The 56,762-nt window shown below is 62.4% G+C and carries 54 protein-coding genes (1 of these 54 only partly in view); 32 read left to right on the forward strand and 22 right to left on the reverse strand.

Translation table 11 applies throughout. The annotated features are described in order from the left end of the window. Positions 1-51 precede the first annotated feature (51 nt). Together KIP88_RS14220 and KIP88_RS14225 are read right to left on the reverse strand one after the other, a co-directional pair. Complete coding sequence (locus KIP88_RS14220; RefSeq protein ID WP_214488554.1) at positions 52-1,266, reverse strand: NADP-dependent isocitrate dehydrogenase; 1,215 nt, start codon at positions 1,264-1,266, stop codon at positions 52-54. A 187-nt stretch (positions 1,267-1,453) separates the two neighbouring features. After that, positions 1,454-3,181: a S9 family peptidase gene (locus KIP88_RS14225; RefSeq protein ID WP_249790770.1), complete on the reverse strand. Its 1,728-nt coding sequence runs from the start codon at positions 3,179-3,181 to the stop codon at positions 1,454-1,456. Between the two features lie 308 nt (positions 3,182-3,489). Here KIP88_RS14225 and KIP88_RS14230 point away from each other — a divergent pair, with 308 nt between their 5' ends. From KIP88_RS14230 to KIP88_RS14240, 3 genes are all read left to right on the forward strand, one after another. Continuing rightward, positions 3,490-4,701 carry a TrmJ/YjtD family RNA methyltransferase gene (locus KIP88_RS14230; protein ID WP_214488555.1) on the forward strand — a complete coding sequence of 404 codons (1,212 nt, stop codon included), beginning with the start codon at positions 3,490-3,492 and terminating at the stop codon, positions 4,699-4,701. Between the two features lie 180 nt (positions 4,702-4,881). After that, entirely contained in the window at positions 4,882-5,514 is a 633-nt protein-coding gene (locus KIP88_RS14235; protein ID WP_214488556.1) for a DUF1326 domain-containing protein, read from the forward strand. A gap of 46 nt (positions 5,515-5,560) precedes the next feature. Beyond that, entirely contained in the window at positions 5,561-6,358 is a 798-nt protein-coding gene (locus KIP88_RS14240; RefSeq protein WP_308163557.1) for a DUF2182 domain-containing protein, read from the forward strand. A gap of 24 nt (positions 6,359-6,382) precedes the next feature. On the opposite strand, the gene KIP88_RS14245 is transcribed toward KIP88_RS14240, so the two are convergent. Next, positions 6,383-7,042, reverse strand: coding sequence for a TetR/AcrR family transcriptional regulator (locus KIP88_RS14245; protein ID WP_214488557.1), 660 nt, complete (start codon positions 7,040-7,042; stop codon positions 6,383-6,385). A gap of 226 nt (positions 7,043-7,268) precedes the next feature. Here KIP88_RS14245 and KIP88_RS14250 point away from each other — a divergent pair, with 226 nt between their 5' ends. The 4 genes from KIP88_RS14250 (at position 7,269) to KIP88_RS14265 (ending at position 10,728) form a co-directional block, all read left to right on the forward strand. After that, a complete protein-coding gene (locus KIP88_RS14250; RefSeq protein ID WP_214488558.1) occupies positions 7,269-7,811 on the forward strand; it encodes an OsmC family protein in 543 nt (180 codons plus the stop codon). 39 nt (positions 7,812-7,850) lie between these two features. Then, positions 7,851-9,017, forward strand: a complete 1,167-nt coding sequence (locus KIP88_RS14255; RefSeq protein WP_214488559.1) for an acyl-CoA dehydrogenase family protein — start codon at positions 7,851-7,853, stop codon at positions 9,015-9,017. Positions 9,018-9,069: 52 nt separating this feature from the next. Beyond that, positions 9,070-9,948 carry a sulfurtransferase gene (locus KIP88_RS14260; protein WP_214488560.1) on the forward strand — a complete coding sequence of 293 codons (879 nt, stop codon included), beginning with the start codon at positions 9,070-9,072 and terminating at the stop codon, positions 9,946-9,948. Between the two features lie 165 nt (positions 9,949-10,113). Next, positions 10,114-10,728, forward strand: a complete 615-nt coding sequence (locus KIP88_RS14265; protein WP_214488561.1) for a hypothetical protein — start codon at positions 10,114-10,116, stop codon at positions 10,726-10,728. Between the two features lie 578 nt (positions 10,729-11,306). Here the strand turns inward: KIP88_RS14265 and KIP88_RS14270 are convergent. Then, a complete protein-coding gene (locus tag KIP88_RS14270; protein ID WP_214488562.1) occupies positions 11,307-13,229 on the reverse strand; it encodes a sigma 54-interacting transcriptional regulator in 1,923 nt (640 codons plus the stop codon). 169 nt (positions 13,230-13,398) lie between these two features. On the opposite strand from KIP88_RS14270, the gene KIP88_RS14275 reads away from it, so the two are divergent. From KIP88_RS14275 to cynS, 4 genes are all read left to right on the forward strand, one after another. Next, positions 13,399-14,781: a CmpA/NrtA family ABC transporter substrate-binding protein gene (locus tag KIP88_RS14275; protein WP_214488563.1), complete on the forward strand. Its 1,383-nt coding sequence runs from the start codon at positions 13,399-13,401 to the stop codon at positions 14,779-14,781. 175 nt (positions 14,782-14,956) lie between these two features. Next, positions 14,957-15,796: a nitrate ABC transporter permease gene (ntrB, locus tag KIP88_RS14280; protein WP_214488564.1), complete on the forward strand. Its 840-nt coding sequence runs from the start codon at positions 14,957-14,959 to the stop codon at positions 15,794-15,796. 5 nt (positions 15,797-15,801) lie between these two features. Then, positions 15,802-16,713: an ABC transporter ATP-binding protein gene (locus tag KIP88_RS14285; RefSeq protein ID WP_214488565.1), complete on the forward strand. Its 912-nt coding sequence runs from the start codon at positions 15,802-15,804 to the stop codon at positions 16,711-16,713. 21 nt (positions 16,714-16,734) lie between these two features. Further along, positions 16,735-17,223, forward strand: coding sequence for a cyanase (gene cynS, locus KIP88_RS14290; RefSeq protein WP_214488566.1), 489 nt, complete (start codon positions 16,735-16,737; stop codon positions 17,221-17,223). Positions 17,224-17,327: 104 nt separating this feature from the next. On the opposite strand, the gene KIP88_RS14295 is transcribed toward cynS, so the two are convergent. Next, complete coding sequence (locus tag KIP88_RS14295) at positions 17,328-18,140, reverse strand: oxaloacetate decarboxylase (RefSeq protein ID WP_214488567.1); 813 nt, start codon at positions 18,138-18,140, stop codon at positions 17,328-17,330. 115 nt (positions 18,141-18,255) lie between these two features. On the opposite strand from KIP88_RS14295, the gene KIP88_RS14300 reads away from it, so the two are divergent. After that, positions 18,256-19,173: a LysR family transcriptional regulator gene (locus tag KIP88_RS14300; RefSeq protein ID WP_214488568.1), complete on the forward strand. Its 918-nt coding sequence runs from the start codon at positions 18,256-18,258 to the stop codon at positions 19,171-19,173. Between the two features lie 90 nt (positions 19,174-19,263). Here the strand turns inward: KIP88_RS14300 and KIP88_RS14305 are convergent, their stop codons facing one another. Continuing rightward, a complete protein-coding gene (locus tag KIP88_RS14305) occupies positions 19,264-19,587 on the reverse strand; it encodes a DUF1476 domain-containing protein (protein WP_214488569.1) in 324 nt (107 codons plus the stop codon). Between the two features lie 320 nt (positions 19,588-19,907). On the opposite strand from KIP88_RS14305, the gene purC reads away from it, so the two are divergent. From purC to KIP88_RS14335, 6 genes are read left to right on the forward strand one after another with little or no spacing between them, the layout of a single operon-like run. Continuing rightward, positions 19,908-20,675: a phosphoribosylaminoimidazolesuccinocarboxamide synthase gene (purC, locus tag KIP88_RS14310; RefSeq protein WP_171708996.1), complete on the forward strand. Its 768-nt coding sequence runs from the start codon at positions 19,908-19,910 to the stop codon at positions 20,673-20,675. A 29-nt stretch (positions 20,676-20,704) separates the two neighbouring features. Then, complete coding sequence (gene purS / locus KIP88_RS14315; RefSeq protein WP_214488570.1) at positions 20,705-20,947, forward strand: phosphoribosylformylglycinamidine synthase subunit PurS; 243 nt, start codon at positions 20,705-20,707, stop codon at positions 20,945-20,947. Continuing rightward, positions 20,944-21,555: a hypothetical protein gene (locus KIP88_RS14320; protein ID WP_214488571.1), complete on the forward strand. Its 612-nt coding sequence runs from the start codon at positions 20,944-20,946 to the stop codon at positions 21,553-21,555. Before purS ends, KIP88_RS14320 begins: the two co-directional genes overlap by 4 nt. Further along, the gene (gene purQ, locus KIP88_RS14325; protein WP_214488572.1) at positions 21,552-22,253 is read left to right on the forward strand and encodes a phosphoribosylformylglycinamidine synthase subunit PurQ; all 702 of its coding nucleotides are present in this window, start codon (positions 21,552-21,554) and stop codon (positions 22,251-22,253) included. Before KIP88_RS14320 ends, purQ begins: the two co-directional genes overlap by 4 nt. Positions 22,254-22,261: 8 nt before the next feature. After that, complete coding sequence (locus tag KIP88_RS14330; protein WP_214488812.1) at positions 22,262-23,215, forward strand: tripartite tricarboxylate transporter substrate-binding protein; 954 nt, start codon at positions 22,262-22,264, stop codon at positions 23,213-23,215. Between the two features lie 22 nt (positions 23,216-23,237). Further along, positions 23,238-23,648: a hypothetical protein gene (locus KIP88_RS14335; RefSeq protein WP_214488573.1), complete on the forward strand. Its 411-nt coding sequence runs from the start codon at positions 23,238-23,240 to the stop codon at positions 23,646-23,648. Between the two features lie 104 nt (positions 23,649-23,752). Here the strand turns inward: KIP88_RS14335 and KIP88_RS14340 are convergent, their stop codons facing one another. Then, positions 23,753-24,292: a nitroreductase family protein gene (locus KIP88_RS14340; protein WP_214488574.1), complete on the reverse strand. Its 540-nt coding sequence runs from the start codon at positions 24,290-24,292 to the stop codon at positions 23,753-23,755. Between the two features lie 223 nt (positions 24,293-24,515). Here KIP88_RS14340 and KIP88_RS14345 point away from each other — a divergent pair, with 223 nt between their 5' ends. Beyond that, complete coding sequence (locus KIP88_RS14345) at positions 24,516-25,253, forward strand: tetratricopeptide repeat protein (protein WP_214488575.1); 738 nt, start codon at positions 24,516-24,518, stop codon at positions 25,251-25,253. Positions 25,254-25,283: 30 nt separating this feature from the next. Here the strand turns inward: KIP88_RS14345 and KIP88_RS14350 are convergent, their stop codons facing one another. Beyond that, entirely contained in the window at positions 25,284-26,213 is a 930-nt protein-coding gene (locus tag KIP88_RS14350) for a DMT family transporter (protein ID WP_214488576.1), read from the reverse strand. Then, positions 26,203-26,691 carry a PaaI family thioesterase gene (locus tag KIP88_RS14355; RefSeq protein WP_214488577.1) on the reverse strand — a complete coding sequence of 163 codons (489 nt, stop codon included), beginning with the start codon at positions 26,689-26,691 and terminating at the stop codon, positions 26,203-26,205. The genes KIP88_RS14350 and KIP88_RS14355 overlap by 11 nt, the downstream gene beginning before the upstream one ends. Positions 26,692-26,853: 162 nt before the next feature. Here KIP88_RS14355 and purL point away from each other — a divergent pair, with 162 nt between their 5' ends. Beyond that, on the forward strand, positions 26,854-29,061 hold the full coding sequence (purL, locus tag KIP88_RS14360) for a phosphoribosylformylglycinamidine synthase subunit PurL (RefSeq protein WP_214488578.1): 2,208 nt from the start codon (positions 26,854-26,856) through the stop codon (positions 29,059-29,061). A gap of 94 nt (positions 29,062-29,155) precedes the next feature. Here purL and KIP88_RS14365 read toward each other — a convergent pair whose 3' ends face one another. Together KIP88_RS14365 and KIP88_RS14370 are read right to left on the reverse strand one after the other, a co-directional pair. Beyond that, entirely contained in the window at positions 29,156-30,340 is a 1,185-nt protein-coding gene (locus KIP88_RS14365) for an acyltransferase (protein ID WP_214488579.1), read from the reverse strand. A gap of 127 nt (positions 30,341-30,467) precedes the next feature. After that, positions 30,468-30,827, reverse strand: coding sequence for a DUF427 domain-containing protein (locus KIP88_RS14370; RefSeq protein ID WP_214488580.1), 360 nt, complete (start codon positions 30,825-30,827; stop codon positions 30,468-30,470). A 184-nt stretch (positions 30,828-31,011) separates the two neighbouring features. Between KIP88_RS14370 and KIP88_RS14375 the strand changes: the two genes are divergently transcribed. The 3 genes from KIP88_RS14375 (at position 31,012) to KIP88_RS14385 (ending at position 33,269) form a co-directional block, all read left to right on the forward strand. Then, positions 31,012-31,248 carry a BolA family protein gene (locus KIP88_RS14375; RefSeq protein WP_057848608.1) on the forward strand — a complete coding sequence of 79 codons (237 nt, stop codon included), beginning with the start codon at positions 31,012-31,014 and terminating at the stop codon, positions 31,246-31,248. A 27-nt stretch (positions 31,249-31,275) separates the two neighbouring features. Beyond that, a complete protein-coding gene (locus KIP88_RS14380) occupies positions 31,276-32,454 on the forward strand; it encodes a low temperature requirement protein A (protein ID WP_214488581.1) in 1,179 nt (392 codons plus the stop codon). 515 nt (positions 32,455-32,969) lie between these two features. After that, on the forward strand, positions 32,970-33,269 hold the full coding sequence (locus tag KIP88_RS14385) for a hypothetical protein (protein WP_214488582.1): 300 nt from the start codon (positions 32,970-32,972) through the stop codon (positions 33,267-33,269). A 38-nt stretch (positions 33,270-33,307) separates the two neighbouring features. Here the strand turns inward: KIP88_RS14385 and egtD are convergent, their stop codons facing one another. Both egtD and egtB read right to left on the reverse strand, forming a co-directional pair. Beyond that, complete coding sequence (egtD, locus tag KIP88_RS14390) at positions 33,308-34,279, reverse strand: L-histidine N(alpha)-methyltransferase (protein WP_214488583.1); 972 nt, start codon at positions 34,277-34,279, stop codon at positions 33,308-33,310. 48 nt (positions 34,280-34,327) lie between these two features. After that, complete coding sequence (egtB, locus tag KIP88_RS14395) at positions 34,328-35,578, reverse strand: ergothioneine biosynthesis protein EgtB (RefSeq protein WP_214488584.1); 1,251 nt, start codon at positions 35,576-35,578, stop codon at positions 34,328-34,330. Between the two features lie 291 nt (positions 35,579-35,869). Here egtB and grxD point away from each other — a divergent pair, with 291 nt between their 5' ends. Genes grxD through KIP88_RS14415 form a run of 4 tightly spaced genes read left to right on the forward strand, consistent with a single transcriptional unit; the run spans position 35,870 to position 39,370 of the window. Further along, a complete protein-coding gene (gene grxD / locus KIP88_RS14400; protein ID WP_214488585.1) occupies positions 35,870-36,208 on the forward strand; it encodes a Grx4 family monothiol glutaredoxin in 339 nt (112 codons plus the stop codon). Further along, a complete protein-coding gene (locus tag KIP88_RS14405; protein WP_214488813.1) occupies positions 36,205-36,759 on the forward strand; it encodes an O-acetyl-ADP-ribose deacetylase in 555 nt (184 codons plus the stop codon). Before grxD ends, KIP88_RS14405 begins: the two co-directional genes overlap by 4 nt. 42 nt (positions 36,760-36,801) lie before the next feature. After that, the gene (locus KIP88_RS14410) at positions 36,802-38,085 is read left to right on the forward strand and encodes a serine hydrolase domain-containing protein (RefSeq protein ID WP_214488586.1); all 1,284 of its coding nucleotides are present in this window, start codon (positions 36,802-36,804) and stop codon (positions 38,083-38,085) included. Continuing rightward, complete coding sequence (locus tag KIP88_RS14415; protein ID WP_214488587.1) at positions 38,066-39,370, forward strand: serine hydrolase; 1,305 nt, start codon at positions 38,066-38,068, stop codon at positions 39,368-39,370. Before KIP88_RS14410 ends, KIP88_RS14415 begins: the two co-directional genes overlap by 20 nt. Positions 39,371-39,392: 22 nt before the next feature. Here the strand turns inward: KIP88_RS14415 and KIP88_RS14420 are convergent, their stop codons facing one another. Continuing rightward, the gene (locus KIP88_RS14420; RefSeq protein ID WP_374226464.1) at positions 39,393-40,868 is read right to left on the reverse strand and encodes a GH1 family beta-glucosidase; all 1,476 of its coding nucleotides are present in this window, start codon (positions 40,866-40,868) and stop codon (positions 39,393-39,395) included. A gap of 237 nt (positions 40,869-41,105) precedes the next feature. Here KIP88_RS14420 and KIP88_RS14425 point away from each other — a divergent pair, with 237 nt between their 5' ends. Further along, positions 41,106-42,674, forward strand: coding sequence for a beta-(1-6) glucans synthase (locus KIP88_RS14425; RefSeq protein ID WP_214488588.1), 1,569 nt, complete (start codon positions 41,106-41,108; stop codon positions 42,672-42,674). Positions 42,675-42,680: 6 nt separating this feature from the next. Here KIP88_RS14425 and KIP88_RS14430 read toward each other — a convergent pair whose 3' ends face one another. From KIP88_RS14430 to KIP88_RS14445, 4 genes are all read right to left on the reverse strand, one after another. Next, positions 42,681-43,748 carry a low specificity L-threonine aldolase gene (locus KIP88_RS14430; RefSeq protein ID WP_214488589.1) on the reverse strand — a complete coding sequence of 356 codons (1,068 nt, stop codon included), beginning with the start codon at positions 43,746-43,748 and terminating at the stop codon, positions 42,681-42,683. Positions 43,749-43,930: 182 nt separating this feature from the next. Beyond that, a complete protein-coding gene (rpsD, locus tag KIP88_RS14435; RefSeq protein WP_108516453.1) occupies positions 43,931-44,548 on the reverse strand; it encodes a 30S ribosomal protein S4 in 618 nt (205 codons plus the stop codon). 217 nt (positions 44,549-44,765) lie between these two features. Next, a complete protein-coding gene (locus KIP88_RS14440; RefSeq protein WP_214488590.1) occupies positions 44,766-45,545 on the reverse strand; it encodes an acyltransferase in 780 nt (259 codons plus the stop codon). A 223-nt stretch (positions 45,546-45,768) separates the two neighbouring features. After that, the gene (locus KIP88_RS14445) at positions 45,769-46,548 is read right to left on the reverse strand and encodes an HpcH/HpaI aldolase/citrate lyase family protein (RefSeq protein ID WP_214488591.1); all 780 of its coding nucleotides are present in this window, start codon (positions 46,546-46,548) and stop codon (positions 45,769-45,771) included. Between the two features lie 173 nt (positions 46,549-46,721). On the opposite strand from KIP88_RS14445, the gene bla reads away from it, so the two are divergent. The 3 genes from bla (at position 46,722) to KIP88_RS14460 (ending at position 49,837) form a co-directional block, all read left to right on the forward strand. After that, positions 46,722-47,579, forward strand: a complete 858-nt coding sequence (bla, locus tag KIP88_RS14450) for a class A beta-lactamase (RefSeq protein WP_214488592.1) — start codon at positions 46,722-46,724, stop codon at positions 47,577-47,579. Positions 47,580-47,785: 206 nt separating this feature from the next. After that, positions 47,786-49,033, forward strand: a complete 1,248-nt coding sequence (locus KIP88_RS14455) for a serine hydrolase (protein ID WP_214488593.1) — start codon at positions 47,786-47,788, stop codon at positions 49,031-49,033. Positions 49,034-49,369: 336 nt separating this feature from the next. Then, on the forward strand, positions 49,370-49,837 hold the full coding sequence (locus KIP88_RS14460; RefSeq protein ID WP_214488594.1) for a heme-binding protein: 468 nt from the start codon (positions 49,370-49,372) through the stop codon (positions 49,835-49,837). Between the two features lie 121 nt (positions 49,838-49,958). Here the strand turns inward: KIP88_RS14460 and KIP88_RS14465 are convergent, their stop codons facing one another. Both KIP88_RS14465 and murI read right to left on the reverse strand, forming a co-directional pair. Beyond that, positions 49,959-50,831, reverse strand: coding sequence for a dienelactone hydrolase family protein (locus tag KIP88_RS14465; protein WP_214488595.1), 873 nt, complete (start codon positions 50,829-50,831; stop codon positions 49,959-49,961). Positions 50,832-51,180: 349 nt separating this feature from the next. After that, positions 51,181-51,969, reverse strand: a complete 789-nt coding sequence (murI, locus tag KIP88_RS14470; protein ID WP_214488596.1) for a glutamate racemase — start codon at positions 51,967-51,969, stop codon at positions 51,181-51,183. Between the two features lie 655 nt (positions 51,970-52,624). Here murI and KIP88_RS14475 point away from each other — a divergent pair. Then, complete coding sequence (locus KIP88_RS14475; protein ID WP_214488597.1) at positions 52,625-55,030, forward strand: DUF2235 domain-containing protein; 2,406 nt, start codon at positions 52,625-52,627, stop codon at positions 55,028-55,030. Positions 55,031-55,054: 24 nt separating this feature from the next. On the opposite strand, the gene purB is transcribed toward KIP88_RS14475, so the two are convergent. Together purB and KIP88_RS14485 are read right to left on the reverse strand one after the other, a co-directional pair. Further along, positions 55,055-56,362, reverse strand: a complete 1,308-nt coding sequence (purB, locus tag KIP88_RS14480) for an adenylosuccinate lyase (RefSeq protein WP_214488598.1) — start codon at positions 56,360-56,362, stop codon at positions 55,055-55,057. Positions 56,363-56,531: 169 nt separating this feature from the next. Beyond that, positions 56,532-56,762 carry the 3' portion of a response regulator transcription factor gene (locus KIP88_RS14485; RefSeq protein WP_214488599.1) on the reverse strand. It continues 423 nt past the right edge of the window, so 231 of the gene's 654 nt are visible here — the last part of the coding sequence; its start codon lies off the right edge, out of view; its stop codon occupies positions 56,532-56,534.

The following is a 56,762-nucleotide window of genomic DNA, read 5'->3' on the forward strand; positions in this document are numbered from 1 at the left end:
CGCTTCGCGCTTGTCGCAGGCAATGATGTGGCGGGAGTTGGGAAGGCGGCTTTAAGCCGCCATCGCCTTGGCGAGGTTGTCCGAAACCTTGTCGAGGAAGCCGGTGGTGGACAGCCAGCGCTGGTCGGCGCCGACCAGGAGCGCAAGGTCCTTGGTCATGTAGCCTTCCTCGACGGTCGCGACGCAGACCTTCTCCAGCGTCTCGGCGAATTTCGCGAGCTCGGGGTTGTTGTCGAGCTTGGCGCGGTGCGACAGGCCACGGGTCCAGGCGAAGATCGACGCAATCGAATTGGTCGAGGTCTCCTTGCCCTTCTGGTGCTCGCGGTAGTGCCGGGTCACCGTGCCGTGGGCGGCTTCGGCTTCGACGGTCTTGCCGTCGGGCGTGAGTAGCACCGAGGTCATCAGGCCGAGCGAGCCGTAGCCTTGGGCAACCGTGTCCGACTGCACGTCGCCGTCGTAGTTCTTGCAGGCCCAGACATAGCCGCCGGACCATTTCAGCGCGGAAGCGACCATATCGTCGATCAGGCGGTGTTCGTAGGTGAGCCGCTTGGCCTCGAATTCCTTCTTGAATTCGCGGTCGTAGATGTCCTGGAAGATGTCCTTGAAGCGGCCGTCGTAGACCTTCAGAATCGTGTTCTTGGTCGAGAGATAGACGGGATAGCCGCGCAGCAGGCCGTAATTCAGCGAGGCGCGCGCGAAGTCGATGATGGAATCATCGAGGTTGTACATGCCCATCGCGACGCCGGCGTCGGGGGACTTGAACACTTCCTTCTCGATCACGGTGCCGTCCTCGCCGACGAATTTCATCGTCAGCGTGCCCTTGCCTGGGAACTTGAAATCGGTGGCGCGGTACTGGTCGCCATAGGCGTGGCGGCCGATGATGATCGGTTTGGTCCAGCCGGGAACAAGGCGCGGCACGTTCTTGCAGATGATCGGCTCGCGGAAGATCACGCCGCCGAGGATGTTGCGGATGGTGCCGTTCGGCGACTTCCACATCTCCTTCAGGCCGAATTCCTTCACCCGGGCTTCGTCGGGGGTGATGGTGGCGCATTTGACGCCGACGCCGACCTTCTTGATGGCGTTGGCGGCGTCAATCGTAACCTGGTCGTTGGTCTGGTCGCGGTACTCCATTCCGAGGTCAAAATACAAAAGCTCGACATCGAGGAAGGGGTTGATCAGCTTGTCCTTGATGTACTGCCAGATGATCCGGGTCATCTCGTCGCCATCGAGTTCGACGACGGGGTTGGTCACCTTGATTTTTGCCATGATGGAGGGGGCCTTTTTTGGAAAACCGCGCGTTTCGGGCGGGGTGGAGTGATTATAGGCGGCCTATAGCACTGCAAACCGGCCGGCGAAAGCCAAGCCGTTATGCAGTTTCAGCTCATCCTTTAGGACTTCTTGGTTTGACGCGTTTTCTTAACGCGAACCGGGTCCCACTTCGCTCGAAAACGCTTTAAATTGCCGCCTGGGTCGCCGTCCCCGCCACCACGTACCAGGTCACGAACATGCCGCAAATCAGGGCGCCCGGCAGGCTGGAGCCTGTCCGCCGCCAGGTGAAGGTCGCGATCACGGCGCAGATCGCCAATAGCGGCACGAACTGGATGGCGACGATGGTCGACAGCGGCACGAAGCCGGGGTCGGGCAGCGGGTTGAACAGCTTTCCGGTGAGCCAGAGAATGGCGTATTGCCCGCCCACCAGCACGATGAAGCCCAGCGTCAGTGCCAGGATATTGGTCAAATAGAGCGCCCCGCGGGGCGCCGCCATAGTCGAGAAATTGCGGTGCAGGACGTGCAGCGCGATTACAAAAAACGCCGTGAACGGCACGAGATAGACCAGGAAGATCAGGAACTGCTTTGCGCTCATCAGCTTCAGCGCGACGATCCAGAACCGGAAATCGATCTTGAAGGCGAGGTCGGCGAGCCATAGCGCGGCATAGCCGACCGCGACTGACGCGACGGCGATCACGACCGACTGCAGGACAATGCCGGACCGGCTGGCGCGCTTGGGTGCGAAGCGCATCAGGGCCAGCGTGATCAGGCCGTTGATGACCGCCCAGACCAGGATCTGGTTGGTGATGCCCTGCGGCAGGAAGGCGGAGGGCGTTACGAAGGTGCCGCCCAGTGCGAACGCCGGATAATAGGTCAGCGCGGGGATAAAGGCCGACAGGATAAAGGCTGTGGTCCAGCGCCGGCCGCTCGCTGCCGAATGTTCGGGCATGGTGCCGTCGGCGATTTCGGGCAACCGCAGCCGGGAATACATCGGCGCCTCCAGCAGCCCGTCAAACGCCCCGATCAAAAGCGCGACAAAGCCGATCAGCGCGATCAGCGTGCCGATCTCCTTGCGAAACCAGATCTGGTCGTCGACCGGGCGGGGCGTGCCGCCCTGCAGGGTTTTGGCGAACCAGTCGAGGCTGTGGCCGATGGCCTCGTGGGAGATGTGCTCGGCCGGATGGGTGATGGCGGGGGTGTAGAGCACCCGCGCCGTGCCTTGCTCGATATCGCCATAGACCTTGCCTGGCACCACCGGGCCTTGCGCGCCGAACAGGGCCCAGAGTTTCGGGCTCTGGGTGACGTCACGGGCGAGGTCGACACCCCACATCAGGGTCGAGAACTCTTCATATTGGGCGAACACCAGCGCCACGTTTCGCGGCCAACTGGTTGTGCCCTCGGCGGCGAACGGCTTGCCGGTGGACGAGCCCTCCAGCACCATCGATTTGTAGTCGTTGGGCGCGGCGGTCGCCGCCGCCAGCACGGTCCAGCCGCCCATCGAGTGGCCCTCGAGCCCGATATTGTTCTTGTCCACGATTTCGAGGCTGCGCAGATAGGCGAGCCCATCGGGGCCGCCGAATCCATTGGCGAAGGCGGGCGGGTCGCTATAGCCGTGGCCGGTCTGGTCGAGCGCGAGCACCACATAGCCGCGGCGGGCGAACTCGATGGCAAAGCCGTCCTGGGTCTCGCGCGAATTGATGTAGCCGTGAACCGCGAGGATGCCGGGGGCGGGGATCTGCGGCGTGGCATTCGCTGGGATGTAGAGCAACCCGCTCATGGTGTTGCCCTTGGCGCCCGTGAAGCGGACATCCTTGATTTGGATGCCGCCTGCGGTCTGGGTGAAATGGGCGAGCAGGCCGCCCGCCAGGATCAGGAGCACGCCCAGTATCGCCAACGACCACCTGCCGCGCATGGACGCCTCCCTTGATTCCCTCGCCGTTTAACGGCGTCGGGCTCGGTTGCAGCTTCGCTTTGTTTGTGATTGTTAGCCTATCCGAAAGTCGAACGCGCGCAAGCGGCGGGCGAGATCAAGCTTCTTTGAGGCTTTGAGCGAGCGTTCGGAGAGGTTACTAAGCCGCACAGCAGGCTTGCGAATTCCACCCGTCATCCGAAACGGGCGATGCTTGCGATCTTGAATCATCCGCGCGCCTGGCGCGGCCCGTTCAAAATCTTCAGAGGTCGAATCAACTTCAGAAGTTGAATCAGAAAGTGAACTTGAGAATGTCCGGTTCGGGCACCGATAAAACCAAGTCTGGTTGGGACTTAGCCGGACCAGTTGTGATCCTCGTCGAGCCGCAGCTCGGCGAGAATATCGGCATGGCCGCGCGCGCGATGGGCAATTTTGCGCTGTCGCGTTTGCGGATCGTCAATCCGCGCGACGGCTGGCCGAACATCGCGGCGCAGCGGGCAGCGGCCGGCGCCGACCAGATTCTGGAACAGGCCCAGTTGTTCGACACCGTTGAGCAGGCGGTCGCCGATCTGACGCTTCTGTTTGCCACCACGGCTCGCGCCCATGACCAGGCCAAGCCGGTCGTCGCCCCGGTGGCAGCGGCGGCCGAGATCGTGGCCCATGTCGGCAGTGGTGGCGGGGTCGGCATCCTGTTCGGCCGGGAGCGCTACGGCCTTCAGAACGAGGAGGTCGCGCTCGCCAACCGGATCATCACCTTCCCGGTCAAGCCGGGTTTTGCTTCGCTGAACCTGGCGCAGGCGGTGCTGCTGATTGGCTACGAGTGGTTCAAGTTGTCGACCGGCGGCACGCTGCCGTTCGCGATGCCGGAACGATCCGAGCCGGCGTCGCAGCACCAGATGCAGGCCTTCTTCGACAATCTGGTCCGGGAACTCGACAAGGTCGAATTTCTCCGCCCGCGCGAGAAGCGGGAGACCATGCTGGTCAACCTGCGCAACATCTTCACCCGCATGGACCCGACCAAGCAGGACATGCACACCCTGCACGGGGTGGTGATGGCGATCGCGGAAGGCCGCAAGGGTCCGGCCAAGGGCGGCGTGCTGGACGGCGAGCAGGCCACAAGGCTGCGCGCACTGCTGGCCGAACACGGGCAGGGGCCGGCGGTGCCCGGCGACAGTAGCACCGTGCGCGGGCTCGCCCGGCTGCTGCGGCGGAACCCGACCGATGCCGAGCGGGTCCTGTGGCAGGCGCTGACCCGCGACCGCCGGTTTGCGGGCCAGTTCAAGCGCCAGACGCCGGTGGGGCGTCACATTCCGGATTTCGTTTCCTTCGTGCACCGGTTGGCGATCGAACTGGTCAATCCGAACGAGTCGGATGCCATCGTCGCCGACCGCGCCGGCCGCAAGACCTGGCTGGAAGCGCGCGACTATCGCGTGATCGAGATGCGGGTCGCCGATGTCGAGGCTGATCTCGCGGCGGAACTGGAACGGCTCGAAAAAACCGTAGGGTGGGCAAAGGCGCGCTAGCGCCGTGCCCACCATGCATCTCGAATCTCGGAGTGAATGGTGGGCACGCTTCCGCCTTCGCTCTTTGAGCTACGGCGGACAGGTCGCTTTGCCCACCCTACGATCGCTGTCCCTCGGCGCACGAACGGAGTAAACTTAGCCTGCTGCAGTCCAATCGACAACGCAACGCGGAGGTCTGCCATGGCTACATCCGACTGGCGTCTCGAAGGCGAATGGATCAAGAACTGCACCTGCGCGTTCGGCTGTCCGTGCGATTTCAATGCCCTGCCGACGAAAGGTTATTGCAAGGGCATGGTCGGCATGCGGATCACCAAGGGGCATTTCGAGAAGACCAAACTCGACGGCCTGGTTTTCGCGGCGACCGTCGATTTTCCCGGCGCACTGCACGAGGGCAATGGTCAGTTGCAGCCGATTATCGACGAGCGCGCGACGCCGGAGCAGCGCGAAGCGCTATTCAATATCATGTCGGGCAAGAATTCCGCTGAAGGCACGCTATTCCAGATCCTCAGCCTGATCGTGACCAAAATGCATGAGCCGTTGTTCGTGCCGTTCGAGTTCTCGTTCGACAAGAATGGCCGGGTCGCGCGTGTCGTCGCGAAGGGTGTGCTGGAGACCGAGGTCGAGCCGATCAAGAATCCGGTGACGGGAGAGCCTCATCGTATTCAGGTGGTGATGCCTGAGGGATTCGAACACCGGGCGGCCGAGGTTGCCTCGGCCAACATCCGCTCGACCGGCGCTATAAAGTTCGACACCAAGGGCACGCATAGTTCGCTCGCCACTGTCGTTCAGACGCCGGAAGGTGTCGCGGCCTAGCGCCCAAATCCAACTCTACGTGCCGTTCCAGCAGCGGGGCGGATTCATGATGGCGACCTCGGCGCTCGAGCAGACTCTGCGGCACGATCGCCTGATCGTGGCCATCGGAATAGCCACGGTGGTTGCGTTCTCCTGGGGCTATCTGCTTGCCGGCGCCGGCATCGACATGAGCATGGCCGATATGCCGATGGACCCCGAGCCGTGGACGGCGGCCCAGGCATGGCTCATATTCGCGATGTGGTGGGTGATGATGATCGCGATGATGGTGCCCAGCGCCGCGCCCACGATCCTGCTGTTCGCCGCCATCAAGCGCAGACAGGCGACGACGGAGAGCCCCGTCATCGCAAGCTGGCTTTTTCTCGCCGGCTATCTCGTGATCTGGGCGGGCTTCAGCGTTGTTGCGGTCTCGCTGCAGTGGGGACTTGATCAGGCCGGACTACTGTCAGGCATGATGGCGAGCACCAGCAGCGTGATCGCCGGGATCATCCTGCTTGCGGCCGGGCTCTATCAGTTGACGCCGATCAAGCGCGCCTGTCTTCGCTACTGCCAGAGTCCGTTGCTGTTCCTCTCGAGCTACTGGCAACGCGGCGCCATGGGCGCGCTGCGGATGGGTCTCCAGCACGGCGGCTACTGCGTCGGCTGTTGCTGGTTCCTGATGGCGCTGCTGTTCGTCGTCGGTGTCATGAACCTGGTCTGGATCGCTGCGGTCGCGATCTATGTCGCCTTCGAGAAACTGCTGCCGCGCAGCGAATGGCTCAGCCGCATCGCGGGCGTCGGCCTGATCCTGGTCGGCGCAATCGTGCTCGCGCGCGGCCTGACCGTCACGGCTTCCGCGTCCCTGTAATCGATCGGCGACCTCGTCACCGCTTCAGACGGCGACAAGTTCTGCAGGGTTGCCGGCCCGCTTCGCCTTCTTCACCTTCGAAGGCCCGAACAGATTGCCTGCGGCGAGGCCAGCGGTATCGGCGACGCCGGGATCGCGTGACACCATGGCGGCGACGATGGCGCCGTCGATCAAGAGCGCGAGTTGATGCGCGAGCACCTGCGGCTCGGCCGCGCCCATTTCACCGGCGAGCTTTTCGATATGCGCCAGCACCACTTTCTTGTGGCGCAGCGCGATGTTGCGGAACTGCTTGGCGTCCTTGTCGTGCTCGGCGACCGCATTGATGAAGGGGCAGCCGTAGAAGCGCTCTTCGGCGAACCATTGCTTCAGCGCCGGAAAAATCCGCTTCAGTTTTGTCTGCGCGTCGCCGCCGCCGTCCTCCATCGCGCCGATGAACCATTCGCGCCACGCCTTGCCTTCGCTCTCCAGCACGGCGTTGACGAGGTTGGTCTTGGAGCCGAACAGTTTGTAGAGCGTGGTCTTTGCGGTGCCGGCCTCGTCGATGATGGCGTCGATGCCGGTGGCGTTGATGCCGTTCTTGCAGAACAAATGCGTGGCGGCGCTGAGCAGCCGGCCGCGCGCCGACTCCTCGTCGCCTGCGGCGCGTGCCGCGACAGCCTTTCTCTTGGAAACCGATTTGCCCATGCGCCGCAGTTAATCGAACCGCCGCGCAATCATCAAGTCGCATCTTTGCGCTGAAAATAATCGCAACGGAGCGGCAATTGCTCCGCGCCTGTGCAGCGCGGCGCTGACCAATTTCCGTGCAGCTATCGGTAAGCGGCGAGAGAGCTTGGCCTTTTGGTTTTGGCCTGATCTGGCACGCTTAATGCAGGAAACAGAACGTTCGGTATCCTACCTAGGGAGAGACAAGATGACCGCGGTCGCTCAAAAAACGGTGCTCACAGGCTGCCTGGCCCCGATCGACAAGGGTGGGCTGGAACAGCTCATCGCCAACGGCAAGGCCAATCCGAAGGTCATCAAGACCTTGAAGTGCAAGACGGTGGCGGAAGGCAAGTTTCGCCACGCCAATTACATCCGCAACCTGGCGCCCTACATCGTCGACGAACCTCCGGGTCTTTTGGGCGATGACACCGCACCCAATCCGTCGGAGGCCTCGCTGGCCGCGCTCGGTTCGTGCCTGGCGGTCGGCCTCCACGCCAACGCCGTTCACCGCGGCTGGATCGTCAACAAGCTCGAACTCGAACTCGAGGGCGATCTCAACATCACGGCGGTGTGGGGCACCGGCGACGTCAGCGAGAAGTCGGTCGGCTTCACGGATGTGCGCGTCAAGGTCGACATGGAATGCGAGGGCATTCCGAAGAGCGAGATCGACGCGTTGGTGACCCACGTCAAGAAGTGGTCGCCGGTCGCCAACACCTTTACGCGGCCGGTCAATCTCGAAGTCAGCATCTAACGGAACGCGACGCGCGCAACAGGGGTGCGGGAGACGGTCATGGGTTCACTAGCCTTATCGCGGGTCGAAGCTACAGATCGGCCCGCACCTACGATTGCTGACGAAGTTGCCAGGATTGCGCGTCAGGAGCTTGCACCGCTTGCAGGTGCAATCGATGCGGGTTCGGTTTATCCGGGCGAGTTGCTGCGCAGTCTCGGCAAAGTCGGCGCGTGGAGCAGCCATGTCCCGCAGGAGGGACCTGCGGATCTGCGCTGCGCCATCCAGTCGATAGCCGTGATCGGGGAAGTCTGCGGCGCCACTGCTTTCATGGCCTGGTGCCAGAACACGCTGGTCTGGTACGCTGCGAATTCGACCAACCTGAACCTTGCAAGGCGCTTCGGCGACAGTTTTTCGAGTGGACGGGTGCTCGGCGGCACCGGCCTTTCCAATCCGATGAAGAGTTTCTTCGGCATTGAGCGCCTGAAATTGAAGGGCCGCAGGGTCGATGGCGGCTACATCGTCAAGGGTGCGCTGCCCTGGGTCTCCAATCTCGGGCCCGACCACTATTTCGGCACCATCTTCGAGCGCGAGGACGAGGGCGGCGGCACCGCAAAAAGCGGGCCGGTCGGCGCCGCAAAAAGCGGGCCGGACATCGTCATGTTCCTTGCCGATTGTTCCAATCCGGCGATCACCCTGCAGCCGTGCAAGCCGTTCCTAGCGATGGACGGCACCGGCACCTATGGCGTGCAGTTCCGCGACGTGTTCGTGTCGGATGAATTGATCCTGGCCGAACAGGCCGGGCAGTTCGTGAAGAAAATCCGCGCGGGCTTCGTCCTGCTGCAGACCGGCATGGGGCTTGGCCTGATCAAGGATTGCATCGGCATCATGGATGAGGTCGGGCCGCCGCTCGGCCACGTCAACCGTTATCTGCCGCAGCAGCCGACGCAATTCCGCGAGCTCCATGCCGAGTTCGAGAAGGAGGCGATGGCGCTGGCGTGCGATCCCTATAATTCCGACGATAGCTATTGGCGCCGTGTCATCGGGCTGCGGCTACGGCTTGGCGACGCCAGCGTCGCGGCGGCGCATGCGGCGATGCTCCATTGCGGGGCGCGCGGTTACCTGAAGAGCCATCGCGCCCAGCGCCGGCTTCGCGAAGCCTATTTCGTCGCCATCGTCACCCCCGCCACCAAGCAGCTTCGCAAAATGCTGGCCGGCGACGAGCACTAAAGGGATTTCCGACCGACCCCAACCAGCAACCACACAACAGGAGAGGCCTGCCATGACGGACGTTCTGATTACTGCCGGCGAACTCGCGGAATTCCTCAAGCAAGAGCCGTGTGTCGTCATCGACACCCGCAATCCCGAAGCCTACGGCGCGGGGCACCTCCCGGGCGCCGTCAATGTCCATGAAATCTTCACCTATCTGGCGACCTCGACGCCGGAGGGCATTCATGAACTGAAAACAAAATTCTCCGATGCGTTTGGCGCTGCCGGATTATCCGGCAAGGAAACCGCCGTCATCTACGAACAGTCGATGAATTCCGGCTTCGGCCAATCCTGCCGCGGCTATTACCTGCTGACCATGCTCGGCTATCCCAAGGTGAAAGTGCTGCATGGCGGTTACGATGCCTGGGCGGCGGCGGACCTGCCGATGACGAAGGACGTGCCATCGCCGGTGAAGGCGTCGTTCTCGGTTCTGCCCGAAGCCGGCGACATCCTGATCGACGCCAAGACCATGCTAGCCGCCGTCGGCAAGCCCGGCATTGCGTTGCTCGATGTCCGCGACATCGACGAGTGGATCGGCGAAAGCTCTTCGCCTTACGGAAAGGATTTCTGCCCGCGCAAGGGACGCATCCCCGGCGCGGTCTGGCTGGAATGGTACCGCATGATGAAGCCGACCGCGGAGGGGCCGCGCTTCAAGTCCAAGAACGAAATTTTGGCGGAGTGCGCGACCGTCGGCATCACACAGAATACGCCGGTCTACCTCTACTGCTTCAAGGGCGCGCGCGCCTCGAACACGTTCCTGGCGCTGAAGAACGCCGGCGTGAAGGATGTGCGGATGTATTTCGGCTCCTGGAACGAATGGTCGCGCGATCCGGCGCTGCCGATCGAGGAGGGGCTGCCGATGGAGACCACGCTCACCACCAAGGCGGCGTAAGGACGCGTCCGATGTTGCAGTCTGATTTCCCTGGAATTGGACTGCAACAAGGCGGCCTGCGATCCCTGAAGTGATGGCGCGACCTGATGGAACCGCGCCACCGCGTCGCTCTGGCGTTCCCGATATCCGCTGCGTATAATCGCGACACAGTTGGTGGTCGCGCGGATGTCGATGTTCTCAGGCAGATTAGGTTTCGCATTGGTCGTGGCGATGCTGTGCCTCGGTGGGCGAACGGCCCACGCGCAGGCCTCGCCGGTAAATTACTGGATCCCGGGCTGGCCGATGGGATTCAGCGGTGATGCGGGAGAGAGTCCGAACGGTTACGGCAACTTTCCGAGCTTCGACTTCCGGGACGTCGGAAACGGCTCTTCCTACGCGCGCTACAATTTTTCGAACGGCTTTTTTGTCGGCAGCCAGCGCAGCACCATGGGCCTGAGCGGCATCAGCCAGAGCGCATTCGGCGGTTTCGGCTCGCTCTATAGCGAAGGCGTGCAGTTCGGCTACAGCCTGAAGAACGGCGGCGGTCTGCCCGTCACGTTCTATGCGGGTTTCGACACACTGAAATACAACACCGGCATCGGCGGCCCCTTCGCGCCGTTCGACTCCAAGTCCGGCACGCTGCCAATCTCCAGCGCGTATGCCGGCGTCGAATTCCAGCCGACGTCGAATCTCAGCCTGTCGCTTGGAGTCGGCGTCGTCCAGCAGTCGGGCCGCATCGACAGCGAAATCAATTCGCTCCCCGGCGCTTCGTCGTTCGCCGTCGGCGGTCGCCGCTACTAGGGCATGCGCGGCTTCGCCAAGCCAGATGGGCCGCCAGTCTTCATAAAATGAGACGTTGCGGATAAGGTGTCTTTGATGTCCGATATACCCTCAACAGCGGCGCGAAGTCGAACGTCGCCGGATGTCCGAGTCGGGCCTAGCTGTGTGTGGCAAGGAGGCCAAGGCATGAGGATAGTGACCGTAGCTCTGGGAACAGCCCTGGTCCTGCTCGACCTGGGTACGTTTAGTGCCGCAGCGTATGCGCAGCAGGCCAATGTCGTTCGTGAACCACGGCAAAGGCCTATCATCAGGGTGCCCGTGGTAAGGGCAACTCCTTACTGGGATTACAATATTGTTCCACGATATCGTTATCGCCCAGAAGACGACCGGGTCGATCCATGCGGCGGGCCCGTAGTGCCGGTAATACGCTATGGGGCTCAAGAGGAAACGGTTCCGCTGTGGCTGGCGAACGATTTGGGTCTTGGCCGTGTGCATGGTCGAGATTGGCCGTGTAGGGGGCGCAACCGGTAATGCACCGATTGAGCAGAAAATTTCTGCTCATCCCGTGGCAAGCCGACGTTTATGAGTACACGCCCTGATTAGCCAGCCGGGCCACGCGCATTGGAAATCCCCAGCGCCTTGATGCGTGAGGCCAGCGTGGTCGGCTTGATGTCGAGCATCTCGGCCGCGCCGCCGGGTCCGAACACCTTGCCGGAGCAGGCGTGCAGCGCGGCGAGAATGTTGGCGCGTTCGTGGTCGCGCATTTCCGCTGATGTCATGACCGCGGGATGGCTATCTGCTTTCACGCGCTGCGCGCCGGGGGAGGGCTGCACCCCTGGTACATCGGGCAGGTCGATGCGCAGCCGGCCGTTCTGCGCAAGGATCGCCGCGCGCTCGATCACGTTCTGAAGTTCGCGGACGTTGCCAGGCCAGTCGTAGCGCGAAAGCTTGCGCGCGTCGCCTTCCGACAATCGCAGATCGGATTTCAGCGCCTTGCTCTCGCGGGTCAAAAAATGCTGCGCCAGCAGCGGAATGTCCTCGCGCCGCTCGCGCAGCGGCACCGATTCCACCGGAAACACGTTGAGGCGGAAATAGAGGTCCTCGCGGAACCGGCCGCGCTGCACTTCCTGCTTGAGGTCGCGGTTGGTGGCGGCGATCAGGCGAACGTCGACGGCGCGGGTGCGCTCTTCGCCGACGCGCTCGAAATTGCCCTCCTGCAGCACGCGCAACAGCTTGCCTTGCAGTTCGAGCGGAATTTCGCCGACCTCGTCGAGGAACAGCGTGCCGCCGTCGGCGAGTTCGAACCGGCCGATGCGGTCGCGCATCGCGCCGGTGAAGGCGCCTCTGACATGGCCGAAGAACTCGCTCTCGAACAGTTCGCGCGGGATCGCCGCGCAGTTGACGCGGATCAGTGGCCGGTCGCGGCGGCTGCTCGCCTCGTGGATAGCGCGCGCGATCAGTTCCTTGCCGGTGCCGGATTCGCCCGTGATCATGACGGCCGCCGACGTCGGCGCCACCAGCTTGACCTGACGCAGCGTTTTCTGGATCGCCTCGCTCTGGCCGATGATGCCGCGTGGATTGGTCTCGATGCGGATTTCTTCCTGCAGGTAGGCGTTTTCCAGCTCCAACCGCTCGCGCAGGCGGTCGACCTCGGCAAGCGCCGCATGCAGCTTTTCGTCGGCCTCGCGGCGCTGGCTGACGTCGCGGAATACGATGACCGCGCCGACCACCACGCCGCGATCGCGGATCGGCGTCGAGGTATATTCGACCCAGACCGGCGTGCTATCTTTGCGCCAGAACACCTCGCCCTCGACCTGGTGCACGGCGCCGTCGCGAAACGCTGCGTAGATCGGGCAGTCATGATCGGGATAGTGCCGTCCGTCATGATGGGTGTGATGAACGATCGGGTGGATTTCCTTGCCGACCAGTTCCTCGGCGGACCAGCCCAGCATCCGCTCGGCTGCGGGATTGACGAATGTCGTTTTGCCGTCGGCGTTGACGCCGTAAATGCCTTCGCCGGCGGCGCGCAGGATGAGCTGGTTCTCGCGTTCGATATCCTGGAACACCCGCTCGACCCGTTGCCAGGTAGCGATCCCGCCGCGCATATGGTCTTCGGCCGCCGCATCGACATAGCGGCGGCGGCGCGCATCGAGATCGCTCATGGTGAGGAGCACCAGCGAGCGGCCGTCACCCGGCACGAGCGAGCCGGCATATTCGAGCCTGAGCGTTTGCCCCGTGGCGTGACGCGGCGTCAGCGCATTGGTCCAGAACGCGCCCTTGTCGAGGACGGCCTGTGTGAACACGATCAGCGCGGGGAGTTGGCCGGCATGCAGCGCACTGACCCTGGTCTGCCGCAGCAGCGCGCGGTCGTAGCCGAGCAGGGTGCAGGCGGCGGGATTGGCGTCGAGGATCAGGTCGGCGTGGGGATCGAGCAGCAGCGTCGGCTCGATTGAGGACTCGAACGCGGCGGCGCGCAGTTCGACGTCCTGCGGCGGCGCCGTTGAACCGAGGGCAAGATCCATCTGGCCAACACTCCGAAAACTCGTAATCGAACTACGAATTTTCGTGTATCACGAATTTTCGTAACCGCCAATCCGTGCGAAATCCCCGCGATATCAGCGCCATCGCCCAAACACGGGGCTGGCATGTGCCTTGCTTAATTAGGGTGCAACGTCGCGCGCAGGAGGGCTGATGTCTACCTTCGACAACCCATTCGATCCGAACCGCCGTCTTCATGCCGGTGGCTGCTCTTGTGGCCAGCATCTCAGCGAAGCCGAGCATCAGGCCGCCCAGCTGCAGATCCAGTCCGCCGTCGAGAGCGAGCAAAAACGCTACGAAGGCGTGGTCGCCTCCGCCGTGATGCGCGCGATGTTTCCAAGGGATGTTGCGCGGCGCGCGTTTCTGAAATCGGTGGGCGCGGCGACGGCCGTGGCGGCCGTGTCGCAATTCTTTCCGCTGAAGACCGCGACCGAAGTGTTCGCGCAGGGCGGGCCGCTCGAGAAGAAGGACCTCAAGGTCGGCTTCATCCCGATCACCTGCGCCACGCCGATCATCATGGCGGCGCCGATGGGGTTCTATTCCAAGAACGGCCTGAACGTCGAAGTCATCAAGACCGCCGGCTGGGCGGTCATTCGCGACAAGACCATCAACAAGGAATACGACGCGGCGCACATGCTGTCGCCAATGCCGCTCGCCATCACCATGGGCGCCGGCTCCAATCCGATTCCCTACACCATGCCGGCGGTCGAAAACATCAACGGCCAGGCGATCACGCTTTCGGTCAAGCACAAGGACAAGCGCGACCCGAAGAGCTGGAAGGGTTTCAAGTTCGCGGTGCCCTTCGACTATTCGATGCACAATTACCTGCTGCGCTACTATCTCGCCGAGCATGGCATCGATCCTGATGTCGACGTGCAGATCCGTGCGGTGCCGCCGCCGGAAATGGTCGCCAACCTGCGCGCCGACAATATCGACGGCTTCCTCGGGCCCGATCCGATGAACCAGCGCGCAGTGTTCGACGGCGCCGGCTTCATCCACATCCTGACCAAGGATATCTGGGAAGGACATCCGTGCTGCGCCTTAGCGGCCTCGAAGGAATTCATCACGGCGATGCCGAACACCTATGGCGCGCTGCTGAAATCGATCATCGAGGCCACCGCGTTCGCGCACAAGGCGGAGAACCGCAAGCAGATCGCCGAAGCGATCGCGCCCGCGAACTATCTCAACCAGCCGCAGATCGTGCTGGAGCAGATCTTGACCGGTACTTTCGCCGACGGCCTCGGCAATATCGTCACGCAGCCGAACCGCGTCGATTTCGATCCGTTCCCCTGGCAGTCCTTCGCGATCTGGATCATGACCCAGATGAAGCGCTGGGGGCAGATCAAGGGCGATATCGACTATGCGGGCATTGCCTCGCAGGTCTATCTGGCCACCGACGCCGCCAAGCTGATGAAGGAAGCCGGGCTGACGCCGCCGACGACAACGACCAAGAGTTTTTCGGTGATGGGCAAGACCTTCGATCCGGCCAAGCCGGAGGAATATCTCGCAAGCTTCAAGATCAGGAAGGCGTCGTGAGGATTGGAGCGCAATTGAATTTGCTGCTGTCGTCCCGGCGAACGCCGGGACCCATACGCCGTGGCGTCTCCTTTAGGCACGATGTCAGAGGCCTTTCTTCACTACTAACGCCGCGATGTATGGGTCCCCGCGTTCGCGGGGACGACATCTTGAGAGACTTTAGAGACTTTCCCCAATGACATCATCCCTCCGTTTCCGCGCAGCCGTCGTCTCGATCGCGCTGTTCGCGGCGTTTCTCGGCATCTGGCATCTCGCCACGCGTCCGACGGCTGCCGCCCACAACATGTCGCCGGAATACGCAAAATTGATGGGGTTGACGGCGACGCAGGGCAAATCGGCCATGCCGGGACCGCTCGATGTCGGCGCCAAATTGTGGGAGCACCTCAGGCAGCCATTCTACGACAACGGGCCGAACGACAAGGGGCTCGGTATCCAACTGGGCTATTCCATCGCCCGCGTCGGCCTTGGCTATTTTCTCGCCGTCATTGTCGCCATTCCGCTCGGTTTCCTGATCGGCATGTCGCCGTTGATCAGCAAGGCGCTCGATCCGTTCATCCAGGTGCTGAAGCCGATCTCGCCGCTCGCCTGGATGCCGCTCGCGCTCTATACCATCAAGGATTCCAGTATCTCGGCGATCTTCGTGATCTTCATCTGCTCGGTCTGGCCGATGCTGCTCAACACTGCGTTCGGCGTCGCCGCGGTGCGCAAGGAATGGATCAACGTCGCGCGCACGCTGGAGGTCGGCACCGTCAGGCGCGCCTTCACGGTGATCCTGCCGGCGGCCGCGCCGACGATCCTCACGGGCATGCGGATTTCGATCGGCATCGCGTGGCTCGTGATCGTCGCGGCCGAAATGCTCGTTGGCGGCACCGGCATCGGCTATTTCGTCTGGAACGAGTGGAACAACCTCTCGATCACCAACGTCATCATCGCGATCCTCCTGATCGGCATCGTCGGCATGCTGCTCGACCAGATTCTTGCGCGGTTCACGCGCATGGTCACGTTTCCGGAATAGCTGTGATGACCGACAAATTCATTTCCATCGAAGCGATTGCGCGGCGCTATCCCGGCGCGGACGGCAAAGAGACCACGGTGTTCGAGAATCTGTGGCTGTCGATGGGCCGCGGCGAGTTCGGCTGCGTGATCGGCCATTCCGGCTGCGGCAAGACGACGGTGCTGAACATTCTGGCCGGCCTCGACGAGCCGAGTGAGGGCGCCGTCATCGTCGACGGACAGGCGATTGAAGGCACCAGCCTCGACCGTGCCGTGATCTTCCAGAGCCACGCGCTGCTGCCGTGGCGCACCGTGCTCGGCAACGTCGCCTATGCCGTGACCTCGAAATGGCGCAACTGGGACCGCGCCAAGGTGAAGGCGCATGCGCAGACCTTCATTGACCTGGTCGGGCTGACCGGCTCCGAACACAAGCGCCCGTCGGAACTGTCCGGCGGCATGAAGCAGCGCGTCGGCATCGCGCGCGCGCTCTCGATCACGCCAAAAATCATGCTGATGGACGAGCCGTTCTCGGCGCTGGACGCGCTGACGCGCGGCACGTTGCAGGACGAGGTGCGCCGCATTTGTCTCGAGACCGGGCAGACCGCCTTCATGATCACCCATGACGTCGATGAAGCAATCTATCTCGCCGACAAGATTTTCCTGATGACCAACGGTCCGGGCGCCGTGCTGGCCGAGATCGTGGAAAATCCGTTGCCGAAGGACCGTGGCCGCATCGACCTGCACCGCCATCCCTATTACTACGCGCTGCGCAATCACATCGTCGATTTCCTGGTCAGTCGCAGCAAGACATTTGCGTCTGATGTGACCAATCACGATCCCCGCAACGTGCCGGTCGTGCGGCCGGGCTTGAGCGAACCCACCATCGTTTCGGCGCCGAACCTGGTCGAAACCGGTTCAGCGCAGACGGTTGCGCGCTAGATTTCAAAGGAGAGACCATCCATGAAACGCGAAGACCTCACCGAAAAGCTGCTCGACATCAAGCGCGAGAAGGGCTGGAGCTGGAAACATATCTGCGAAAAGATCGGCGGTTATTCGGAAGTGCTGATCGTCGGGGCCATCATGGGCCAGATGAAATTGACAAAACCGCAGGCCGCCAATGCCGGCGAGCTGTTCGAGCTTTCGAAATCCGAAATCGCCATGCTGAACGAGGTGCCGATGCGCGGCACTGGCACGCCGATGCCGCCGACTGATCCCTTGATCTACCGCTTCTATGAAATGGTGATGGTCAACGGTCCCGCCTGGAAGGCGCTGATCGAGGAGGAATTCGGCGACGGCATCATGTCGGCGATCGACTTCGACATGGCATTGGAGCGGGTCGCCAATCCCAAGGGCGACCGGGTCAAGATCACGATGTCCGGAAAATTCCTGCCGTATAAGTATTACGGTGCCAGCGGCAACGTGCCGGAGTATGGCTTCAAGGAGGAGTGACCAATCCCTCCGCCGTCATTGCGAGCGTAGCGAAGCAATCCATTTCGCCGCGGAAAGAAAGAGTGGATTGCTTCGCTTCGCTCGCAATGACGGGGAGAGACCGGTTACTTGAACGCAGCCCTGATTTCCCCGATCGGCGCCATCTCGCGCACAAAGGTGAACGCACCGTGATCCTTCATCTCGCGGGCACTCTTTAGGAACGCGGCAAGCGCGTAGCGCTCCATCGCGCCGCCGACGCTGATGCGCTTGACGCCCGCGGCTGAGAGTTGATCAACCGTCAGCGTCGGATCGGCAAATCCCATCACCAGGTTGAACGGCTTGCCGATGGATGACACCACGGTGCGGATCGTGCCGATGTCATACAGGCCGGGGGAATACAAAACGTCCGCGCCAGCGGCCTCGAACGCCTGCAGCCGCTTGATGGTGTCGTCGAGATCTTTGCGGCCGTACAGGAAGTTCTCCGCCCGCGCCGTCAGCGTGAACGGGAAGGGCAGTTTGCGCGCGGCCTCGACCGCCGCCTGCACGCGCTCAACCGCGAGCGAGAAATCGTAGATCGGCTCACGCGGATTGCCGGTCGAATCCTCGATCGAGCCGCCGACGCAGCCGGCTTCGGCCGCGCGCGCGATCGCTTTCGCCGCGGTCTTTGGATCATCCGCGCCGCAATTCTCCAAATCGGCGTTGACGGGCAGGTCGGTGGCGTCAGCGATCACCCGGCAATTCTCGATGATGGCGTCGAGGCTGACGGTGGCGCTGCCGAGCGTGTTGGCAAGGCCGAGGCTCGTGGTCGCAAGCGCCTCGAACCCCATCGCGGCGAGCAGTTTTGCGGTGCCGGCGTCCCAGGGATTGGGAATGATGAAGGCACCGGGGCGCGCATGCAGCGCGCGGAAGGTTTCGGCTTTTTCCATCTGGGTTCGCATCGGTAAGCTCCGCTTGGTTGGCCGGTTCTGGCTTGCGGCGAAACTAGCGGGCTATCTCCCATCAGCCAAATTTGTTATTTCTCTATGCATCATCAGCTTTTTGCATGGATGAAACATGGACAGCGATGCGCTTCTCACATTCCTGACCGTTCACCGCCGCGGCGGCATTTCGAGCGCGGCGAAGGCGCTGCACCGCTCGCAGCCGGCGATCTCGCGGCGCATTGCGCTGCTGGAGCAGGAGCTCGGCGTGCCGCTATTCGAGCGCATTGCAGGCCGCACGATGCTGAGCGATGCGGGGCGGGTGATGGTGCCGTATGCCGAGCGCGCGGTTGCAGCCGCGCAGGATGCGGAGAATGCGGTTCGCGCGCTGGCGCGGCCGAATTCGGGACCCGTTGCGCTCGCGGTGGTCGGCACGCTGGCCGGTGGGCGGCTGTCGGCGATCCTCAAGCGCTTCGCGGCGGAGCATCCCGAGGTCGAATTGAGCCTGCGCACCGCAACCAGCGCGGAGGTCAGCGACATGATACGGCGCGGCGAGGCGACCATCGGCCTGCGCTATGACCGCGACCGCTCGCGTGATCTCGATTGCGAATTGCTGTTTGCTGAACGGATGCAGGTGGTGTGCGCGGGCGACCATCCGCGCGCGGGCGGCCGTGTGGCAAAACTCGCCGATCTCAGCGGCGAGCGCTGGATCGCATTTCCGGTGGTGCCGGGGAGACGCGAGATGACGGCTTCGCACGTGTTTGCGCTGTTTCAGATCCACGGGCTCGGTGAAATCGACTGGACGCCGGTCGACAGCCTGACGGCGCAGAAGCGCCTCGTCGAGGCGGGCCTCGGCATCGCGCTGTTGTCGGAGAGCAATGCCGCGGAGGAGCTGCGATACAAGACGATTTCCACCATCGACGTCCGTGATCTGAAGGCGAGCCACGACGTCGTCACAGTAACGCGCCGCGGCGGATTTTTAAGCGCGGCGGCGCGGCGGTTGATGGAGATCGTTCGGAAGGAGTATGGGGGGACAAAGGGGTTCGAGCGCTAGCACCGTCATTCCGGGGCGCGTCGAAGACGCGAACCCGGAATCTCGAGATTCCGGGTTCGTGCTCCGCACGCCCCGGAATGACGCTTCACGTCAGGTCCCCGATTTCACCTGGGCGACCGCTGCGGCCATCAGCTCATCCATCTTGACGCGCACCTCGGCCGCGGTGATGGCGAGGCCCTTGGCGGTAAAATCATTCACGACCTTGTTCTGGACGTCCTGGTCGCCGGCTTCCTCGAAATCGGCCGCAACCACTTCCTTGGAATAGGCCGTGGCGGCATCGCCGGTCAAACCCAGCTTTTCGGCTGCCCAAAGACCGAGCAGCTTGTTGCGGCGCGCCTCAGCCTTGAACTTCTGCTCCGAGTCGAGGGCGAATTTCTTCTCAAAACCTTCCTCGCGCTTGTCGAAAGTGGTCATTTCTTCGGTTCCAATCCCGGCCAAAAGGTAAACGGGGCCGCGTTGTCGCGGCCCGATCGCCTACCTAGATAGAGGGGGCGAATCGGTAAAACAACGGGCCGTTAGGCCGCAGGCAATCGTTATAAGTTGGGCCCAATTGGGCCGGGTCGATTGTGCTGGATGGGCCAATCGGATAGGTTGCCATCAGGCGAGGTTCTTGTTCTGTTTCCGGTCGTTTCTGTCCTGGACCTTGCCTTCACGGCAGCTCCGTCGTGGTCGCAAACCCTTGTCATCCGGAGCACACCAATTTCATGGATTTCAACAAAACACGGTACATCCCAATGAGCCGTCGACGCCGCATCTACGAAGGCAAGGCAAAGGTCCTGTATGAAGGCCCGGAGCCGGGAACCCTGATCCAGCACTTCAAGGACGATGCGACCGCGTTCAATGCCAAGAAACACCAGGTGATCGAGGGCAAGGGCGTCCTCAATAACCGGATTTCGGAGTACCTGTTTCAGCACCTCAACGACATCGGGGTGCCGACCCATTTCATCCGCCGCCTCAACATGCGCGAGCAGCTGATTCGCGAGGTCGAGATCGTGCCGCTGGAGGTGGTGGTGCGGAATGTGGCGGCGGGATCGCTGTCGCAGCGCCTCGGCATCGAGGAGGGCACGCAGCTGCCGCGCTCGATCATCGAGTTCTACTACAAGAACGACCAGCTCAACGACCCCATGGTGTCGGAAGAGCACATCACCGCGTTCGGCTGGGCGACGCCGCAGGAAATCGACGACATCATGGCGCTCGCCATCCGCGTCAATGACTTCCTTACCGGCTTGTTCCTCGGCATCGGCATCCGTCTGGTCGATTTCAAGATGGAATGCGGCCGGCTGTTCGAGAACGAAATGATGCGGATCATCGTCGCCGACGAGATCTCGCCCGACTCATGCCGGCTGTGGGACATCAAGTCGAATGAGAAGCTGGACAAGGACCGTTTCCGCCGCGACCTCGGTGGCCTCCTGGAAGCCTATACCGAAGTGGCAAAGCGGCTGGGCATCCTGATGGAGAACGAGCGCCCGGCCGGTACCGGTCCGGTGCTGGTGAAGAGCTGAGGCAAACTAGAATTACTGGGGCAAGTCTCGTGAAGGCACGCGTTACCGTTACGTTGAAGTCAGGCATTCTCGATCCGCAGGGCAAGGCCATCGAAGGCGCGCTGAAATCGCTCGGCGTCGATGGCGTCGCCAGCGTCCGTCAGGGCAAGGTGTTCGACATCGAACTCGCAGGCGCTGACCGGGCCAAGGCCGAGGCGGCATTGAAGGATGCCGCCGACAAGCTTTTGGCGAATACCGTGATCGAGAATTATCGGGTCGAGCTCTTGGGATGAGGTTCGCAGCTGCCGCAATCATTTCTTTGATTTCGGTCGCCGTTTTCTCCGGTGCCTTCGCTCAGGAAGCGGAATGTAGCGTGATCAGCGCTCACGACGCCAGTATGCTTCAAAGGTGCGGAGACAGATTGAGTTCGTTCTCCCTCGAGTTGATCGAGCGCGAGGCCACGAGCGATTTCCACGGTCGCATAGCGTTTAATTGTCCGATCGAGCCGATGTGCGAAGGCGAGCCAACTGTTGGCGGGTTTTTCGTCTCCTCGGCAACGTGGCAAAAGAGTGCGAAGGACGAGCAATCCATCCTCGAAACACTGCGGAGCGCTCCGGCGTTTGCCGCACTTCCGCTTCCATTGCCAACAGTAACTTGTCCCCCGTTCGACGTTTCGATAGGCGACATGACTGGACGGGGGATTTGCTTAAGCTTCCCCGAGGATGCCAAAGCCGCCGCTATCGTCATGGTTGTTGCTGACGGTAACGTCGGAATCTTGTTGCATTTTTACCAGCAGGACAATTCTGCCAATAGGCTTAGGGGGAAGGTGGATGAATTGCTGTCTCAGTCTAGGGTCGTGCGCGCAGCGGGGGATGCTGGATTAATGAGGTGGATAAGGTGAAATCAGCCGTTCTCGTCTTTCCCGGAATCAACCGCGAGCGCGACATGGCGCGTGCGCTGAAGCTCGCGTCGGGCCAGGAGGCCGCGATGGTCTGGCACGCCGAGACGGCGCTGCCCAAAGGGACCGATCTCGTGGTCGTGCCCGGCGGGTTTTCCTATGGCGATTATCTGCGCTGCGGCGCGATTGCCGCACGTGCTCCGGTCATGGACGCGGTGCGCAAGTTTGCGGCCGATGGCGGTCTCGTGCTCGGCGTCTGCAACGGTTTCCAGATCCTGTGCGAAGCCGGTCTGTTGCCCGGCGTGCTGATGCGCAATGCGCGGCTGAAATTCATCTGCAAGGATGTGCATCTGCGGGTCGAACGGTCAGATACGCCGTTCACGCGCGGCTACAATGCCGGCCAGGTCATTCGCGTGCCGGTCGCGCATGGTGAAGGCAATTACGAAGCGGACGAGGAGACCGTAAGGCGGCTGGAAGGCGAGGGGCGGGTGCTCTACCGCTACTGCACCGCCGACGGCGTCGTCGACGAGGAGTCCAACATCAACGGCGCGGCCGAGTCGATTGCCGGTATCGTCAACGAGCGCGGCAATGTGCTCGGCATGATGCCGCACCCGGAAAACCACGTCGAAGACATCATGGGCTGTACCGATGGCCGCGGCTTGTTCGCGGGCCTCGCCGCGCATCTGGAAAAAGCTGCGTGAAATCCATCATGATGCGCCTGGCCGTTGCCGCTGCGGCCTTCTCGCTCGCCGCAGCCGCCCATGCGCAGGACTATCCCAAGCGTCCCGTCACCATGATCGTGCCGTTCGCGGCCGGCGGCACTTCCGACGTGATCGCGCGCGTGGTCGCCGAGGAGATGAGCAAGACGCTCGGGCAGCCGATCGTGATCGAGAATATCGCGGGCGCCGGCGGTTCGACCGCGCTGACGCGTGCGGCGCGCGCGGAAGCCGACGGCTACACCATCGCGATCGGCAATGCCGGCACGAGTGCGGCGACCTACACCATCTATCCGAAACTGCCGTTCACGCCGGAATCCTTCGTGCCGATCGCGGTCGTTGCGAAGACCTTCGGCATCGTCGCGCTGCGCAAGGATTTTCCGGCGAAGAACCTGCAGGATTTCATCGCCTATGCGAAGAGCAATCCCGGCAAGGTCAATCTCGGCCATGCCGGCGCCGGCTCATCGAATTTCCTGATCTGCAAGAGCTTTGCGCAGGCCGCCGGCATCGACGTGACGCTGGTCGGCTATCGCGGCGCGGCGCCGGCGCTGACGGACGCGATCGGCGGCCAGATCGACGGCGTCTGCGATTCGGCTGCCTCGGTGTCGCAGGCCATCGACGACAAATTGGTGCGGGGCCTCGTCGTCGGCTCGACGGTGCGGCTTGCGACCTTGCCCGATCTGCCGACATCGGCGGAAGCCGGCCTTCCCGATTTCGAAGCGCAGGGCTGGAACGGCCTGTTCGCGCCAAAGGGCACGCCGCCTGCGATCATCGCGAAACTGAACGCCGCGGCCAAGGCCGCCGTCGAGAGCGAGGCGGTGAAGAAGCGCTTTCACGATCTTTCCACCGTCGCGCCCGACGCCAGCGAGCATGCGAGCGAAGTGCTCGGCCAACTGGTGACGCGCGACGTCGGGAAATACAGGAAGTTGCTGGAAGAGAAGAAGTAGAACCTGGCAACCCTGTTCGCTGATGAAAAAAGCCTCGCCAAGCGGGGCTTTTTATTGCCTGCCAGTATTGTCTGCCAGTTATTACCTGCCAGGTGTCGAGCCGGGTGCTGTCGGCATCAACGTTGAACCGCTGGGCGAGGGGTTGAGAAGCGTGTTCCCCGACGGGTTCAGTCCGCTGTTCCGTGCGGCCCCGGCACTGCCGGCGTTGTTGGTCACGCCGGTGTCAGCGGTGCTGCCCGTCGCATTACCTGATGTCGTTCCGGTGGTGGAAGATCCCGTCGTCGTGCCGCTCGTTGCCGCGCCACCGGTGGCCGAACTTCCGCCTGCCGAGCCGCCACTGGACTGCGCGAGGGCGCAAGTGCCCGTGAAGACAAGCGCTGTCGCCAATCCCATTGTTGCGAGTTTCATGATGGCTCCTTCTCTGGCTGTGTAACGGCAACGAGGTCCGCGAACGTTACGTTCCAGTTTGCCGATCACAGTTCGTTGCTGTTCCCAGAGGTTTCCACTGGCTACAAATGGAGAAGTGGCGGTCGCCGCTCAGGCTTCATCGCCCCACACAATGAGAGGCCGTTCGCGGACTACCGTTTCCGGGATGGCCGCGGAATAGCCGAGGCACAGCACGGCCACCGGCATCAGAGCGGACGGTATGCGCAACTCCGTGCGCACTTCGGGTGCGCTGAGCCAAAGCATCGGGGAGCCAACCCAACACGTTCCCAATCCGCGTGCATGTGCCGATAGCATCAGGTTCTGGCCGGCGCGGTTGCAGTCGCCGACCGGCCCGGAAATGATGACGATGACAGGTGCATCCCAGAAGATCTTGAAGCCGGGTCTGTCGAGCCAGTCCCAACCCGGCCCGTCCGGACGATGTTCGCGTGTGTAGTCCATGACGCGTTTGCCGTAGGTGGCGATGCGCGCGGCGCCCTGCACGACATTGAACGCCAGCGGATTTTGATCACGAAATGGCGGGGGCGCCTGCGCCGCGTCCAGGATGATGCTTTCGATCAGATCGCGGGCGACCGGCTTGGGGTCATAGGACCGCACGGACCGGCGCCCGTGGATTGCTGCGATAACGTCCATCGCTAAACTCCGCCGCCTGTTCATCTGCGAGCAATATAGGCTATTTCGTGTGTCTGCGACGGCAGTCTGGTGGCGCCCGCGCTCGAACACCGCAAGGAAGAGAAGAAAAAACGAATCGCCGGCCGATATCTCGCATTCCAAGACAACTGAAGATTGTCTGATTGAACTTGCCGCGCTATCAAGGCCACCAAGGACCGTCCATCCCGTTCGCCTGGAATGCGCCATGCCTGTTGCTCTCGTTGTTTTGCTGCTCGATATCACGCTGATCTATCACGCATCGAAGACTGGACGCCTGCAGCCCTGGGCCTTCATCATCCTGATGGTCCCGCTGATCGGAGCACTCGCTTACATCGTCGTCGTACTGGTGCCGGAGTGGTTTGGCAGTCCGGGAGCTCAACAAGCGCGCAATCGCATTGCCGGCAAACTCGATCCGGAAAAGCTCTATCGCGAGTTGACCGATCGGCTCACCAACACAGACACCGTTGCCAATCGCGCCGCGCTGGCAGCGGAGTGCCTGAGGCTCGCGAGATTCGACGAAGCGGTGCGTCACTACGATCACATCCTGACGCTCCCGCTCGGTGGCGAGCCGGCCTACGCGCTGGGCAGGGCGCAGGCCGAGTTCGGTCGCAACCGTCCGGCCGAGGCACTCGCCACGCTGGACGATCTGCAAAAGCGCTGGCCGGACTTTGAATCGGCCGAGGCGCATTTGCTCTACGCGCGTTCGTTGGCGGAGGTCGGGCGGATCGACGAGGCGCTCGAAGAATACTACGCGCTGGTGCCGTACGCCCCCGGTGCGGAGGCACGGGTCCGCTACGGCATGCTGCTGCGCATGGTCGGCCGCGACGCCGAGGCCAGAGTGGTATTCAACGAACTGCTGCTTCAGATGAAGCGCGCACCCAAATATCTGCGCGAGGCACAGGCGGAATGGCTGTCGATCGCCGAAAGGCAATTGCTGGTCTGAGTTTGCGAGACCTCCGCGGTCGATGGATGACTATCGTCTGGGCCGCTTGAGCCAGCGCCGGTACGCATCTTTCGGAATCGTCATCGCCGCTACCCCCGCCATGACAAGCACCAGACCAAGCGCCAGGTTCGGCGGCACAGCTTCGCCGAGCAGCACCACCGACAGGCCGACGCCGATCGGGATGCGCAAATAGCCTTGCGCGTTGGTGGTGAGCGTGCCGAGCCGCGTCAGGCACATGTAGAACAGCATCAACCCGAAGGCGCTCGAGACTATTCCCATCGCGGCCGTGGCGACCAGCGCCTCGGCCGTCGGCCGCAAGGTCCAGGGATGGTCTATGATCAGCGCGAACGGCAACAGCACCATGCCGCCGAACAAGAGCGAGCCCGCGGCTACCACCATCGGGTCGTAGTCGGTCAGCCGCAGACCGAAGATCGTGGCGCAGGCGAACGAGATGGTGGCGATCAGGATGACGATCTCGGCAAGGATATTGGCATCGAGGGTCGCGAGCGCGTCGAGGCCGATGATCACGGCCGTTCCGACAAGCCCCAGAATGGCGCCGGCAAGCTTGAGCAGCGTGGCCGGCTCGTGCCGCGTAATGCCCCAGGTGATGAGAAAGGCGAAGATCGGCGTGGTCGAGGCCAGCACCACCGTATTTGACGCCGGCACATATTGCTGCGCCCAGGTGATCAGCAGGAACGGAAACGTCGAATTGATGGTCTGTTGCTGGGCGAACAGCTTCCAGGCCCTGGCTTCCACAGGCATCGGGATCCCGCGGACGCGCAAGACCACGAGCAGAAAGCCTGCGGCGATCAGCGAGCGCACCGAGATGAAAGTGATCGGCGGGAACGAGCCGAGGCCGATCTTGGTCAGCGGATAGGTCGAACTCCAGCAGCACGCCAGCGCGAGCAGCAATGCATAGTCGCGCCAGCCGCGACGGGCCTGTGGCGCGTCAGGTGGCAACGGCGCCTGTGCCTGCCGGCTTCTTCCACTTCACCCGCTTGATGGTGCCTGAGAAGGTGAACAGCGAGCGATCGCCCGATTTCAGCACGCCGCGCAGGAAGATCAGCGAGCCGCCGGCGCGGGTGATTTCGCCCTCGCATTCGACCAGTTCGCCCTCGCGCGCGGCGTCGAGAAACTCGCAGGCGAACGACACCGTGACGCCCGGTCCTTCCAGCACGGAGGAGGCGATCGCAAACAGGCAGTAATCGGCGAACGACATGAAGCAGCCGCCATGGACGTTGCGCTGGCCGTTGAGGTGTTTTTTCTCGACCCGGAACGCACATTGCACGCGGCCGTTTTCGTCCATCCGGTGCCAGAACGGGCCGTTATGGGTCTCAAAACTGTCGCGGGTCCAGGTCCGCCAGCCGGCAAATTCGCCCTCGGTTTCGACGTAAAGGTCAGGGCGGTCGCGGAATGCGTTTTGGGGGAGCTCGTTCACTAAAAATGGCCCTTCAATTCGGTGTTTCCGCCCTTAAATCCGATCCGGGAAGGATGTGCAAACGCCGATCCTGCAAGCCTCCCCCCGCAAAGCTCTGGACAGGGCGGAAATGCGCCATAAAAGGCCTTTTCGCATCCCCTCGATCTTCCTATGAAGAGACCCATGAACGAGCCCCAGATTACCCCCGAACTCGTCGCCAGCCATGGCCTGAAACCCGACGAATATGAGCGCATCCTCAAGCTGATCGGGCGGGTGCCGAGTTTCACTGAACTGGGGATTTTCTCGGCGATGTGGAACGAGCATTGCTCGTACAAGTCCTCGCGCATCCACCTGCGGGGGCTCCCGACCAAGGCACCGTGGGTGATCCAGGGCCCGGGCGAGAACGCCGGTGTCATCGACATCGGCGACGGCCAGGCGGTGGTCTTCAAGATGGAGAGCCACAACCATCCGAGCTATATCGAGCCCTATCAGGGCGCGACGACGGGTGTCGGCGGTATTTTGCGCGACGTGTTCACGATGGGGGCGCGGCCGATTGCCTGCCTCAATGCGCTCTCGTTTGGCGCGCCGGAGCATCCGAAGACACGCCATCTGGTGTCGGGCGTGGTGGCCGGCGTCGGCGGCTACGGCAATTCCTTCGGCGTGCCGACGGTTGGCGGGCAGGTGCGTTTCCACACCCGCTATGACGGCAACATCCTGGTCAACGCGATGGCGGTTGGCCTCGCCGACACCGACAAGATTTTCTACGCGGCGGCCTCCGGCGTGAACATGCCGATCGTCTATCTCGGCTCCAAGACCGGCCGCGACGGCATTCACGGCGCCTCGATGGCCTCGGCCGAATTCGACGACGATTCGGCCGAGAAGCGGCCGACGGTGCAGGTCGGCGATCCCTTTGCGGAAAAGCTGCTGCTGGAAGCCTGCCTCGAGATCATGGAAAAAGGTTGCGTGATCGCGATCCAGGACATGGGCGCGGCGGGCCTGACCTGCTCGGCGGTCGAGATGGGCGCCAAGGGCGACCTCGGCGTCGATCTCAATCTCGATGCGGTGCCGACGCGCGAAACCGGCATGAGCGCCTATGAGATGATGCTCTCCGAAAGCCAGGAGCGCATGCTCATGGTGCTCAAGCCCGAAAAGGAGCAAGAGGCCGAGGCGATCTTCCAGAAGTGGGGGCTGGATTTCGCCGTCGTCGGCTACACCACGCCGAGCAAGCGCTTCGTGGTCAAGCATGGCGGCGACGTCATGGCCGATCTGCCGATCAAGGAATTGGGCGACGAGGCGCCGGTCTATGACCGCCCGCACGTTGCGTCCGCGGCGTTGCCGGTGGTGCACGCGCGTGAAGTGGAGCCGCCGCTCGGTATCTCGGCGGCGCTGGAAAAACTGATCGCCACGCCCGAGCTGTGCTCGAAGCGCTGGGTGTGGGAGCAATACGATCACGTCATTCTCGGCAATACCGTGCAGCGTCCCGGCGGCGATGCCGCCGTGGTGCGCGTGCAGGACGGGCCAAAGGGACTTGCGCTCACCGTCGACGTGACGCCGCGCTATTGTGAGGCCGATCCGTTCGAAGGCGGCAAGCAGGCCGTCGCCGAAGCCTGGCGCAACATCACGGCAGTCGGCGGCCGTCCGCTCGCGATCACCGACAATCTGAATTTCGGCAATCCGGAACGGCCCGAGATCATGGGCCAGTTCGTCGGCTGCCTGAAGGGTATTTCCGAAGCCTGCAGCGCGCTCGATTTCCCGGTCGTGTCGGGCAACGTCTCGCTCTACAACGAAACCAACGGCCGCGGCATCCTGCCGACGCCCTCGATCGGCGGCGTCGGGCTGCTCGACGACTTCACGAAATCTGCCACGCTGGCATTCAAGGCGGGCGGTGAAGCCATCCTGCTGATCGGCGACACCCAAGGCTGGCTCGGACAGTCCGTGTACCTGCGCGATGTCTGCGGCCGCGAAGAGGGCGCGCCGCCGCCGGTCGATCTCGCTGCCGAAAAACGCAATGGCGACGTGGTGCGCGGCATGATCCACGCCGGCACCGCGACCGCGGTGCATGACGTTTCCGACGGCGGCTTGCTGATCGCGCTCGCCGAGATGGCGATGGCGAGCGGGATCGGCGCGCAGCTATTGGCGGCATCGAGCTCGATCGTGCCGCACGCCTACTGGTTCGGCGAGGATCAGGCGCGCTACATCGTGACGGTGCCGGCGGCGGACGCCGGCCTGGTGCTGGCCAAGATGAAGGGCGCGGGCGTGCCCTGTACGCGGATCGGCACCACGGGCGGCGATGCGATTGCGGTTGCCGGTGAAACGGCGGTGTCGGTGGATGCGCTCAAATCGGCATTCGAACGCTGGCTGCCGGCCTATATGAGCGGCAAGGCGTCGTAGGCGCTTGTAGCCCGGATGGAGCGCAGCGCAATCCGGGGATTTCGCGGCGATACCGGTCCCGGGTTGCGCTGCGCTCCACCCGGGCTACGGACCTTCACAGCACCTTCGTCGCGCCCGGGATCTGCCGCAGCGCCCGCGTCAAAGCCCAACTGAATGCGACTGTCAGCACGAATCCGACCGTGGCCTTGACGATCGCCGGCAGGTCATAGTCGAACAGCCAGTATTGCAGCCACAGCGCGATCGGGTAGTGCACCAGGAACATGCCGTAGGCGTCCTGCTGCATCGGATCGAGCAGCCTGGCTGAGCCTGATTGCCTGAACCTCTGGAAAAAGGCCAGGATCAGAAACATGATGGCCACGCTGAAGACAGTGAAGCAGATGGCATAGAGCGCTTCGTACCAGTCCGGCAACGGCGACGGGTTGCCCAGTATTTCGCGCTTGATGAAGATCAGCATCCACAACAAGCAATACGGAACGATCGCCAGCACCATCCAGTCCCAGCTGACCTTCGCCATCCGGCCGTCTGCCGCGAGCAGCCCGCGATCCATTTGCGCAACGCCGATGCCGGCACCGAAAAAGAAGTAGGTCGCATAGAGCATCACGCGCCCGTGCTGGACCGAGAACGGCCCGAACTCAAACCAGCTGCTTGGTCCGTAGTGAACCAGCCCGGGAATGTAGAACGCCATGGTGACGGCAAGCATGACCGCAAAGAACACCGCGGGTCGGCGGCGGCCGTGCAGCGAGAGCCGATTGATCGGATCGAGCAGATTGGGCGACAGCCGGTACAGCAGGCAGGCAACCAGGTCGAAGGCGAACAAGACCCAGAGAAACCAGATCGGCCCGCTCGGCCACGGGCCCTTCGTGATCATATTCCAATAGTATTCCGAAAAGCCGATCTCGGGATGGTGCCGCAGGGAGATGGCGTAATAGGCGATCGGAATGACCGTGAAGGCGCAGATCACGAAGGGTAAGCCAAGCCGAAGCAGGCGGTCTTGCAAATAGCCCAGCGGACCCTTCCGGGCGATACCCGACCAGGCGAACAGTCCCGACAGGAAAAAGAACATCGCCATGAAGAAACTGTCAGTGGCGAGCACGATCATGTCGAAGCCGAAGAAGTACTTCGGATCGGTATGACCGAAATAAGTATAGGGGATGACGGCGTGGTGCAGCAGCACCACCAGCGTCAGGAAAGTGCGGGCGCGGTCGAGCGAAGGGTTTCGCGTTTTGGCTTTGGGCACCGCGCTCACGTCGGCTTGCCCCACGGCAGAAATCGATGTCATGCGCGCCTCCCGGCCAGGCTGTTCGTGTCAAATGTTGCAGCCGGGAACCCGATTCAGCAAGCCTTATGACCCACCGCGCATTATGACGCAGCGCGTGGCAATGCGGCAAATTCTTTGAATCAGGCTCTCAGGCCACTTCCTCGATCGTCACCTTGTCGGGGTAGAACGCCAGATGGCCCGCGATCTCGGCCATGGCCGGGAAGGGCGTCTCATAGGTCCAGATCGAATTTTCGAGGCGCTTGCCGTCGGCATTGATGCTGAAGTAATTCGCATCCCCCTTGTAGGGGCAGTGCGTGGTCCGCTCGGTGCGGGCCAGGAGCGCCATATTGGCATCCTCGCGCGGCACATATTGCACCGCCGGATAGCTGGCTTCCTTCAGGGTCAGCGCATGGGTGGTATCGGCGATCACCACGCCGCCCACCGAGACCCGGACGCGCCTGGGGTTTGCCGTAATCGTGATCGGATGGTCGGGACCGGGCAATTTCATGATTTTGAGCCTCTTTTTAGGTCAGCCCGAAATGATCGGGCGCGACCAGATCTCGCGGTGTCAAACGGTTGGGCCAGGAATATAGTGTCGTCAGGCGTGACCTAGAAGAGCGTACGCGCTAGGTTGGGCCGTCACGGTCGCGCGAGCGGGCTGTGATTCGAAATACCTGACGGAGACATGCTGGATGCCGATGGACGCCCACGATATCGAATCGATGATCAAGGCAGCTATCCCCGATGCCGAGGTGACGATCCGCGATCTCGCAGGCGACGGCGACCACTACGCCGCGACCGTGATCTCGGAATCTTTCCGCGGCAAGTCGCGCGTGCAGCAGCACCAGATCGTCTACCAGTCGCTCAAGGGGCAGATGGGCGGCTTGCTGCATGCGCTGGCGCTGCAGACCGGAGTACCGGAAGGCTAGGCCCCGACGAACCGCGTAGGGGCACCGATGACGGACAATCCGCACGGGGCATTGTTTCGCCCGATCGTGCCGCACCAGCACAGCCGCGTCACTTACGTCGAGCTGTTCTTCGACCTCGTCTTCGTCTTTGCAGTTACCCAGATCTCGCACGCGCTGCTGGCTCACTTTACGCTGCTGGGCGCGCTGCAGGTCACGGTGCTGTTTCTCGCGGTGTGGTGGGTGTGGGTTTTCACCTCCTGGATCACCAACTGGCTCAATCCCGAAAAGACTCCGGTCCGGCTGCTGCTGTTTGCCATGATGCTGGGCGGGCTGGTGCTGTCGACCTCGATCCCGAAGGCGTTTGAGGAGCGGGGATTATGGTTCGCCATCGCCTATGCGGCGATGCAGATCGGCAAGACGATATTTCTGTGGTTGTCCACGCCGCCCTCGCGCCCGCGGACACGCATGAACGCCATCCGGATCGCCGCCTGGCTGTCGATGTCGGCGATCTTCTGGATCGCCGGCGGGGTGATGGAAGGTCAGTCGCGATTGGTGCTCTGGGCGATCGCGCTCGTCATCGAATATATTTCGCCGGCGGTGCGGTTCTGGATTCCCCGCTATGGTGCGTCCTCCGTCGCGGACTGGATGATCGAAGGCGGCCACATGGCCGAGCGCTGCGCGCTCTTCATCATCATCGCGCTCGGCGAATCCATCGTCGTCATCGGCGCGACCTTTGCCGAACTGACGTGGACGACCGAAAACGTTCTGGCGTTCGTCACAGCCTTTACGGGCAGCCTCGCGATGTGGTGGATCTATTTCCACGTCGGTGCGGAAGCCGGCTCCGAGCAGCTTTCAAAATCGAGTGAGCCGGGAAGGCTGGCGCGTCTGGCCTATACCTATCTGCACATGCCGATCGTTGCAGGTATCATCGTTTCAGCGGTGGCCGACGAACTCGTGCTGAAACACCCGAGCGGGCATTCCGATCTCAAGACGGTGATTAGCGCGATCGGAGGCCCCTTGCTATTTTTGTTCGGGACCATCCTGTTCAAGTACAGCTTTCGCGGCTTTCTTCAGCTCTCGCACGGTGTCGGCATCATCGCACTGTGCGTGCTCGCATGGTTCGCAAGCGACCTTTCGCCGCTGGTGCTGTCCATCCTGACCGCTGCGATCATGATGATGGTCGCGGTGTGGGAGTCGATCTCGCTGCGGTCCGGTCCGGCAGAGTAGCGCCTTTAATCAGGCAGCGATCGTCTGACCGGCATGAATGGCGAGGTGCTGTGCTGATCGACGACGTTTCGAAGAACGAGAGTTGACAATTGCACGACAAGCGCCCGCAGTCTGGCGTTTTCCTCGATGAGGGACGCCCGTTCGGTGTCGGCCTCTTGATCCCAAGCCGAGTCCGCGTGAGCGGACGACGAGCTGGAAAATTCGCTCCGATGGCCGGACGTTGGATACGCATTTCCCATGACTAACATCCCCTGGCACGAACTCACCCCTAGCCGAGCCTGCCGCAGAAACTCGACTGAGTCCGCGTCAAAAGTTGGACGTTTCGAAGGGCAAACGGGAGCGCAGATGGAGCGTTTTGCGGGCGGGTCCATAAAGATGAAGATTTGTTAAGAAGTTTGTCTATAGTGAGCGCGGCAAAGGTGCGGGGACGCGCGGCGGCGTAGCATCTTTCCATCAGACCTTGACCAGCGCGATCACTCAGTGCCCACGGGCTGCCGTGGTGGGAATACGCGCCTATGAAACAAAGTGAAGCAAGAGTACGCATCATTCAGGAGTGGGATCGCTGGATCGTGACGCAAGCGATCGAGCAGGACAGGCCCACTGGAAAAGACTCGTTGAAGTTCTTCCATGAACTGCAGGACACCGGATCGTCGCTATTGGATTTCCAGTCTCGCGGGCAGGACAAGTGGCGGATCATTCACGCGTGGTTGCTGGGTGCAGACCGGTTGTTCGATGACTGGATATCCGCCGCGCCCCGGATCGCTCCATCACGCAGGATGCGGCCGGACCGCAGGAGATTGGTCTGCAAGACGTGAGCTGCAACGACCCGAACTGCAACGCTCGCGCCCACTCCTCAGGCTGACGCCGCCAGCGCGTGAACCGAAAACATCCGGTCGCGGTCGGTCCAGGATTCCCGTACCGACCAGCCGGAGTCGCGCGCCAGTGCGGTGAAGCGGTCGAGGCTGTATTTGTAGCTCGACTCGGTGTGGATGCTCTCACCCGGGCGGAATGAAAAATTCCGCCCGAGGATGCGGACGGTCTGCGCCTTCTTGGCGATCAGATGCATCTCGATGCGATGCCGCTCGCGGTTATAGACCGAGCGGTGCATGAAGGCGGAAACGTCGAAATTGCCGCCGAGCTCGCGGTTGATGCGGACCAGAACGTTGAGATTGAATCGCGCGGTGACGCCGGCGGCGTCGTTATAGGCGTCGTAAAGCACCCGCTCGTTCTTTTCGAGGTCGACGCCGATGATCATCTGCGCGCCTTCGCCCAGAATGTCGCGCGCGCTGCGCAGGAAGGCCCGCGCTTCATCCGGCTCGAAATTGCCGAGCGTCGATCCCGGAAAGAACCCGACCTTGGGCATCCCTTCGATTTCGGCCGGCAGGGCAAACGGCGCGGTGAAATCGGCGGCAACCGGATAAACGCCGAGCTCGGGAAAATCCTTGCGCAAGGCGCCGGCCTGCGCGCTCAGGAAGTCACCGGAAATGTCGACCGGGACATAGGCGCCGAAATCGCAGCGCTGCAGCAGCAGGCGGACCTTGGTGGTGGCGCCGGCGCCGAATTCCACCAATGCGGCGCCCTTGGGGATGATGGAAGCGATCTCGTCGCCGCGGCTGCGCAGAATGCCGAGCTCGGTGCGGGTCGGATAATATTCCGGCAGGACTGTGATCTGCTCGAACAGCTCCGAGCCTGCGGCGTCGTAGAAATATTTCGGCGACAGACGCTTCGGGAATTGCGAGAGGTCGCCGATCACGTCTCCGGCGAAGGCCGCAGTCTGCTCGTCGAACGGATAGCTTTTGGCCAAAGCGGCGGCGTGCACATTCATGATACTCTCCCGAACGCGCTTACCGGCGCGCTTCGATGATCGGAAATTTCAGGCGTAATCGGCGAGGCGTAACCCCGTGAATTGCCAGCGATGGTGCGGATAGAAGAAGTTGCGGTAGGTGATACGGCTGTGGCCGGCCGGAGTTGCGAGCGAGGAGCCGCGCAGCACCAGCTGGTTGACCATGAACTTGCCGTTATATTCGCCCAGCGCACCCTCGATGGCGCGGTAGCCGGGGTAGGGGCCGTAGGCGCTGCGGGTCCACTGCCAGACGATGCCAAAGGCGTCGTTGAGCTGGCCGGCGCGGGCGGCGACCTCCCATTCCATTTCGGTCGGCAGATGACGGCCGGCCCAGCGCGCGAACGCGTCCGCCTCGTAATAGCTGACATGGCTGACCGGGGCGGCCGGGTCGACCGGCTGCAATCCGCCGAGCGTCATGATCCGCCATTCGCCGTCGACCTGGCGCCAGTGGCCGGGTGCCTGCCAGCCCTCGTTAGTTACGGTGGCAAAACCGTCCATCAGCCAAAGCGTGGCCGTGCCGTAGCCGGCGTCCTTCATGAAGGACAGCCATTCGGCATTGGTGACGAGGTTGCGGGCGAGCCTGACCGGGCCGACCAGGGCCCGGTGCGCCGGCTTTTCGTTGTCGAAATGGAAGCTGTCGTCGGTGTGCCCGACGGTGTGGATGCCCTCGTTGAGGGTGACCCATTCCTCTGCCGAACGTTGCGATGCCGGGAAGCGCCATGACGGATCGTAGGCCGGCGGAATCGGGTTTTGCGCAAAGGCGTGCAGGATGTCGGTCAGCATCAATTCCTGATGCTGCTGCTCGTGGTTGAGGCCGACCTCGACCGGGGGCACGAGCTTGCCGAGGCGATCCTCGCCGGCGGTCTGGAAGAACTTGACCACGGCGGCGTCGACATGCCGGCGATAGGCGGTGACCTCATCGGCGCTCGGGCGGGTCAAATGGCCGCGCTGGTGGCGGGCATGCCGGGGACCTGCGCTGACGTAATAGGAATTGAACAGGAAGGCGTAGTCTGGGTGGAAGGGCTGGTAGCCCTCGCAGTGCTCACCGAGCAGGAATTGCTCGAAGAACCAGGTGGTATGGGCGCGATGCCATTTGGCCGGGCTGGCGTCCGGCATCGACTGGATCAGCTGGTCCTCAGGGCTCAAGGGCGCGGCCCGGCGCTCGGTCTCGTCCCGGACGGCCAGATAGGCTTCCACCAAATTCTGGGCGAGGGTGCCGGAATCGGAGAAAAGTGACGGGGCTGATGTCGCGAACTCGGCGGCGGCTACTGGTTTCGTCACTGGTGTCTCCGGTCAAGGGAGAGAACGTTGGTCCGGGAAACTGGTTCCTGGCGGGCAGTCCGTCCTAAATAGGGGTTCCGTTCCGGGAAAAAAGCCTTCCCCCGCGATGATATTGATGCCGTCAGACTATGGGCGCGGGCCGTTCCGGCGGCCTCAAGGGGGCCCGGGCATGCCAGATGCCCGCCATTTTACTTTGGATGCACAAAGCTTTGGGCTACATATATGGCAAGTAACCGGGTTACACGGGACGGAGCCGGCCCCGTGGGCGCTGTGCCCCAAAAGGAAGCGAATATGAGCATCGAACAATTCATCGCCAACGAAGTGAAGTCGAACGACGTCGTGCTGTTCATGAAGGGCACGCCGCAGTTTCCGCAGTGCGGTTTTTCCGGCCAGGTGGTGCAGATCCTCGACCACGTCGGCGTCGGCTATAAGGGCCTGAACGTCCTGGAATCCGCCGAGCTTCGCAACGGCATCAAGGAATATTCGAACTGGCCGACCATCCCGCAGCTCTACGTCAAGGGTGAGTTCATCGGCGGTTGCGACATCATCCGCGAGATGTTCCAGGCCGGTGAATTGCAGCAGCTGTTCGCCGACAAGGGCGTCACCGTCAACGCGGCGGCCTCGGCCTGAGCGGTCTCGCGCGCCAGATCGGCAAGGCGCGGCTGGAAGTCATTGTTGCCGACATCACCACGCTGCGCGTTGACGCCATCGTCAACGCCGCGAATTCGTCGCTGCTCGGCGGGGGCGGCGTCGATGGCGCGATCCATCGTGCTGCGGGACCGGAACTCGTGGCCGAATGCCGGATGCTTCACGGTTGCAAGACCGGCGACGCCAAGATCACCAAGGGCTATCGGCTCAAGGCCAGACACGTGATTCACACGGTTGGGCCGGCGTGGAACGGCGGCACCCTCGGCGAGGACGATCTGCTCGCCTCCTGCTATCGCCGCTCGATGGAACTGTGCGAGAAGCACGGCCTTGTTTCAGTGGCCTTTCCCGCGATCTCAACGGGCATCTATCGCTTCCCTGCCGAGCGCGCGGCCGGAATCGCAACTCAGACCGTCGTCGATACGCTCGCGGCTGCGCCCACAGTGGCGCAAGTGATCTTCTGCTGCTTCTCCGACGCCAGCGCCCAGTTGCATCAGGCGGCATTGAATACCTTCGGCGGCCCTTGTGCCGATTGAGGTGCGGGTTACACTCCCCTCCGAATTCCGGGGAGGGGTCCAATGAATTCACATAAAATGCTGGGTACGCTGGCCGCTGGTGCGCTGATGCTTCTGGCAGCGCCACAGGTCCGCGCCGAAGGCACTTTCGATATTCCCGCAGGCGCGCGTTTCAATCAGGACAAGCTTGCGAAGATCACCGAGTTCTTCAGGAACGAGGTGTCGACCGGCAAGATCGCCGGAGCGAACGTCCTGATCCAGCAGCACGGCAAGCCGGTCTATCACGAAACCTTCGGCGTCCAGGACGTGGTGTCCAAGGCGCCGATCAATGACAAGACCATCTTCCGCCTGTCTTCGCTGACCAAGGCGATCACCTCAGTCGTGGCGATGCAGTTGATCCAGGACGGCAAGATCAAGCTCGACGATCCCGTCTCGAAGTACATTCCCTCCTTCGCAAACATGAAGGTCGGTGAGGAGAAGAAGGCCGAGGACGGTACCAAGACGCTCGAACTGGTGCCGCTGGCCCGGCCCATTACCATCCTCGATCTGATGCGTCATACCTCCGGCATCACCTACGGCTTCTATGGCGACAGTCTGGTGCGCAAGGCCTACAAGGAGGCCAACATCTATGCGGGCGAATTCGACCTTGCCGAATTAGCTGAGCGGATCGCCAAGCTGCCGCTGCACAACCAGCCCGGCGCGCTCTGGCAATACGGCCATTCCACCGACGTCCTGGCGCGGATCATGGAGATCGTGTCCGGAAAATCATTGCTCGAGATCGAAAAAGAAAGGCTGCTCGATCCGCTCGGCATGACCGACACCGGCTTCTTCGTTACCGAACCGGAGCGGCTGCAGCGGCTCGCCCAGCCGTTGCCGAACGACAGTGATTTCCGGGTCGGCCGCCTATACAGGACCGAGGTTCGCCAGAAGTGGGAATCCGCCAGCGGCGGCATGGTTTCGACCATGGCGGACTTTTCGCGTTTTGCGCAGATGCTGGCCAATGGCGGCACGTTCGAGGGCAAGACCTATCTCAGCCCGAAGACGTTCGAACTGATGGTATCGGACCACGCCGGCAAGGGCTCCGGTGTTGCGCGGGATCATTTCTATTTCCCCGGTGACGGCTTCGGCATGGGGCTTGGGCTTGCCGTGCGCACCGATCCCGGCAACGCCAAGCCGCCGCCGCCGGGATCGCTGGGTGAACTGAAATGGGACGGCGCCAGCGGCTGCTATATGGTGGTCGACCGCAAGCAGAACATGTTCTTCGTGGTGCTGGAGCAGACGCCGACGGAGCGCCAGCGCGTCCAGCGAACGCTGAAGCAGTTGGTCTATGAAGCGCTGGAGAACTAACGGCGCCGCAGGGCGCTGCGTTGTTGTAGCGGCGCTGGCCATTCTCCTGGCCGCCGGATGGCTGCACGCGGTGCGAGCCGACCCGAAAGCGCCGAACGCGCCGACTTTCTCGCGCGCGGCCCTTGACAGGATTGGGGACGAGCTTCGCAACGAAGTCACCACTGGCAAGATTCCCGGCGCAATCCTGCTGATCCAGCAGCACGGCAAGCCAGTCTATTTCGAGAGCTTCGGCGTCCGGGACCCGGCGACCGGCCAGTCGATGACGCCGGATACGATTTTCCAGATCTATTCGATGTCGAAAGCCGTCACGTCGGTCGCCGCGATGATGCTGGTCGACGACGGCAAGCTGGCCCTCGACGATCCCGTGTCGAAATACATTCCTGCCTTTGCGGATGCAAAAGTCGGCGTCGATCTTTCCGATGAAGCCGGACAGTATCCGCTCAAGCTCGAGCCGTTGAAGCGCCCGATCACGATCAGGGATCTGCTGCGGCACACGTCGGGGATCACCTACGGCTTCTTCGGCGAGACCGCGGTGCAGAAACTCTATGCCAATCCCAAGCTGTACGCCGGCGATTTCGATAACGCCGAATTCGCCGACCGGATCGCGACACTGCCGCTCGCCGATCAGCCCGCAGTGCGTTGGAACTACAGCCATTCAACCGACGTGCTCGGCCGTGTCGTCGAGGTGGCCTCGGGGCAGACGCTGTTTCAGTTCGAGAAGCAAAGATTGTTCGATCCGCTCGGCATGTCCGAGACCGCATACTTTGTCGCAGATGAATCGAAGTGGTCGCGCATTGCCCAGGCATTTCCCGTCGATCGATTTCGGGTGGCCGGAATGAGGGACCCGGCATTGCCGCGGCGCTGGGAATCCGGCGGAGCGGGCCTGGTCTCCACCATCGGGGACTACGCCCGCTTCCTGCAAATGCTGCTGAACGGAGGCACGCTGGACGGCAAGCGGTACCTCAAACCCGAAACGGTCGCGCTGATGACCTCGGATCAGATCGGGCCGGAGACCGGCATCATTCACGATCCCTTCTATTTCCCGGGCCCGAGCAGCGGCTTTGGTCTTGGCTTTGCCGTGCGCACCTCACCGCCGCCGAATACGACATGGCCGCTCGGCGAATACCGCTGGGACGGTGCAGGCGGCAGTTTCTATTTTGTCGACCCCCAGGACGACCTGCTCGTTGTCTGCATGGTGCAGGCCCCGACTCAAGGCGGGCGGATCCAGCTGGCGCTGAAGACGATGATGTTTGAGGCGCTGGGCAAGGGCGTGCGCAGGGATTGACAAAGGATTGACGATCGCCCGATTACGCCACGGCGTTTCGCGCGATCGTCTCGCGATAGAAGGCCGCGCTCAGCTTGGGCGTCCGACGCCTGGTCTCGAAGTCGACGTGGTAGAGGCCGAAACGTTGTTCATATCCGTCCGACCATTCGAAATTGTCCATCAGGCTCCACAGGAAATATCCGAGCACGGGCACGCCCTCCGAGGTCGCGCGCTGCAACTGCGTCAGATAATTGCGCAGGTACATGATGCGATCGACGTCGTAGATAGTCCCGTCCGCGGCCGGCTGGTCGCTGCTCGACGTTCCGTTCTCGGTGATGTAGATCGACTTCACGTTCCACAGCTTGGCCACATGGCGCGGCACCCAGTACATTGTCTCGGGGCCGGGCCTGAGCCAGGTTGCCTTCATGTGCGGGAACGATTTGGGAAATGGCGCCAGCGTGAAGCCGCGTTCGTTGTCGGCGGCAACGACGTAGTGATCAGGCATGTAGACATTCAGCCCGACAAAATCGATCGGGGAGGAGATGATGCGCAGATCTTCGGCCGTGAATTTCGGAGCATCTTGCGCGAGATATGCCTCGGTGTATTTTCCCTCGAGCATCACGGTCAGATAGCCGGCATTGAGCTCGCGCGTCGCGATCTCGGCTGCGCGGATGTTCGCAGGCGTTTCGATGGCCGGTATGCAACTCACGGCATTCTCCGCCGGACCGACCCTGATTCCTGCCCGTCCGTTGGCCCGGATCGCCTGAACCGCGAGACCGTGCCCCAGCGCGACGTTGTGCCGGACCTGCTTCACATCAGATGGGGATAGTTTGAGCCCCGGCGCATCAGCGCCAAACTCATGGCCGTGATGAACGAGCCTGGAGCATTCGTTGATGGTGAAGAAGTGCTTCACGCGGTCGCTTAGTCGCCCCGTGACATGGGCAGCGTAATCCGCAAATGCCTTTGACGTATCGCGCGAGGTCCAGCCGCCGAAGCGGTCCTGCAGCGCCTGCGGCAGGTCCCAATGATACAGCGTCGCGAACGGCTGGATGCCGTTCGCCAACAACTCGTCGACAAGGCGATTGTAGAAATCGAGGCCTTTGGGATTCGCCGAGCCGGCTCCTTCCGGGAAGACGCGCGGCCATGCAATCGAGAATCGATAGGCCTTTGTGCCCAGCGACTTCATCAACTGGATGTCTTCCTTGTACAGATGATAATGGTCGGTCGCGATGTCCCCATTGCTGTGGTCGGAGATTGTCCCAGGCGTGTGGGCGAAGCGGTCCCAGATCGATGGGCCGCGGCCTTCCTCGTTCACGGCCCCCTCGACCTGATAGGCCGAGGTCGCGGTGCCCCACAGAAAGCCGTCCGGAAAGCCGGAAGGGGTTGCTCGATTCCGCGGTCCGCTGTCCGCGTCCGATTGGGCCAGTCCGGATCCGGATGACAGCGCCGACATGCCAAGTGCCGACCAGCCAGCAATCCTGCCAAACTGGCGCCGGGAAAATCTCTTGAATGGCATCATTTTACTCGCCGAGTCGTGATCAATCTTGAGCAAAATAAGGCTCACTCTTGATGCTTCTTGTTTGCAGCAAGCCTAATATCACCGCTTCCGTGTTTCGGTGCAATTGTGCAACAGGCCGCATCGGCGGGTCGACAGGTCTGCCGCTCGCCGCTAAATAGGCTGATCCATTCACCGATTTGGGGGAGCAGGACGATCGGCATTCGCACGCCGCTGGCGCTTTTATTTCTATCGCTGAGTATGGTTGCCGCGGTGTGGTGGTGGCTGGCCACGCCGGTGGCGCTGACGCGCGCGCCGATCGATGACGCGGCCAAGCTGGAGTGCGTTTCCTACGCGCCGTTCAGGGGCGATCAGACGCCGCATGATCCGACGCTGATCGTCCGTCCGGAGCAGATCGCCGAGGATCTGGGCGAACTCGCCAAGGTCTCCAAATGCATCCGCACCTATTCCATCGATAACGGGCTCGACAAGGTGCCCGAGCTTGCGTCCAGGGTCGGATTGAAGGTTCTGCTCGGCGTCTGGATCGGGCGCGACCGCGCGAAGAACGCTCAGCTCGCCGACATCGCGGTTTCGCTGGTGAAGGATCATCCCGGCACGGTGTCGGCGGTCATCGTCGGCAGCGAAGTGCTGCTGCGCGGAGAGATGACTGTCGCCGACCTGAGGCAGATCATCCGCTCGGTCAAGCCGCGCGTGAACGTGCCGGTGACCTACGCCGATGTCTGGGAATTCTGGCTGCGCTACCGCGAAGTAGCCGAGGATGTCGATTTCGTCACCGCCCATTTCCTGCCCTATTGGGAGGACGTTCCGCCGCGCGCCGAAGACGCGGCCGCGCATGTGGATGACATTCGCAAGCAGGTGGTGGCGGCCTTTCCCGGCAAGGAGATCCTGATCGGCGAAACCGGCTGGCCAAGCCACGGGCGGATGCGCGACGGCGCGCTGGCTTCGCGCGTCAATCAGGCGCGTTTCATTTCCGAGATTCTCGAGCGGGCGCGACAGGACAATTTCCGCGTCAATTTCTTCGAAGCCTATGACGAGCCGTGGAAGCGCCGTTGGGAAGGAACCGTGGGCGGCTATTGGGGGCTGTTCGACGGGACCGAACGCAAGCTGAAATATCCGGCAGGTGTCGCCATCAGCAACTACCCGTTCTGGAAGCTGCAGATGGCATGCGGGATGTTTCTTTGCGTCAGTGTCTTCGCCGTAGCCCTGGTCACGCTGAAGCGCCGGCCGGCGCCGACGGCATTGGCATCGTGGCTCGCGGTCGCCGTATCCGCGACTGCCGGCGGGATCCTGCTGGGTGTGAGCGCCGACAAGATGCTCCACGAAAGCTTCGGGGCCGGCGGTTGGCTGGTTCAGGGCTTGCTGCTGGCGGCAGCCGTCGCCGCACCGCTGTTGTCCACCTATGCCTTGATGTCGGGGCGCGCGCTTCCGTCGTTTCTCGAAGTGCTGGGGCCGCCCAAGGGCCTGACCCCATTCTTCATGGCCAACATGCTGGGCATCACGCTGATCGTGACGACGCTCATTGCCGCGCAATCTGCGCTCAGCCTGATATTCGACGCGCGATGGCGCGATTTCCCGTTCGCGGCCCTGACCATGGCGGTGGTGCCGTTCTGGACCTTGGCATTCCTCAACGGTTCGAAATCCGGCGAGCGGCCGCTCTCCGAGGCCGTGTTCGCCGGGCTGTTCGCCCTGGCAGCGGTCTACGTCGTCTTCAACGAAGGGTTCGAGAACTGGCAGGCGATGTGGACCGGGGCGGCGTATTTCCTGCTCGGCAGTGCGCTGTGGCGGGCGCGCACTGCTGCGGTTGCCTGAGTTCGCTCACGCCCCGCGTACGATCTCGCGCACGATGCCAACCGTCTCCTCGATCATCGCAGCGCTGACGTCGAGATGCGTGCAGGCGCGAATGCGGCCGTCCATCATGGCGAGCAGGACGCCGCGCTTGCGCAGGGCCTCGACCATTTTGTCGCCGGCGACGCCAGCGCCATCAGGCTTGAAGAACACCAGATTGGTCTCGGGCTGCTGCACCTCGATGCCGTTGATCTGCGCCAGCCCCCGCGCCAGCGCCCGTGCATTGGCGTGATCGTCGGCGAGCCGGTCGACGTGATGGTCGAGCGCGTAGACGCAGGCGGCTGCAGCAATGCCGGCTTGCCGCATCGACCCGCCAAGGCGCTGCTTCCAGCGCCAGACGTCGTCGATGAAGGCGCGCGAACCCGCAATCACGCCGCCGATCGGCGCGCCGAGGCCTTTTGAGAAATCAATCCAGGCCGAATCCCAGCCTGCGGCCATGTCCTTCGCCGATATCCCGGTCGCGACGCAGGCGTTGAGCAGCCGCGCGCCATCCATATGGGTGATGAGCCCGTTGGCCTTGGCGATCTCGACCACTTCATCCAGCGCCTTCTTCTTCCAGATTGTGCCGCCACCGATATTGGCGGTCTGCTCGACGCTGACGACGGTCTGAGGCGGCTGGTAGCGCGAGCGCGGGTGCAGCGCGGCGCGGAATGTTTCGGGCGCGAATTGCCCGTCGTCGCCCGGCAGCGGCGTGATCTGGAAGCCGCCCAGCGCGGCATGCGCGCCGCCTTCGCGCGCAATGATATGCGCGCTGACATGGGCGAGAATTTCATCGCCCGGCCGGCAATGGGACAGCGTCGCCGCGACGTTGCACATGGTGCCCGACGGCATGAACACGGCCGCTTCCTTGCCGAGCAGGTCAGCGACCCGCTCGCACAGCAAATTCACCGTCGGATCGTCGCCGATCTGCTCGTCGCCAACCTCGGCCCGCGCCACCGCTTCGCGCATCGCAGGCGTGGGGCGCGTCTGCGTGTCCGACAGCAGGTTGATGCGGATGGGGTCAGCCTTGGGATCGCGCGGGGCAGGGGTGTAGTGCATGGATTGCTCACAATTTTTGCGTCATGGCCGGGCTTGTCCCGGCCATCCACGTCTTCTTTTGCCGCGGTGACAATAAAGGCGTGGATGCCCGGGACAAGCCCGGGCATGACGGAACAACCGTCTGCGCCAAACAAAAAGGCCCCGGCAAAACCGGGGCCTTTGATCTCGAAAGCGCTAACCGATCAGCGCGAATAGAATTCGACGATCAGATGCGGCTCCATCTGCACCGCGAACGGCACGTCCGACAGTGCGGGGATGCGGGTGAACTTCGCGGTCATCTTGCCGTGATCGGCTTCGATGAAATCAGGCACGTCGCGTTCGCCGAGCTGGCTTGCTTCCAGAACGGGGGTGAGCTGCTTGGAGGATTCCTTGATCTCGACGAGGTCGCCGGGCTTGAGCTTGTAGCTCGAAATGTTGACGCGGCGGCCGTTCACCTTGATGTGGCCGTGGTTGATGAACTGGCGCGCGGCGAACATCGTGGCCACGAACTTGGCACGATAGACCACCGTGTCGAGGCGGCGCTCCAAGAGGCCGATCAGGTTCTCACCGGTGTCGCCCTTCATCCGGCCGGCCTCGACATAGATGCCGTGGAACTGGCGCTCGGAAATGTTGGCGTAATAGCCCTTGAGCTTCTGCTTGGCGCGCAGCTGCACGCCGAAGTCGGACAGCTTGCCCTTGCGGCGCTGGCCGTGCTGGCCGGGGCCGTATTCACGGCGGTTCACGGGGCTCTTGGGGCGGCCCCAGATATTCTGGCCCATACGGCGATCGATCTTGTATTTCGCCTCACTGCGCTTTGTCATCGCGTCCTCTGCATAAGAGTTTGAGTGTTGAGGAAACGCGCCCTCCTGTGCACCGGCATTTGCCGGGGCCGACAGGTCCGCCTCGAAAGCTCGGGGAAGACCACGGGTCGCGAAACGCAACGCGGGCCGAAACCGGCCCGCGAGCAAGCGGGTTATTAGGGAGAAATCGCCGTTCTGTCAACGAAAACGGCCCAGTTTCCGGGCCAAATCGGCTCGCTCAGGTCGCGACCGCCCGAACCGGTTTGGGCTCGCTTTGCTGCCGGTTTGCCCGCAATTCGGCGGCAATTTCACCGTTCAGCACCTGTTCCAGCCGGTTCAACGCCCTGGCCATCGGGGCGGCGTCGGTAACCCGGTGGTCCCAGCGCAGCACGATGTCGATGGTCTGGTCCGGCTTTTCCACCCCATAGCTCAGGACAAACGGTCCGGGGCTGATGGCATGGAGCTGGCCGGCGCCATAGGCGGCCACCGAGGTCACGCCAAAACTGCCGAAATAATTGGCCCGCTGGCGGCCGAAATTCAGCCCGATCGCCCAGAACAGGCGGCGTAGCGGCAGCGGCAGGCGGGTGGTTCGCAAAATCTTCCGGAACGCCGGCACCTCGTCGATCGGCGCCTCCTTGGCGTGCCGGATCAGGGCATCGACCTCGGCAAGCGGCATTTCATCCGGCGCGGCGACCTTTTGCGGCAACACGCAATCCTGGCCGTCCTCGACCCGGGCGATCGCCACCATCGCGACGCTGCGGGGCAGTTCGTAGAAGGCGGGCATCGGCCATTTGACGTAGAGGGTGCGCAGGATCGGCTCTTCCTTCGCCACCAGCGCGAATGCCTTGACGAAGATCGCGGCCCAGCCCGGTCGCGCGGCGGCCTGCGCGCGGGCCTCCTGGAGGGCGCGAATATGAAGCGGACGCGCGAGCGAGACAAAGGGCACGCGGAGCGACGCGTGCATGAGGTCAGCGACCAGGCGGCGCGGCAGTGTGATTTTTCGAACCGTTCCGCGCATCGCTCCGCTCAGGGTTTCCGCAATGGATCAATCAATCCGCAATGGATCAATCAAAAAGCTGGCAGGCCGCCTAGGCTGCCTGCCAGCACCCTCATCTAGCACGAACAAGGCGTTTTGACGCCAGAAGGTTCGTATCCGGGATCGCCCGGGTAAGGCCGGCGGCGCGCTCACCGAGGCGACGTAAACCGCATGGACTTTGAAGGACTTGCCGCCGTCTCGGCACCTATCGCTTGATCCCGTCAAAACTCGCGGCGATGCCGCGCTGGAACAGCGACCAGTCGAAGCCGAGCGCCAGCGCCACGTAGCCGCGCTCGATCATCCGGTTGGCCTGCTCGGCGGTGCGCGCGACGCCGCCGATCGGCACGCCGCTCCTGAGGATGCCGGCCTCGGCGCGGGCCATCAGTTCCAGCACCCCGGGATCGTCGGGCAGGCCGCGCTTGTTGATTGACGTGGCGAGGTCGCCGGGGCCGATCACCGCGAGGTCGATGCCGGGCACAGCCATGATCTCGTCGATGCGCTCGACCGCCTCGACATGCTCGATGGTGATGATGCAGATCATGTCGTCGTCTGCGGTTGCCATGTAATCCGCCATCGACACGCCCCAGCGGAACGGCGCGTGGAACGGGCCCCACAGCCGGTCGCCCTTCGGCGGGTAGCGCACGCTCCGCACGGCCTTTTCGGCGTCCGCGCGGCTGCAGATCATCGGGAAATTGATGCCGAGCGCGCCGAGGTCCATCGGCGCTTTCGCCAGCCACGGCTCGTTGGCGGCAATCCGCACCATCGGCACGCAGGGCGTGCCGGCCGTTGCGGTGATCATCGCATGCGCCGAGCCGAGATCGATCGGCCCGTGCTCGAGGTCGACGATGATCCAGTCGATCCCGGAGCGCGCCATGATCTGCACGGTCTGAATCGAGGGAATGGTCGCGATCGCGCCGAAGGTCGGGCGTCCATCCCGCCATAGCTGACGAAGACGGTTGAGCGGCGCAGGTTTTGCGGAGGTCAAGGGCGGAAACTCCCTAATCAAAGACCGATCTATAACCCGGCGGGCGGTAGCTTATGGACGAATTCGTGGCGCATCGAGACACATTGTTTTTAGCGCACCGCGATCGTCGCGTCATGATTCCGGCGCAACAGGCCAGCAACGCAATCCGAAGCTTCAGCTCGAAGGATACTTCCATGATGATCGATCGACGTACCCTGTTGGCTGCTGCGTCGGGCCTTGTGCTCTCGCCAGCATTCGCGGAGGAGGCGCCGCCGGTGCTTGCGGCGTATGAACGCGAAACCGGTGGACGGATCGGCGTTTACGCTGAAAATCTCGCAAGCGGTAAGAAGATCGCATGGCGCGCGGATGAGCGCTTTGTCATGTGCAGCACGTTCAAGGCCTCGCTGGCGGCTTTCGTGCTGGCGCGGGTCGACCGCGGCGAGGATCGCCTCGAGGACAAGATCGCCTACAAATCCCAGGACCTTCTCGATTACGCCCCGGTGGCCAGACACAACCTTCCCGAGGGGGCGATGTCGGTGTCCGACATGTGCAAGGCCATGGTCGAGCTCAGCGACAATACCTGCGCCAATCTGTTGCTGGCGCGCTCCGGCGGCCCGGAAGCGCTGACCGCGTTCTGGCGCGCATCGGGAGATACGGTCTCGCGCCTCGATCACTACGAGCCTGAACTGAATCGCTCGCCGCCCGGCGATCCCCACGACACCACCACGCCGGCCGCCATGGCAGGGAATTTGAGGCGGTTCTTGCTGGGTGACGTGCTGTCGCAGGCGTCGCGCGAACATCTCACGGGATGGATGATCGGCTGCAAGACGGGCAACAACCGGCTGCGCGCGGGCCTGCCCAAAGACTGGAAGATCGGGGACAAGACCGGCAATAACGGCAAGGACGCCTCTGGAGATATCGCAATGGCGTGGCCTAACGCGGGCGGGCCGGTACTGATCTGCGCCTACACGCAAGGCGGTAAGCCAACCCCAAAGCAATTCGAAGCGGTCTTCGCGGAAATCGGACGGATGGCAGGCCGGCAATTGGGCTAGTGCCCACAGGCAGGGCGAGCAGTCCGCCGTTGCTCTCGCTGACGCAACGCGTAATCGAGCGCACGCGGGACTCGGCGCATGGCGAGTGCTAATGTCACGGCGCGACAGATCGAGGCGGCGGCGTGCCATCGCCGTCATAACAAAGAATAGCCTCGGCAGAAGAGCGCGGGAGATACCCGGGCTTCTCGCGCAATAGGGAGGCTTCCATGAATCGAAATGCTGCGGGAATTGTCTTCATGATAGGCGTTGGAATTACTGCATTGACCGGCACCGCAAACGCACAAAATTCACGAGCAAGCGCAGCCCTCGACACAAGCCTGCGCGGTGCGGTCGAGAGCAAGGACGTCCCGGGCGTGGTCGCGCTGATCACCGATCGCGAGCGGGTGCTTTACCAGAGCGCATTCGGCACAGCTGATGTCGCAACCGCGCGGCCGCTCACGACCGACGCGCTATTTCGTATCGCCTCGATGACCAAGCCGGTCACTTCAGTGGCATTGATGCAGCTGATCGAGCAGGGCCGCCTCGGGCTCGATGACCCCGCCGAAAAATACTTGCCGGAGCTTGCAGGACTGAAAGTCATTGAATCATTCGATAAGGCGACCGGCGCCTACCAGGTCCGCCCGGCATCGCGACCGCCGACCGTCAAGCACTTCCTGACGCACACGTCCGGATTGGCCTATCCGTTTACCAGCGAGATCTGGCGTGATCTCAAGCCGCGCGCCGGCGAAACCTATCCGTTCGGCGGACCGCTGCTGTTCGATCCCGGCGAGCGCTGGCACTACAGCACCAGCACCGATGTCGTAGGCAAGCTGGTCGAGGTGGTGTCCGGCCAGAAGCTCGAGGATTATTTCCGCCAGCACATCTTTGCCCCGCTCAAGATGGATGACACATCCTACAACGTGCCGGAGGCAAAGGGGAGGCGCCTCGTCGCGCAACAGCAGCGCGCCGGCGAGCGCATGGACGGCGCCATCGAACTGCAGAAGCCGCAGCTCGGCCTCACTATCGCGGCGCCGATCGGCGGCGGCGGCCTCGCATCGACCGCTGATGACTACGGGCGCTTCGTGCGCATGCTGCTCAACGGCGGCGCGCTTGACGGGGTGCGTGTGCTCAAGGCCGAGACGGTGGCGTTGATGGGCCAGAACCACATCGGCGCGGTCTCGGTTCCCGCACTCAAGAGCGCGCTGCCGCGGAGCGCCGATTTCACTTTTATCGCTGATGGCCGCGACAAGTGGGGGCTCGGCTTTCTCATCACGGCCGATCAGGTACCCGGCAAGCGCTCCCCCGGCAGCCTGAGCTGGGGCGGCATCAACAACACGTTCTTCTGGATCGATCCCACGCGCGGCATCGCCGGCGTGATCATGATGCAGTACCTGCCATTCGCAGACGCCAAGGCGTTGGCCGTCTATGATGCGTTCGAGCGCGGCGCCTATCAGCTCGTCAACGCCGAGCGGTAGAAAGCTTGCAATGCCGGGTCGGCTTTATGCCGACCACGGCCTTCGAGAGCCCCAGCTCGGAAATTGGGTATCGCGACCTGGGTTACTTTTGTCTTGGGCGTACACGCACCCGGCGATTTTACGCCGGGACGCGTCCGCCGAAAAACGGCATCAAAGCAGTTCGAAGCGGTCTTCGCGGAAATCGGACGGATGGCAGGCCGGCAATTGGACTAGGCGTGCACGCCTGTCGAGCGCCTGGCCGGCCCTAACCACGGGGCTTGCGACATCATTGACCGCACATCGACGTCTCATCCCGTTATAATCCCTTGCACAATAAACCCAGGGGAGGAGACGAAGATGAGGACAATACTGGTCGCTGCCGCACTTGCCGCCCTTACCGTCGGCGCATCTGCTCAAGACAAGCGCCCCGATTACGGCACCGCGGTCAATGCCGCGGGCGCGAAGAAGATCGCAGCCGGCGTCGTCGCCGAATGCCAGAAGAACGGATGGAATGTGGCGGTCGCCGTGGTCGATAATCACGGATTCCTGGTGTATTTCGAACGCATGGACAACACGCAGACGGCCAGCATGGACATCGCCATCGGTAAGGCGAGGGCCGCGGCGACCTTCCGGCGCCCGACCCGCGTTTTCATGGAGGCGATCAACAAGGGCGGGCCGGCCACGGCCACACTTCCCGGCGTCTTCGCCTCGCCCGGCGGATTGCCGATCATGGTCGACGGCAAAGTCACGGGCGGCGTGGGCGTGAGCGGCGTCACCGGCGACCAGGACGAGCAATGCTCCAAGGCCGGCCTCGGGACGACATAAGAAGTTGCATCCTGCGCTCCAGCGTACAAGCGCGGCACGGTTCTGTTGTAGCCGTGCCGCGTCTTGACTAGTCACCAATACGCGGAGGCCACAGTCGTGCGTCTGCAAACGCTGATGCAGGTTACTTGTTAAGAAGGTTGCTGAGAAATTCGACAACGTCCTTGCGAGCGGCGTCCGTTGCCTCGGCATTATAGGCCATGGTGGTGCCACGTTCGATACAGAGATCATTGAGACTGGCGGCCTGGCCTGTATCACTGTTGATGATCACGCCCTGCGGCTTTTCCTCGAACCGGCATTTGCGATACTCGGTTGGCGCCTGCGCGTTCCGTACTGTGCCCGCGATAGCCTGGTTGTCGAACAGATGATAGGCGCCGGGATATTCAACGACGTCTATATTGGCGCCAACCTTTTTCAACCGCGCGACGTAATCGCGGCATGGGCCGATCGGCACCCAGTCGTCGGCAACGCCGTGATAAAGCCGGATCGGCTTCTGACTCACCCTTTCGTCATCAATCATCGCGGTGTTGCAGGGGGTGTAGAAACCGATATAGGCGGCAAAGCCCGCGCCTTGAGGCGCGTAGGCGCGCTGGAAGCGATCCATGCTCGCATAAAGCGATGGTACGGCGCCGTTCGAGAAACCCATGATCGCAATCTTGTCCGGATCAATGCGCGGATGCTTCGCGAGTACAGCGAGCGCAGCAAAGGCGTCGTTCATCTTCGCGAAGGGCGAAAGTTGCGCCGGATCGGCCATGGTGTTCGTAATCCCACGCCCTGTGAAGCTGTCGGCGACAAACGTGGCGAAGCCCGCCTTGTTCAGCTCGCCCGCCCACATGCCGTAATTGAAGCCGATGCCGCCCGCGCCATGCACGAAGACGACGGCTGGCAACCGGTCGGTTCCAGGCTTCGGTATGCGAAGCTCGCCCGCGATTGTCACGGGCTTGCCATCTTTCTTTCCGAGCAAGAAATCAGCAGTACTAAGCGTGACGGTCTGCACCGGATGAACCTCGGTGCGGAAGATGGGTTGTGACCGTGCGGCTTCCGATAGGATGACAGCGCCAGCGATCGTGAACGAGCAAATCAGGGCGCGGGCGAATGAAGTGTTCATGAATTCCCTCCCTTGTTATCTGACGTTCCAGATGACCAGGACGGCGTGAACGATAGCGATCACTCCCAGAGAATGTAGCTGCTGTTGGTTGTCCGAATGTTGGCTGCCGGTGTCATACGCGCAGCCGATATCGCAGGGGCAGTTCGCCGCCTTGAAACCCCAAGTTACATCGCGGCACACAGCTCTACAAGATATTGTGGCGCGGTCGGCGACTGGAGTTTGGATGCGTTGTCCGAGCCTACGCCGGGACGCGCCCGCCGAAAAACGGCATCAGCGCCTGGCTCAGCATGTGTGGCCGCTGGGATGTGAAGATCATCTCGGCGCCGGCCGTGTCGCTTTCGCGGCCCGGAGACCCGAGCAGGTCGGACACGCGCCGGGCGATGGCGGGCGCCGGATCGATCCAGTCGACCGGCCACGGCGCGAGCCTTGTCAGGCGGTCGAGCAGCAGCGGATAGTGGGTGCAGGCCAGCACGACGGTGTCGGTGCGATCCTCGCCATTTCCGACAAAGCAGGGGGCAAGCTCGGCTGCAATATCCTCGTCGCGCACGTCGTTGCCGCTGAGGGCGGATTCAGCGAGCGAGGCGAGTTCTGCCGACCCCACCAGCGTCACTTCGCAGCCTTGCGCGAAATCATCGATCAGGCGTTTGGTGTATTCGCGCTTGACGGTGCCCTTGGTGCCGAGCACCGACACGCGTTTGGTCTTCGAACTGGCGCAGGCCGGCTTGATCGCAGGCACGGTGCCGACGAACGGCACGCTATAGGCGCTGCGCAGATGCGACATCACCAGCGTCGAAGCGGTGTTGCAGGCAATCACCACCAAAGCGGGGGAGTGGCGCGCGATCAACTCGCCGACCAGCGGTACCACGCGGGCAATGATCTCCTCCTCGCCGTGATGGCCATAGGGAAAGAACGCATCGTCGGCGACATAGACGTAGTGCGCGTCGGGCCGGGTGCGGACGATCTCGCGCAAGACCGTGAGGCCGCCAAGGCCGGAGTCGAAGACGAGGATTGTGGGCGGGGCTGACACGCTGCGACCTTAGCTGATCTGCGGTTACCGTTAGGTTGCTTTAAGGGTTGCCGGCGGGGTACGGAGGTTGTCGACGGCGATCGTGACAAATTGGAACGATTTGAATCGGCTTGGCAAGGCCGGAATACTGCTGGGGCGATCGCTTAAGGTACCGCCTAAGACACCCGCAGGCGAGGTCGGCTGGAACGAAAAACGGAAGCCCCGACAAGTGGTTGCACTCTCAGGAACGTCCCCGATTTGGAACGGCGTTTTGCCCCATCACGGCGGGCTTCGGGCGGTGTGAGCCAGTGCCGGACGATTCAGCCACATTGGATAAGCCAGTATTTCGTTCCCGCGTACGCTCCCGAAGCTCACCATGTTCGCCGCCATTGCGCTTGTTTCGATCGCCGCCGCAGGCGTAGCCCGCGGGCAGAGCGGGACCGAGATTGGGTTGAGCGACAGGACAAGAAGTTCGACCCGGCCGAGTTCAGCGCGCCCGGTCACATGCCGATCGTGATCGAGCTGAAGAACCTCGATTCCAAGGCGATGGAATTCGAAAGACGTTGAAGGTGGCGGAGTTGAGCCGTTTTTCACAGCTCTCTCTCTAATTGCATCTTGCGCTGACGGCAATTTCGGTCGAGCATGCATCCTTTAGGGCATCGGGGCGCGTGCATCCATGTCAAAGAATATTGTTCTGCTGTCCGACGGGACAGGAAATAGTTCATCGAAGATTTTCAAGACCAACGTCTGGCGCTTGTTTCAGGCACTCGACCTCAAGAATCCGGAAAGCCAAATCGCCTATTACGACGATGGCGTGGGAACATCGTCGTTCAAGCTGCTAGCGTACCTCGGCGGCATTTTCGGTATCGGGCTGAAACGCAACGTCATCGATATCTATTCGTTCTGTTCCCGCAATTATGCGGAGGGCGACAAAATTTATGGCTTCGGCTTCAGCCGTGGCGCCTTCACGATCCGCGTCGTCGCCGGGTTCATCGCGCGCGTCGGCCTTGTGCGCTATGACGGCAATGAAGCTCATCTGGAACGCGATGCCGAGATTGCCTATCGCGAATACCGCAAGGTCAGGAACTTCAAGTCCGGCGGCAATCTGCTCGTCAAACCGTTACGCAAGCTGCGCGACTGGGTCAGCCACGTTATTTTCCGCAAACCGACCTTCGAGCAACTCGAGGAGGCCGGCGATATCGTCCCCATTGACAAGTTCGACTTCCTCGGCGTCTGGGATACCGTCGATGCCTATGGCGGCCCGATCGAGGAAATTACGCGCGCGATCGACTACTGGTACTGGCCGCTGTCGATGCCGGATCAGTTCATGACGCACAAGGTTGCCCGGGCATGCCATGCGCTGGCGCTGGAGGAGGAGCGCGATGCATTTCGCCCGGTGCTGTGGGACGATCGCTATGTGCGCGCTGGCCAGAATCTGGTGCCGGCCACCCGCAACGGGTCGCCGCGGCATATCGATGATGAACGCATCAGCCAGGTGTGGTTTGTCGGGGTTCACTCCGACATTGGCGGCGGCTATTCGCGGGACGGTCTTGCTCATTCGACGCTCGTCTGGATGATCGAGCGCGCCAAGGTCTGCGGATTGGTTTTTTTACCATTTCAGGAGGAGCTACTTAAACCTCGCGTCGATCCCTATGACAAGCTCAACGATTCCCGGCGCGGGCTTGCCGGCTACTATCGCTATCGGCCGCGGCGGTTGTCGGACATCTACAGCAAGCCTCCCTACAAGCTGTCGCTGGTTGCGGATTTTTGGCACATCGTCGACATCTGGAAAAATCGGCCGGATCCCGAGCGCGAGGTCAGGCGCGAGCTTGCAAATCGCGACGACTATGTTCCAAGGCCGGCGCCGAAGATTCATCAAAGCGTGCTGGATCGCGTTCGCGCCGGAACCGACGGCTACGCGCCGATCGTGTTGCCGCAGACCTACAATGTCGTAGGCTATGACGGTTCGATTACTTCGAACGGCGTAACTGAGACCACAGCTCCTTCACGCGCAACCCGCCAGGAAACGGTCTGGAACTGGGTTTGGGGACGCCGCATCACTTATTTCCTGACCGTATTCGCCTCGCTGTTCGTTTTGGCATTGCCGCTGATTGAAAAATGGAAGCCCGGACGCGGACCGGCTAGCCCGGCCGAGGTCGTCGTTCCCATCATCGATCTGCTCGGCGCGTTTCTGCCGGGCTTCGTAAAGCCTTGGCTTGAAGCATTCCGCAATTCGCCCGGGCGCTTCCTCATCGGGCTCGTTCTGGTCGGCGTGCTGATGTATGTCGGCGGCTGGATGCAGGGACGCATCCGCGACCTGATGCGCCGTATCTGGCGCACGCCCGATGAACCGGCGGTTGAGCCGGGAGGCTTCATTTACAAGCTACGATCGGCGGGGCCGTACCGTGCTTTTTTCTACGTGCTCAAGCATTGGACTTTGCCATTCTTGTTCGCCTTCTTGATCTTCGTGATCCTGGCGTCTGCGTTGACAGCGCTGGTCAATCGGGTCTCGTTTGCGGCGTTCGACCTGGCCGGGCAGGTTTGTACGCCAAGCCAAAATCCTGCTGCGCAGCCGTTTACGGGAATCGCCAAGGCACAATTTGAAACCAATGCGCTGTGTGCGCCGACAGGGCTGCTAGTGGAAAAGAGCAAGTCCTACCGGGTCACCCTGGTCGTAACCGATCCTTGGGAGGACGGTCACAGATTCGATTTATCTGATCCGGAAAAGGCGAAGGGTATTGAAGCTGGACCAGATGGTTTCGGCTATGAAAAAATGCGTCCATTGATGTGGTTGGGACTGCCAATCCGGCGTCTGCTCGCCTCGAACTGGTTCGCAACTACCCTTCGAATAGGTAATACGGGCTTCGGCGAACTGGTGCCGTCTTACGAGCGCAAGGTTTCGCCGCCCTGCCTGTACCCGTCCACCACCAGCTATACCGCCAAGTTCAAGGCCCGAAAGTCAGGCGAGCTATTTGTCTACGTTAACGATTCCGTGATCGGCATCCCCGGATATTTCGACGTTTTTTACAAGTCGAACAACAAGGGAAAAGCCGACCTGACCCTGCAGGTGCTCGACGAATAGGGTTTGCTGTTCTGTCGGCGCGCTTCATGCTTCGCCGAACACGCGCTTGAAGATCGTGTCGACGTGCTTGAAGTGATAGCCGAGGTCGAACTGCTCTTCGATCTCGGCATCGCTCAGATGCTTCTTCACGTCGCGGTCTTTCTTTAGCAGCGTCTGGAAGTCGCCTTCGCCGCGCCAGACCGGCATGGCGTTACGCTGGACGTATTTGTAGGCGTCCTCGCGGCTGGCGCCCTTTTGCGTCAGCGCGATCAGCAGCCGCTGCGAATGCACAAGACCGCCGAGGCGGTCGAGGTTCTTCTGCATGTTGGCGGGATAGACCAGGAGCTTCTCGATCAGGCCGGCGAGGCGCATCAGCGCGAAATCGAGCGTCACGGTGGCGTCGGGGCCGATCATGCGTTCGGCCGAGGAGTGCGAGATGTCGCGCTCGTGCCAGAGTGCTACGTTTTCCATGGCCGGCATGGCATAGGCGCGCACCATGCGCGACAGGCCGGTGAGGTTTTCCGACAGCACCGGGTTGCGCTTGTGCGGCATCGCCGACGAGCCCTTCTGTCCCTCGGAGAAGAATTCTTCCGCTTCCAGCACCTCGGTGCGCTGCAGATGGCGGATTTCGATCGACAGCCGCTCGACGGAAGAGGCGATCACGCCAAGCGTTGCAAAATACATCGCGTGGCGGTCGCGCGGGATCACCTGGGTCGAGATCGGCTCGGGCACCAGTCCCATCGCCTTGGCGACATGCTCTTCGACGCGCGGGTCGATCTGCGCAAAGGTGCCGACGGCGCCCGAAATCGCGCAGGTGGCGACCTCCTTGCGGGCGGCGACCAGGCGCTCGCGGGCGCGGGAAAACTCGGCGTAAGCATAGGCAAGCTTGAGCCCGAACGTCACCGGCTCGGCATGGATGCCGTGGGAGCGCCCGATGGTCGGCGTCATCTTGTGCTCGAAGGCGCGCTTCTTCAGCGCCGCCAGAACCTTGTCGATATCCGATAGCAACAGGTCCGCGGCGCGGGTGAGCTGCACGTTGAAGCAGGTGTCGAGCACGTCGGAGGAGGTCATGCCCTGATGGACGAAGCGCGCTTCGGGGCCGACGATTTCGGCCAGATGGGTCAGGAAGGCGATGACGTCGTGCTTGGTCTCGCGCTCGATCTCATCGATCCGGGCCACGTCGAAGGTGGCATTTTTGGCCTTGGCCCAGATCGTCTTCGCGGCTTCCTTCGGGATTGTGCCGATTTCCGCCAGCGCATCAGCTGCGTGCGCCTCGATCTCGAACCAGATCTTGAAGCGGGTCTGGGGCTCCCAGATGGAAGCCATTTCAGGGCGGGTATAGCGGGGGATCATCGAAAACTCCGGAGGAGGGCGGGAGGCGAGGCGATCCCGGCCGATTTGTTTTTTACGCCGTGCTTTAGCAAATCGTGTCGGGGGAGGCCACCCATACGGGGGCGCAGAGACGGGAAAACCGGTGCTCTGGCAGGGCAGAAACCCGATCGGGACGGGGCGCCCGCCGCCGCTAGAGGCTGGCCAGCCCGCACTCCACGGCCAGGCGGACAAGCTGCGCGTCCGTTCGCATGCCGGTCTTGGTCTTGATCAGATAATGGTAGTTCTGCACGGTCTTGATGCTGAGATTGAGGTTTGAGGCGATCTGCTCCGTGGTCGCGCCGGCCGCCAGTTGCCTCAAGATCTCGATTTCCCGCTCTCCGAGCTGATCGAGCGCCGACACCGAGGGGGAGAGGCTTTCCAG

This window comes from Bradyrhizobium sp. SRL28, from assembly GCF_018596315.1.
Taxonomy (GTDB): Bacteria; Pseudomonadota; Alphaproteobacteria; order Rhizobiales; family Xanthobacteraceae; genus Bradyrhizobium.

Coding starts and splice junctions, on each gene's coding strand:
- KIP88_RS14220 (WP_214488554.1), bottom strand. CDS start 1,266: ATGGCAAAAATCAAGGTGACCAACCCCGTCGTCGAACTCGATGGCGAC.
- KIP88_RS14225 (WP_249790770.1), bottom strand. CDS start 3,181: ATGCGCGGCAGGTGGTCGTTGGCGATACTGGGCGTGCTCCTGATCCTG.
- KIP88_RS14230 (WP_214488555.1), top strand. CDS start 3,490: ATGTCCGGTTCGGGCACCGATAAAACCAAGTCTGGTTGGGACTTAGCC.
- KIP88_RS14235 (WP_214488556.1), top strand. CDS start 4,882: ATGGCTACATCCGACTGGCGTCTCGAAGGCGAATGGATCAAGAACTGC.
- KIP88_RS14240 (WP_308163557.1), top strand. CDS start 5,561: ATGATGGCGACCTCGGCGCTCGAGCAGACTCTGCGGCACGATCGCCTG.
- KIP88_RS14245 (WP_214488557.1), bottom strand. CDS start 7,042: ATGGGCAAATCGGTTTCCAAGAGAAAGGCTGTCGCGGCACGCGCCGCA.
- KIP88_RS14250 (WP_214488558.1), top strand. CDS start 7,269: ATGACCGCGGTCGCTCAAAAAACGGTGCTCACAGGCTGCCTGGCCCCG.
- KIP88_RS14255 (WP_214488559.1), top strand. CDS start 7,851: ATGGGTTCACTAGCCTTATCGCGGGTCGAAGCTACAGATCGGCCCGCA.
- KIP88_RS14260 (WP_214488560.1), top strand. CDS start 9,070: ATGACGGACGTTCTGATTACTGCCGGCGAACTCGCGGAATTCCTCAAG.
- KIP88_RS14265 (WP_214488561.1), top strand. CDS start 10,114: ATGTCGATGTTCTCAGGCAGATTAGGTTTCGCATTGGTCGTGGCGATG.
- KIP88_RS14270 (WP_214488562.1), bottom strand. CDS start 13,229: ATGGATCTTGCCCTCGGTTCAACGGCGCCGCCGCAGGACGTCGAACTG.
- KIP88_RS14275 (WP_214488563.1), top strand. CDS start 13,399: ATGTCTACCTTCGACAACCCATTCGATCCGAACCGCCGTCTTCATGCC.
- ntrB (WP_214488564.1), top strand. CDS start 14,957: ATGACATCATCCCTCCGTTTCCGCGCAGCCGTCGTCTCGATCGCGCTG.
- KIP88_RS14285 (WP_214488565.1), top strand. CDS start 15,802: ATGACCGACAAATTCATTTCCATCGAAGCGATTGCGCGGCGCTATCCC.
- cynS (WP_214488566.1), top strand. CDS start 16,735: ATGAAACGCGAAGACCTCACCGAAAAGCTGCTCGACATCAAGCGCGAG.
- KIP88_RS14295 (WP_214488567.1), bottom strand. CDS start 18,140: ATGCGAACCCAGATGGAAAAAGCCGAAACCTTCCGCGCGCTGCATGCG.
- KIP88_RS14300 (WP_214488568.1), top strand. CDS start 18,256: ATGGACAGCGATGCGCTTCTCACATTCCTGACCGTTCACCGCCGCGGC.
- KIP88_RS14305 (WP_214488569.1), bottom strand. CDS start 19,587: ATGACCACTTTCGACAAGCGCGAGGAAGGTTTTGAGAAGAAATTCGCC.
- purC (WP_171708996.1), top strand. CDS start 19,908: ATGAGCCGTCGACGCCGCATCTACGAAGGCAAGGCAAAGGTCCTGTAT.
- KIP88_RS14320 (WP_214488571.1), top strand. CDS start 20,944: ATGAGGTTCGCAGCTGCCGCAATCATTTCTTTGATTTCGGTCGCCGTT.
- KIP88_RS14330 (WP_214488812.1), top strand. CDS start 22,262: ATGATGCGCCTGGCCGTTGCCGCTGCGGCCTTCTCGCTCGCCGCAGCC.
- KIP88_RS14335 (WP_214488573.1), top strand. CDS start 23,238: ATGAAAAAAGCCTCGCCAAGCGGGGCTTTTTATTGCCTGCCAGTATTG.
- KIP88_RS14340 (WP_214488574.1), bottom strand. CDS start 24,292: ATGGACGTTATCGCAGCAATCCACGGGCGCCGGTCCGTGCGGTCCTAT.
- KIP88_RS14345 (WP_214488575.1), top strand. CDS start 24,516: ATGCCTGTTGCTCTCGTTGTTTTGCTGCTCGATATCACGCTGATCTAT.
- purL (WP_214488578.1), top strand. CDS start 26,854: ATGAACGAGCCCCAGATTACCCCCGAACTCGTCGCCAGCCATGGCCTG.
- KIP88_RS14365 (WP_214488579.1), bottom strand. CDS start 30,340: ATGACATCGATTTCTGCCGTGGGGCAAGCCGACGTGAGCGCGGTGCCC.
- KIP88_RS14370 (WP_214488580.1), bottom strand. CDS start 30,827: ATGAAATTGCCCGGTCCCGACCATCCGATCACGATTACGGCAAACCCC.
- KIP88_RS14375 (WP_057848608.1), top strand. CDS start 31,012: ATGCCGATGGACGCCCACGATATCGAATCGATGATCAAGGCAGCTATC.
- KIP88_RS14380 (WP_214488581.1), top strand. CDS start 31,276: ATGACGGACAATCCGCACGGGGCATTGTTTCGCCCGATCGTGCCGCAC.
- KIP88_RS14385 (WP_214488582.1), top strand. CDS start 32,970: ATGAAACAAAGTGAAGCAAGAGTACGCATCATTCAGGAGTGGGATCGC.
- egtD (WP_214488583.1), bottom strand. CDS start 34,279: ATGAATGTGCACGCCGCCGCTTTGGCCAAAAGCTATCCGTTCGACGAG.
- grxD (WP_214488585.1), top strand. CDS start 35,870: ATGAGCATCGAACAATTCATCGCCAACGAAGTGAAGTCGAACGACGTC.
- KIP88_RS14410 (WP_214488586.1), top strand. CDS start 36,802: ATGAATTCACATAAAATGCTGGGTACGCTGGCCGCTGGTGCGCTGATG.
- KIP88_RS14415 (WP_214488587.1), top strand. CDS start 38,066: ATGAAGCGCTGGAGAACTAACGGCGCCGCAGGGCGCTGCGTTGTTGTA.
- KIP88_RS14420 (WP_374226464.1), bottom strand. CDS start 40,868: ATGATGCCATTCAAGAGATTTTCCCGGCGCCAGTTTGGCAGGATTGCT.
- KIP88_RS14425 (WP_214488588.1), top strand. CDS start 41,106: ATGGTTGCCGCGGTGTGGTGGTGGCTGGCCACGCCGGTGGCGCTGACG.
- KIP88_RS14430 (WP_214488589.1), bottom strand. CDS start 43,748: ATGCACTACACCCCTGCCCCGCGCGATCCCAAGGCTGACCCCATCCGC.
- rpsD (WP_108516453.1), bottom strand. CDS start 44,548: ATGACAAAGCGCAGTGAGGCGAAATACAAGATCGATCGCCGTATGGGC.
- KIP88_RS14440 (WP_214488590.1), bottom strand. CDS start 45,545: ATGCGCGGAACGGTTCGAAAAATCACACTGCCGCGCCGCCTGGTCGCT.
- bla (WP_214488592.1), top strand. CDS start 46,722: ATGATGATCGATCGACGTACCCTGTTGGCTGCTGCGTCGGGCCTTGTG.
- KIP88_RS14455 (WP_214488593.1), top strand. CDS start 47,786: ATGAATCGAAATGCTGCGGGAATTGTCTTCATGATAGGCGTTGGAATT.
- KIP88_RS14460 (WP_214488594.1), top strand. CDS start 49,370: ATGAGGACAATACTGGTCGCTGCCGCACTTGCCGCCCTTACCGTCGGC.
- KIP88_RS14475 (WP_214488597.1), top strand. CDS start 52,625: ATGTCAAAGAATATTGTTCTGCTGTCCGACGGGACAGGAAATAGTTCA.
- purB (WP_214488598.1), bottom strand. CDS start 56,362: ATGATCCCCCGCTATACCCGCCCTGAAATGGCTTCCATCTGGGAGCCC.